At 47.6% G+C, this 50,865-nt stretch carries 52 protein-coding genes, 1 pseudogene and 1 other annotated feature (1 of these 54 cut by a window edge); of the genes and pseudogenes, 18 read left to right on the top strand and 35 right to left on the bottom strand.

Annotated elements, in window-relative coordinates:
• The 6 genes from FPZ45_RS25235 to FPZ45_RS06375 all read right to left on the bottom strand — a co-directional run.
• The coding region (locus FPZ45_RS25235) for a hypothetical protein (RefSeq protein WP_222430761.1) at positions 1-598 on the bottom strand (598 nt) is incomplete at its 3' end.
• A 20-nt stretch (positions 599-618) separates the two neighbouring features.
• Complete coding sequence (locus tag FPZ45_RS06395) at positions 619-1,482, bottom strand: leucine-rich repeat domain-containing protein (RefSeq protein ID WP_144699592.1); 864 nt, start codon at positions 1,480-1,482, stop codon at positions 619-621.
• Positions 1,483-1,530: 48 nt separating this feature from the next.
• On the bottom strand, positions 1,531-2,469 hold the full coding sequence (locus tag FPZ45_RS06390) for a hypothetical protein (protein WP_144699590.1): 939 nt from the start codon (positions 2,467-2,469) through the stop codon (positions 1,531-1,533).
• Positions 2,470-2,498: 29 nt separating this feature from the next.
• A complete protein-coding gene (locus tag FPZ45_RS06385; RefSeq protein ID WP_144699588.1) occupies positions 2,499-3,155 on the bottom strand; it encodes a hypothetical protein in 657 nt (218 codons plus the stop codon).
• A 44-nt stretch (positions 3,156-3,199) separates the two neighbouring features.
• The gene (locus FPZ45_RS06380; protein ID WP_144699586.1) at positions 3,200-3,796 is read right to left on the bottom strand and encodes an imm11 family protein; all 597 of its coding nucleotides are present in this window, start codon (positions 3,794-3,796) and stop codon (positions 3,200-3,202) included.
• 103 nt (positions 3,797-3,899) lie between these two features.
• The gene (locus FPZ45_RS06375) at positions 3,900-4,559 is read right to left on the bottom strand and encodes an Imm43 family immunity protein (protein WP_186438254.1); all 660 of its coding nucleotides are present in this window, start codon (positions 4,557-4,559) and stop codon (positions 3,900-3,902) included.
• Positions 4,560-4,940: 381 nt separating this feature from the next.
• Between FPZ45_RS06375 and FPZ45_RS06370 the strand changes: the two genes are divergently transcribed.
• Together FPZ45_RS06370 and FPZ45_RS06365 are read left to right on the top strand one after the other, a co-directional pair.
• The gene (locus tag FPZ45_RS06370) at positions 4,941-6,323 is read left to right on the top strand and encodes a tetratricopeptide repeat protein (RefSeq protein ID WP_144699582.1); all 1,383 of its coding nucleotides are present in this window, start codon (positions 4,941-4,943) and stop codon (positions 6,321-6,323) included.
• Between the two features lie 23 nt (positions 6,324-6,346).
• Positions 6,347-6,997, top strand: a complete 651-nt coding sequence (locus FPZ45_RS06365) for a DUF1266 domain-containing protein (RefSeq protein ID WP_144699580.1) — start codon at positions 6,347-6,349, stop codon at positions 6,995-6,997.
• On the opposite strand, the gene FPZ45_RS06360 is transcribed toward FPZ45_RS06365, so the two are convergent.
• The 13 genes from FPZ45_RS06360 to FPZ45_RS06300 form a co-directional block, all read right to left on the bottom strand.
• Positions 6,994-7,557, bottom strand: a complete 564-nt coding sequence (locus FPZ45_RS06360) for an SMI1/KNR4 family protein (RefSeq protein ID WP_144699578.1) — start codon at positions 7,555-7,557, stop codon at positions 6,994-6,996. The two genes, FPZ45_RS06365 and FPZ45_RS06360, sit on opposite strands and share 4 nt — an antisense overlap.
• Positions 7,558-7,589: 32 nt before the next feature.
• The gene (locus FPZ45_RS06355; RefSeq protein ID WP_144699576.1) at positions 7,590-8,105 is read right to left on the bottom strand and encodes an SMI1/KNR4 family protein; all 516 of its coding nucleotides are present in this window, start codon (positions 8,103-8,105) and stop codon (positions 7,590-7,592) included.
• Positions 8,106-8,124: 19 nt separating this feature from the next.
• A complete protein-coding gene (locus tag FPZ45_RS06350; protein ID WP_144699574.1) occupies positions 8,125-8,712 on the bottom strand; it encodes an imm11 family protein in 588 nt (195 codons plus the stop codon).
• 23 nt (positions 8,713-8,735) lie between these two features.
• Positions 8,736-9,671: a hypothetical protein gene (locus FPZ45_RS06345; RefSeq protein ID WP_144699572.1), complete on the bottom strand. Its 936-nt coding sequence runs from the start codon at positions 9,669-9,671 to the stop codon at positions 8,736-8,738.
• A 20-nt stretch (positions 9,672-9,691) separates the two neighbouring features.
• Complete coding sequence (locus FPZ45_RS06340; RefSeq protein ID WP_144699570.1) at positions 9,692-10,555, bottom strand: leucine-rich repeat domain-containing protein; 864 nt, start codon at positions 10,553-10,555, stop codon at positions 9,692-9,694.
• Positions 10,556-10,709: 154 nt separating this feature from the next.
• Positions 10,710-11,030: a hypothetical protein gene (locus FPZ45_RS06335; protein WP_144699568.1), complete on the bottom strand. Its 321-nt coding sequence runs from the start codon at positions 11,028-11,030 to the stop codon at positions 10,710-10,712.
• Positions 11,031-11,063: 33 nt separating this feature from the next.
• A complete protein-coding gene (gene gerPC, locus FPZ45_RS06330; RefSeq protein WP_144699566.1) occupies positions 11,064-11,492 on the bottom strand; it encodes a spore germination protein GerPC in 429 nt (142 codons plus the stop codon).
• Between the two features lie 3 nt (positions 11,493-11,495).
• Positions 11,496-11,720, bottom strand: coding sequence for a hypothetical protein (locus tag FPZ45_RS06325; RefSeq protein WP_144699564.1), 225 nt, complete (start codon positions 11,718-11,720; stop codon positions 11,496-11,498).
• A 42-nt stretch (positions 11,721-11,762) separates the two neighbouring features.
• On the bottom strand, positions 11,763-12,179 hold the full coding sequence (locus tag FPZ45_RS06320; RefSeq protein WP_186438253.1) for an Hsp20/alpha crystallin family protein: 417 nt from the start codon (positions 12,177-12,179) through the stop codon (positions 11,763-11,765).
• A gap of 154 nt (positions 12,180-12,333) precedes the next feature.
• Positions 12,334-12,774: an Hsp20/alpha crystallin family protein gene (locus tag FPZ45_RS06315; protein WP_144699560.1), complete on the bottom strand. Its 441-nt coding sequence runs from the start codon at positions 12,772-12,774 to the stop codon at positions 12,334-12,336.
• Positions 12,775-13,126: 352 nt separating this feature from the next.
• Entirely contained in the window at positions 13,127-13,387 is a 261-nt protein-coding gene (locus FPZ45_RS06310) for a hypothetical protein (RefSeq protein WP_246120342.1), read from the bottom strand.
• 56 nt (positions 13,388-13,443) lie between these two features.
• Entirely contained in the window at positions 13,444-14,004 is a 561-nt protein-coding gene (locus FPZ45_RS06305; RefSeq protein ID WP_144699556.1) for a hypothetical protein, read from the bottom strand.
• A gap of 160 nt (positions 14,005-14,164) precedes the next feature.
• Complete coding sequence (locus tag FPZ45_RS06300) at positions 14,165-14,638, bottom strand: DUF2231 domain-containing protein (RefSeq protein WP_144699554.1); 474 nt, start codon at positions 14,636-14,638, stop codon at positions 14,165-14,167.
• Positions 14,639-14,730: 92 nt separating this feature from the next.
• Between FPZ45_RS06300 and FPZ45_RS06295 the strand changes: the two genes are divergently transcribed.
• On the top strand, positions 14,731-15,417 hold the full coding sequence (locus FPZ45_RS06295; protein ID WP_144699552.1) for a response regulator transcription factor: 687 nt from the start codon (positions 14,731-14,733) through the stop codon (positions 15,415-15,417).
• Positions 15,407-16,675: a sensor histidine kinase gene (locus FPZ45_RS06290; RefSeq protein ID WP_144699550.1), complete on the top strand. Its 1,269-nt coding sequence runs from the start codon at positions 15,407-15,409 to the stop codon at positions 16,673-16,675. The genes FPZ45_RS06295 and FPZ45_RS06290 overlap by 11 nt, the downstream gene beginning before the upstream one ends.
• A gap of 223 nt (positions 16,676-16,898) precedes the next feature.
• Here FPZ45_RS06290 and FPZ45_RS06285 read toward each other — a convergent pair whose 3' ends face one another.
• From FPZ45_RS06285 to FPZ45_RS06275, 3 genes are all read right to left on the bottom strand, one after another.
• Positions 16,899-18,101, bottom strand: coding sequence for an MFS transporter (locus FPZ45_RS06285; protein ID WP_144699548.1), 1,203 nt, complete (start codon positions 18,099-18,101; stop codon positions 16,899-16,901).
• A 110-nt stretch (positions 18,102-18,211) separates the two neighbouring features.
• Complete coding sequence (locus tag FPZ45_RS06280; protein ID WP_144699546.1) at positions 18,212-19,228, bottom strand: ROK family transcriptional regulator; 1,017 nt, start codon at positions 19,226-19,228, stop codon at positions 18,212-18,214.
• Between the two features lie 117 nt (positions 19,229-19,345).
• Entirely contained in the window at positions 19,346-19,933 is a 588-nt protein-coding gene (locus FPZ45_RS06275) for a TetR/AcrR family transcriptional regulator (protein WP_144699544.1), read from the bottom strand.
• A 271-nt stretch (positions 19,934-20,204) separates the two neighbouring features.
• Here FPZ45_RS06275 and FPZ45_RS06270 point away from each other — a divergent pair, with 271 nt between their 5' ends.
• Positions 20,205-21,638: a DHA2 family efflux MFS transporter permease subunit gene (locus tag FPZ45_RS06270; protein WP_246120366.1), complete on the top strand. Its 1,434-nt coding sequence runs from the start codon at positions 20,205-20,207 to the stop codon at positions 21,636-21,638.
• Between the two features lie 43 nt (positions 21,639-21,681).
• Here the strand turns inward: FPZ45_RS06270 and FPZ45_RS06265 are convergent, their stop codons facing one another.
• Positions 21,682-22,254, bottom strand: coding sequence for a dihydrofolate reductase family protein (locus FPZ45_RS06265; protein WP_144699542.1), 573 nt, complete (start codon positions 22,252-22,254; stop codon positions 21,682-21,684).
• A gap of 229 nt (positions 22,255-22,483) precedes the next feature.
• On the opposite strand from FPZ45_RS06265, the gene FPZ45_RS06260 reads away from it, so the two are divergent.
• The gene (locus FPZ45_RS06260; protein ID WP_144699540.1) at positions 22,484-23,164 is read left to right on the top strand and encodes a L,D-transpeptidase family protein; all 681 of its coding nucleotides are present in this window, start codon (positions 22,484-22,486) and stop codon (positions 23,162-23,164) included.
• A 6-nt stretch (positions 23,165-23,170) separates the two neighbouring features.
• On the opposite strand, the gene FPZ45_RS06255 is transcribed toward FPZ45_RS06260, so the two are convergent.
• From FPZ45_RS06255 to FPZ45_RS06225, 7 genes are all read right to left on the bottom strand, one after another.
• Positions 23,171-23,983: a DUF2935 domain-containing protein gene (locus tag FPZ45_RS06255; RefSeq protein WP_144699538.1), complete on the bottom strand. Its 813-nt coding sequence runs from the start codon at positions 23,981-23,983 to the stop codon at positions 23,171-23,173.
• A gap of 160 nt (positions 23,984-24,143) precedes the next feature.
• Positions 24,144-24,527, bottom strand: coding sequence for a YmaF family protein (locus FPZ45_RS06250; protein WP_144699536.1), 384 nt, complete (start codon positions 24,525-24,527; stop codon positions 24,144-24,146).
• A gap of 77 nt (positions 24,528-24,604) precedes the next feature.
• Positions 24,605-25,024: a DUF1259 domain-containing protein gene (locus FPZ45_RS06245; RefSeq protein WP_144699534.1), complete on the bottom strand. Its 420-nt coding sequence runs from the start codon at positions 25,022-25,024 to the stop codon at positions 24,605-24,607.
• Positions 25,025-25,079: 55 nt separating this feature from the next.
• Entirely contained in the window at positions 25,080-25,499 is a 420-nt protein-coding gene (locus tag FPZ45_RS06240) for a DUF1259 domain-containing protein (RefSeq protein ID WP_144699532.1), read from the bottom strand.
• Positions 25,500-25,637: 138 nt separating this feature from the next.
• Entirely contained in the window at positions 25,638-27,245 is a 1,608-nt protein-coding gene (locus tag FPZ45_RS06235) for a GMC family oxidoreductase (RefSeq protein WP_186438279.1), read from the bottom strand.
• Positions 27,246-27,392: 147 nt separating this feature from the next.
• Entirely contained in the window at positions 27,393-29,462 is a 2,070-nt protein-coding gene (locus FPZ45_RS06230; RefSeq protein ID WP_144699528.1) for a serine hydrolase domain-containing protein, read from the bottom strand.
• Positions 29,463-29,572: 110 nt separating this feature from the next.
• The gene (locus tag FPZ45_RS06225; protein WP_144699526.1) at positions 29,573-30,676 is read right to left on the bottom strand and encodes an amidohydrolase family protein; all 1,104 of its coding nucleotides are present in this window, start codon (positions 30,674-30,676) and stop codon (positions 29,573-29,575) included.
• Between the two features lie 257 nt (positions 30,677-30,933).
• On the opposite strand from FPZ45_RS06225, the gene FPZ45_RS06220 reads away from it, so the two are divergent.
• The 11 genes and pseudogenes from FPZ45_RS06220 (at position 30,934) to FPZ45_RS06170 (ending at position 43,182) form a co-directional block, all read left to right on the top strand.
• On the top strand, positions 30,934-31,935 hold the full coding sequence (locus tag FPZ45_RS06220; protein ID WP_144699524.1) for a beta-ketoacyl-ACP synthase III: 1,002 nt from the start codon (positions 30,934-30,936) through the stop codon (positions 31,933-31,935).
• On the top strand, positions 31,925-33,166 hold the full coding sequence (locus FPZ45_RS06215) for an ATP-grasp domain-containing protein (protein ID WP_144699522.1): 1,242 nt from the start codon (positions 31,925-31,927) through the stop codon (positions 33,164-33,166). Before FPZ45_RS06220 ends, FPZ45_RS06215 begins: the two co-directional genes overlap by 11 nt.
• Positions 33,163-34,161: an NAD-dependent epimerase/dehydratase family protein gene (locus tag FPZ45_RS06210; protein WP_144699520.1), complete on the top strand. Its 999-nt coding sequence runs from the start codon at positions 33,163-33,165 to the stop codon at positions 34,159-34,161. The genes FPZ45_RS06215 and FPZ45_RS06210 overlap by 4 nt, the downstream gene beginning before the upstream one ends.
• Positions 34,158-35,018: an MBL fold metallo-hydrolase gene (locus FPZ45_RS06205; RefSeq protein WP_144699518.1), complete on the top strand. Its 861-nt coding sequence runs from the start codon at positions 34,158-34,160 to the stop codon at positions 35,016-35,018. Before FPZ45_RS06210 ends, FPZ45_RS06205 begins: the two co-directional genes overlap by 4 nt.
• Positions 35,015-36,334, top strand: coding sequence for a F390 synthetase-related protein (locus FPZ45_RS06200; protein WP_144699516.1), 1,320 nt, complete (start codon positions 35,015-35,017; stop codon positions 36,332-36,334). Before FPZ45_RS06205 ends, FPZ45_RS06200 begins: the two co-directional genes overlap by 4 nt.
• The gene (locus FPZ45_RS06195; protein ID WP_144699514.1) at positions 36,331-37,488 is read left to right on the top strand and encodes a GNAT family N-acetyltransferase; all 1,158 of its coding nucleotides are present in this window, start codon (positions 36,331-36,333) and stop codon (positions 37,486-37,488) included. The genes FPZ45_RS06200 and FPZ45_RS06195 overlap by 4 nt, the downstream gene beginning before the upstream one ends.
• A gap of 32 nt (positions 37,489-37,520) precedes the next feature.
• Positions 37,521-38,300, top strand: a pseudogene (locus FPZ45_RS06190) (SDR family NAD(P)-dependent oxidoreductase).
• A gap of 153 nt (positions 38,301-38,453) precedes the next feature.
• Positions 38,454-39,539, top strand: coding sequence for a GerAB/ArcD/ProY family transporter (locus FPZ45_RS06185; RefSeq protein ID WP_186438252.1), 1,086 nt, complete (start codon positions 38,454-38,456; stop codon positions 39,537-39,539).
• Positions 39,536-41,005: a spore germination protein gene (locus FPZ45_RS06180; protein WP_144699510.1), complete on the top strand. Its 1,470-nt coding sequence runs from the start codon at positions 39,536-39,538 to the stop codon at positions 41,003-41,005. The genes FPZ45_RS06185 and FPZ45_RS06180 overlap by 4 nt, the downstream gene beginning before the upstream one ends.
• Before the next feature lie 9 nt (positions 41,006-41,014).
• On the top strand, positions 41,015-42,163 hold the full coding sequence (locus FPZ45_RS06175) for a Ger(x)C family spore germination protein (protein WP_144699508.1): 1,149 nt from the start codon (positions 41,015-41,017) through the stop codon (positions 42,161-42,163).
• 206 nt (positions 42,164-42,369) lie between these two features.
• Positions 42,370-43,182, top strand: a complete 813-nt coding sequence (locus FPZ45_RS06170) for an undecaprenyl-diphosphate phosphatase (RefSeq protein ID WP_144699506.1) — start codon at positions 42,370-42,372, stop codon at positions 43,180-43,182.
• 80 nt (positions 43,183-43,262) lie between these two features.
• Here FPZ45_RS06170 and asd read toward each other — a convergent pair whose 3' ends face one another.
• From asd to zwf, 5 genes are all read right to left on the bottom strand, one after another.
• The gene (asd, locus tag FPZ45_RS06165; RefSeq protein WP_144699504.1) at positions 43,263-44,348 is read right to left on the bottom strand and encodes an aspartate-semialdehyde dehydrogenase; all 1,086 of its coding nucleotides are present in this window, start codon (positions 44,346-44,348) and stop codon (positions 43,263-43,265) included.
• 132 nt (positions 44,349-44,480) lie between these two features.
• Positions 44,481-44,748: a binding site (T-box leader), on the bottom strand.
• A gap of 79 nt (positions 44,749-44,827) precedes the next feature.
• Positions 44,828-46,243, bottom strand: a complete 1,416-nt coding sequence (gene gndA, locus FPZ45_RS06160) for an NADP-dependent phosphogluconate dehydrogenase (protein WP_144699502.1) — start codon at positions 46,241-46,243, stop codon at positions 44,828-44,830.
• A gap of 39 nt (positions 46,244-46,282) precedes the next feature.
• The gene (fsa, locus tag FPZ45_RS06155) at positions 46,283-46,948 is read right to left on the bottom strand and encodes a fructose-6-phosphate aldolase (protein ID WP_144699500.1); all 666 of its coding nucleotides are present in this window, start codon (positions 46,946-46,948) and stop codon (positions 46,283-46,285) included.
• Positions 46,949-46,991: 43 nt separating this feature from the next.
• Positions 46,992-48,980, bottom strand: a complete 1,989-nt coding sequence (gene tkt / locus FPZ45_RS06150; protein ID WP_144700077.1) for a transketolase — start codon at positions 48,978-48,980, stop codon at positions 46,992-46,994.
• Positions 48,964-50,505, bottom strand: a complete 1,542-nt coding sequence (gene zwf / locus FPZ45_RS06145; protein ID WP_144699498.1) for a glucose-6-phosphate dehydrogenase — start codon at positions 50,503-50,505, stop codon at positions 48,964-48,966. The genes tkt and zwf overlap by 17 nt, the downstream gene beginning before the upstream one ends.
• 119 nt (positions 50,506-50,624) lie before the next feature.
• Between zwf and FPZ45_RS06140 the strand changes: the two genes are divergently transcribed.
• A protein-coding gene (locus FPZ45_RS06140) for a LysR family transcriptional regulator (RefSeq protein WP_144699496.1) crosses the window boundary here: on the top strand, positions 50,625-50,865 show its start. Its footprint extends 638 nt past the window's final position; the window shows 241 of its 879 coding nt (coding positions 1-241); its start codon is at positions 50,625-50,627; its stop codon lies off the right edge, out of view.

Genomic DNA, 50,865 nt, shown 5'->3' with positions numbered 1-50,865 from the left:
TCCAATAGTCTTGCTCGATCTCCTGAAATGAGTTGTCCCATTCATCTACAATTCTTTGATAGATCCCCAGGCCCTTTCCGTATTGCATTACTTTTTCTCTCACAGGATTATCCATGCCCCATTTTTCGATCAGGAAATGGATGAGATAAGTACTTGAAAATACCGCTTGATCCGTATAGTTCTTATCCGTCAGATATTCTTCTCTTGCTAAATATTGTTCTGACTTCTCTAGTAGAAGAGCTAGTAAGTCCTCACGTTCAACATATAGAGCGTAATTTAGTTGGGGGGCTATACTATCGATAATGGAATCATAATGCGATATTGACCAATAAACTGCGGTTCTCTCGAAATATTTCCAACAATCATCATTTTCTTGAAACAAAAGATTTTTTGCAGCAATATGAGTACCTTCCGGCCCCCAACTTAATACACTGTCTAAAGTCGAAAGGTCCTTTTTTATTTTTTTGCCTTCTGTACTAAATAAATAAATTTTATAAAATCTTTCGTTGGCTTTTATGAGATCAGGATATTCGTCATATTTATACCACTTAATCGCTTTTTGAATAAGTCGATGACTATAACTACTATTTACCGGCACATCTTATCCCCCTTGGAAATTCAAGGATTCATTCTATGTAGAATCGCTTCAATTTGTTCTTTTTTATGGCTGTAATGTTTTTTGTCAGGGAAGAAATCTACTTCTTCTAATGGTGGACTTTTCTCTATAACAGGTAATAAGTTACCATCTTTTAAGTTCCAGAACTTTAGCTTTTTTAAGTTCTTCAACTTTTCAATAAACAACAACGACTCTACCTCAGATACAAATACATTTTCTAATGAATGATTATCATTTGTCACAACAATATCGTTTACTCTTTTACACTTTTCAACATGCAGTGTATGTAATTTTTGAAGATTAAAAACGAGCTTAATGTCTGAAATTTTAGAGCAATAATTTAATTTTAGAATACGCAAATTTTGAAGATTTTCTACACCATTCAAACTTTCAAAATTCCCTCCACTTAAATACAAGCTTTCTAAATGGTGAAATCCCTTTATAAGAGCGCAATCATTCTCTGATAAACCAAATATCGTAACGTGCTTCAATGCCTTTAAAGAACTGAAGTTCAAGCTCATCTCGTTATAATCGATATACAATTCTTCGATGGTATGAAGCATTGAATAGTCAAATATGATCTTCTCATGATTACAAATTAACTTAGTCAATTTATCTAGTGTATATAATGCATCAATATTAAAGTTTTTCACTTTAAAAGTGTTTGATATACTAACTGCATTGATGAAGCTTTTATCTTCCATCGGCGTTAAATCCAGATCGTATCTTTCTCCTTTATTATCATTTAAGGAGATGATTCTTATTGAAGAATATCCTTTTTTCTCAGCCTGTTTAACTCCTTCTTTAATAAACTGGGGATCTATTTCAAACGCCTGAATATTTTCATTAAAACTATATTTTTTCATTTTATTTGCACCCGGATTTCGATTCTAAATACCTAACCATCTCGAAGTTTAGTAAAAGATATCTGAGTCTTCACCATGTTGTTCCTTTAGTAGCGCGATGATCTCATCCATAGTAAACCTTTTCTTCTCTATCATTGTTCGTTCAATAAGTTGAAATCTGACGTCCAATTTTTCGTTATAGCCTGTTGGCAATACGGGGTATGTAGCCATTGGTGTATGGAACAGCTCATGCTTAATCTCAGGGATATCTAATCCTAGTTTTTTTCTTACCTTGAACACGTTGAGTAATTCCATAGGAACTAGTCCATACGATATAAACTCTTCCTTTTCTCGCGTACTTCCTGTTAAACTTAGCCCGTTTAAGTGGTGTTCGCACAAAAGATCCCAATAGTCTTGCTCGATCTCCTGAAATGAGTTGTCCCATTCATCTACAATTCTTTGATAGATCCCCAGGCCCTTTCCGTATTGCATTACTTTTTCTCTCACAGGATTATCCATGCCCCATTTTTCGATTAGAAAATGGATGAGATGGGTACTTGAAAATACCTCTTGATCCGTATATTCCTTGTCCGACACATATTCTTCTCTTGCTAAATATTGAACTGACTTCTCTAGTAAAAGAGCTAATATGTCCTCACGTTCAACAAATAGAGCGTAATTTAGTTGGGGGGCTATATGATCGATAAAGGGATCATTTAAATGCGCTAATGCCCAAAAAAGGGCGGTTCTCTCGAAATATTTCCAACAGTTATCATGGCCTTGAAATAAGAGATTTTTCGCCGCGATATGATGTCCAGCGGGTCCCCAACCCAAAATACCAATCATTGTAAAAAGATCATTTTTAAATTTATGTCTATTCCCTCGTAGTGAATAAGCCTCATAGAATATTTCATCATCTTTGATTAGATCTATATTTTCGTAATACTTGTATCTTTTCAGTGCTTTCTGAATAAGTCGATGATTAAATTTGATATTTACTGGCATCATGTCGCCCTCATCCCCTTTTCATGCCATGATCATTTTTCACGTATAGACAAATAGTCCAATAGATTATCGGTATGATCTTTTCCTAGTAATATTTCTAACCGTTTTTCCAATTGATCTACATATTCGCTTTTGACCTCAAACGTTTCATCATCTATGATTTCACCGTTAAATGCATGAGATACCTGAAGGACAACAGAAAGTGCATCAAAAAAACGAGCCAACGAATCCGATACAGAAAACAGTTCTCCGCCTTCATAACTTGCAAATACAGGCGAGTTCGTAAGACTACTGTCAACTACAATAGGATTAGAATCAATATCTGCGATTACAATCCAATGGGGATTCCAACTAGGATCTTCATCATACTGTCCTTCTTTATCAATCCACCTATAACCTGATTGTCTTTTTAATAAACGGTCCGGAGCATAGAGATATAGAACGTTGTTTCCAAGATCAATATCGACACCATCCAATTGATGATTGTCTTCTCTTACAGGGCCATGAATACGAAAATTCTCATAAAGATACTTCAGCTCATTAGACAGTGGAATTCGGACATCGATTAAATCTTTTGGCAAATTAGGTTGATGGACAATTTCACCTTCTTTAATAAAGAACTCAAAAGGCTGCTTGGATTGTGTATAAGATTGAATAAATTGCAGTATAGATTCTTCTAATGTATTCATGAGTTGCCTCCTCATCGTTGTCTTGTACTATCTAATAGAAAGTATTAATTAACAGTGACTTCCTTGAAGGAAATACCTCTTATTCCTGCGTTATCGCATTCCTGTACAAAAGTTGAACTAACTAGAATAATTGTGTCGTCCTCTGCTAGTCTGAAAATATTTGATGTTGTTAACTTATTTTTTGAAATCACAAGTTTTGTAATTTTTATTGACCCATTAGGTAGATAACTTAATAATGGCTTATACTCTGATAATTCTGGATCCATACAAGATATTCTGTTTGTAATATTAATTACATGATAACCTGTGAGTTCTTTCCCATTTACTCGTAATTTCGCTCCAATCAGTTGAATATCGCTACTAAAATTAGTCATAATAAGTTTGGAAAACTTCGGGCTTACGATCTTAGGCCCATTCCCACTAATTAGATAATCAAATTCACAAAACTTTTCTTCATTGAACTTACCTGTAATAGAGAACTCGGGTATATCTGCAATCTGATCGATCCTTTTTCCTTCTTCAAACATCGAATAATCGATATTTGAACTTGAATCGTATTTAATCCAATACTTATCGGGATAATCTGAAGAAATGGATAATTGCCAAATTTCATTATTGTTACTTGCAACTAATTTTCCCACGACGTAAACCACCTCGATTATTAAACATCAAAATAGCCAGCCAGTTATTACTGCTGACCGCATACTTGCGAGAACTCTTAGTATTTCTTTCTCTACTTCATTTTTATAAAAAATATTTCTTATTATAATAAGCAGGTAACTCTTCAATTGGAATAAAATCCACGCCCACCAAATGTTCTTTTTCAATTTCGTTTTTGAATATTTCGCTACAAAATAAAAACCTGGTCAATAATGAACCTTTTAGAACAAAGACTTCTTTGTCTACTTCAGATTCTTTTAATATGATTTCCTCGAATTTTCTGACAAACGCACCATCTCTACTAATTACCTGCTCTTTGGTTTTCCCCTCGTCAACATCGTATTTTGAATGGTTATAATCGATCCACGTTTCCTTTTTATTAGGAACTAAATAGTGATATTTTTTATCTGTGATCTGTGTACCCTTCCATGATAAAGTTTCTAGCGGAATCATTTGATAATCATCGATCAACATATATTTGAGAAATATCCGCAAAAAATCATCAGAGACAATATACCCGTCAAAATCTGCATAGAAATCAAAACTAAGTATTTTTTCTTTACAAACTAAAAATAAATGTTCTGGAAATCTAACTTTTTCTGTACCGTGACTAATCGTCCACTCATAATTCATATCTGGCATTGGGTTATTATCATTAAATTCCTCTGCTAATACTGCATTTAAGGACATAGGTACACCTTTACCACTCTTTTTAACCATTGCATATATTTTTTGTTTCATCATGATGCTTCTTGCACCCCTGTATAAACTTAAATGGAATATATTCTCAATAGTTAAGGATATTTTTCCCAACCCATACAAAAGAGTGTACCATACCAGCAAAGTACTTCTCAATTCTTCTACAGATGTTATCATTTTACAATGATTCCTATCAACGAAAACAAAACCACAAAAAACCTTGAAAGGCATCTTCCAACCAAGGTTTTAAAATCCTTAACTTAACTCCTAAATTTAGTTATGATGTTTTTATATTTACGAAAAAAGGACTGATGACTACTCATGCATATTTGGGATATACTGGGAATAAATCCGAGTGGTGATCGTTCCGTCATTAAGAGAGCTTACGCGAAGCAGTTAAAGCTCCATCACCCTGAGGATGACCCAGTGGGTTATCAACGGCTGCGGGAAGCTTATGATCAAGCGCTTAAGCAGGCCAAACAGCAGAGTGACCGATCAGTCAACCGTATTCTTTCGGAGGAAGAAGATGAGCAGCAGGAAAATCAGCGAGTATCCATCTCACCTCGGATCGTAATGCAAGGGGTTGATCATCAGCAGGAAAGTCAGCATGTGTCTGTACCTCATCGCATCATGATCCTGCAAGAGCAGGATCATGCACCTCACAGTCCTGAACATCAATTAAATGAGTTTATGGGTAAGGTCAATACGATTTACCACACTTTCATAACACGAATAGATACAGATAATTGGTTGAAACTGATGAATGACGATGTCATGTGGAATTTAAATCTTCAAAGTTCCGTTAACGAACGAATGCTTAATTTTTTGGAAAGTCATCCTTATTTGCCAAGATCGGTTTGGCAACTGCTCGAAGGCAGTTTTCGTTGGAAGGAGAAAGCGCTAGCGGATCGGGAATTGTTTTCCGAACGGTATCCTAATGTGTTTACGTATGCACTGGAGGATCAGCAATATGTGACAAGCTTGCGGTATTCGTTCCTTGCAGATGCAGGAAACATTGATTACGATGCCTTTCTGCATTACCGGGTAATGGCGTTGAGAGCGCTCAAAGACCATGACTTGCAGACTGCGGAAGATATGCTGAATAAGGCCTGTGAAGTGTTTCCCAGTGATCCGGATTTGCTTCGCCTTCAAGGGGAATTTTACTTTCGAACGGATGATTTAAGTCGTGCTCTTATGGCCTTCGATCATTGTATTCGTATTGCTCCTGACGATACGGATTCTTATTTCTATCGCGCTCGTATTTACTATAAACAAGACAAGCTGGTTGATGCGATTCAGGATTTAATCTATCTTCTTTCTCAAATGCCAGAAAATCTGGATATGTTATCTCTTTTGGGAAAATGTTATATCAACTTGGGACAATTGAACCACGCTAGAGAAACCTATAATCGGATATTGGACATCCATTCAAACGATATCGAAGCACTTGTTTATCTTGCGGATTTCGAGGGGTCCACAATTTATCAAGAGAGCTTTGGGCAATCGGAGGAATTAGAGCCTACAGATGAGCTGGAACTCCAACGGAGTGCTGTGCCTCCCCTACTGTCGATATTTGCAAAAATTAAAGAGCTGATATTTCAGCTTGCAAAAAACACATGGTTATATCTATTGTTGCTAGTTGCCGATTTCGGATTAGTGGTATTGGTACTTGATGGACCTTTGCCTGATATGGGCGTGATAATGGTAACAATAATCGTAACTATTTTAGTATTGGCTTTGGGTAGTCTTATTCTTACAATAATTTGGAGAGTTTGCAGTGTTTTAATAAACTATTTTGGGAGCAAGTAGAAAGGAGTTGTCTTTGTACCAACATGGATTATTACAATCTCGAAGTTCGCCAACAATTATCTTTATATATTCATGCACTTTCGTCTTTTTGCTTGAAAGGGCACAATCCTTACCCTTTTGCCAAAAATATGCACCTCATATTCGAAAATAAAAGTCGGCTGAGTCAAATGCTTGACCAATGGGAAATCGATGATTCCGAAAAGTTAAAAGAGAAGTTGGACTGGTTCTTTCAAACCGGGCACAGAAAAGAGTTTCGTGACAGCAGTATGCTGCTCTCGGGGCTTTCTATATCGGAACGCACTGCATTTATACAATCACTGCCTGACGGGGATCCAAGAACAGCAAAGCTGATTGTCTCCAATCATTATTTCACACGCTTGCCAGGGGAAGGCATAGCCGCATACGATCATTCTTGGTGCGTATATGCTTGCTGCGCGGGATATGAACTCGGATATTTAACGGAAGAGGATAAATGGAGAATGGTGGCTGTCTGTGTTCGGGAAGCTAGAATAGCATATTCAAGCTGGAAGGACTATGCTATCGGGTATGCGGCAGGCGCGGATTTCACAGAGTCTTCTTCTTCTTTAGAGTATGTAAATAAAAACCAAGATTACCTTATTAAACTGCTTATTGCTCCAGACAGTCCGCTAAGACATATTAGCTTAAGCTATTAAGGTGAAACCCAGTAGTTAACGTTGGGGTTATTTTTCGCACCAATGTTACCCTCTAATTCCAAGTCGTAAGTAAGATAACCTTCATCGTCTAAAAAATAGGCTTGCTGTTTATAAAATTCATTTATCGTTTCTAGAAATTTTTCAGGTGTATTATACACCACTTCTAGTTCTCCCTCATCATGTAACAATGTGCAAATGCAACCTTCTCCGTTTAACATCTCTACGTAGCAAATGAAATCACTAGAATAGTTAGCCAAAATAGGTAATACAAATGCAACGTCAGTTTGGACATTCAAAATGTTATCCAAATTTTGTTTCTCACTTACAAATTCATCAATGTGTATAAGTCGATATCCTGGTATAAAATCCATTAGCCTTTGATCGCAAACATCCCTTTTAGTACCCTGTACAGTACTAAATATGACTTCATAAAAGTTCGGAGTATAGGATAGTTGTAAAACATCCGTCCAATTTCCTGTTGCAGTTCCCAAACTAGCTCGATAATCTGGGCGTAACTCATTAGATAATTCGATAAATTCATTAAACAAATCCCTTAGCATGATAGTCCTCCTAATGATACGTCCATCCTATTCTATAATTCGAAAGGATAGGTACTCGATAGCCCTTTCTTTATTTTTTCAACTTCAGCAATTATTTGTTGTCTATACTCGTCTCTTAAATTTAAATTTTCATCAAAGTAGATATTCCTATGATTATTAAATAGTTCTTCTTTTTGTGACAGGAGGTCAGCTAATTCGAACCACTCTTTCATATTTAACGACATGTTCACCACACTAGATAGATCATGATTATAAAAATAGATGCTATTATCAGCATTGGTTAAATCCACTAGCCATAAATCCCCTTGACCTGTTTCTGCAAATATCCACTTATCCTTAGTCATTTCTTCAAACGCTTCACGATATTCAGTATTAACTTTTTCGGCTTTTTCATATGAAAGAAGTTTATGATCTAACGAAATTTCATTATCTGATAAATTGTTGCAGATCCATACATAATCCCCATTGAAATTATCCTCAATAACGATTTCCTTTTTTCTCTTATTTAATCTAACCACGATTTCATCATATTTTCCCTTTTTAAACATATCGAGCACCTACCTTATCTTAATTAACCTCGATTTCAACAAAAGATAATCCCTTGAGATTCGCAGTACTGCATAACTCTGCAAACTTTGGACTAACTACAATGGTTGAAAGTGATTCCTCTAGTCTAAATATATTTAATCCAATTAATTGATGTTTTGAAATAACAAGTTTATTAATAGTGATTGGACCATCTGGACGGTGGCTTAACTTAAAAACGGATCGTTCTTTATCCATACAAGATACCTTATTGATAATATTCATGATATGATATCCCGAATATTCTTTATCATTAACTCTAAGTTTTGCTTTAATTAATTGAACTTCATTACTAAAGTGCGTCAATATCATTTCCGTGAACTTGGGGCTAATTAGACTCGGACCATTTCCACAATGGAGTAAATCATAGTTCAATAGCTTTTCTTCGCTTACTTTTTCTTTCAATGAGAATTCAGGAAGAGCTTCGTTTGTAGAAATATCGATTTTTTTTCCTATAATAAAATTTATGTGTTTCAATGATAAATTTGAATGGTATTGAATCCAATATTTATCCGGATAATCAGAAGAAATAAAAAACTCATACATACAATTGGGATTTTGACTTTCCATTTTGTCACACACCTGTTCGAAGTTTAATAAAAAATATCTGATCCTTCACCATACTCATCTTTAAGTTGGGATATGATCTCTTCAATAGTAAACCTTTTCTTCTCTTTAATGGTCCGCTCTATAAGTTGAAATCTGACGTCCAATTCTTCATTATAGCCTGTTGGCAATTTGGGGTATTTAGCCATAGGTGTATGGAACAGTTCATGCTTAATCTCCGGGACATCTAATCCTAATTTTTTTCTTACCTTAAACACGTTGAGAAGTTCCATAGGAACAAGACCATAATAAATAAACTCTTCCTTCTCACGTGTGCTTCCTGTTAAACTTAGTCCGTTTAAGTGGTGTTCGCACAAACGATCCCAATAATCTTGCTCGATCTCCTGAAATGAGTTGTCCCATTCATCCACAATTCTTTGATAGATCCCCAGACCCTTTCCGTATTGCATTACTTTTTCTTTCACAGGATTATCCATGCCCCATTTTTCGATCAGGAAATGGATGAGATAAGTACTTGAATATATCTCTTGATCCGTATATTCCTTGTCCGACACATATTCTTCTCTTGCTAAATATTGAACTGACTTCTCTAGTAAAAGAGCTAAAATATCCTCACGTTCAACAAATAGAGCGTAATTTAATTGGGGGGCTATATGATCGATAAAGGGGTCATTCAAATGCGAAAATGCCCAAAAAAGAGCTGTTCTCTCGAAATATTTCCAACAATTATCATTGCCTTGAAATAAGAGATTTTTCGCTGCGATATGATTACCTTCCGGTCCGTCTCCCAACATTCCACACAGGTAATTGATATGAGTTTTTATTTTTTTCCCTTCCGTACGAAATAAATATGTGTTATAAAATTCTTCCCTTCCTTTATCGTGGTCTATGCCCTCATCATATTCATATCTCTTAATCGCTTTCTGAATTAGTCGATGACTATAACTACTATTTGCCGGCACATCTTATCCCCCTTGGAAATTCAAGGATTCATTTTATTTAGAATCGCTTCAATTTGTTCTTTTTTATGACTGTAATGTTTTTTATTAGGGAAGAAATCTACTTCTTCTAATGGTGGACTTTTCTCTAAAACAGGCAATATGTTACCATCTTTTAGGTCCCAGAACTTTAGCTTTTTTAAGTTCTTCAACTTTTCAATAAACAACAACGACTCTAACTCAGATACAAATACATTTTCTAATGAATGATTGTCATCTGTCACAACGATATCGTTTACTCTTTTACACTTTTCAACATGCAGTGTATGCAATTTTTGAAGTGTTAAGACCGGCTTAATATCTGACAATTTTGCGCAGTAACTTAAATTTATGACAAGCAAATTTTGAAGATTTTCTATGCCATTCAGGGATTCAATATTTCCTCCGCTTAAGTACAAGCTTTCTAATCTCTTAAATCCACTTAAAATCGTACAATCCATTTCGGAAAATCCACGTATAACAATGCTTTTCAATGCAATTAATGATGTGAAATTCAAACTTTTATGGCTGTAATCATAATAAATGTGTTCCAATCTAGGGAGTAATGCATAATCAAAAATGATAGACTTATTCTCACAAAATAATTGAGTTAGATTACTTAAAGTATATAACGCATCGATATTAAATTTCCCCACCCTGAAATTATCTGATATACTCACCAATTTAATAAAACTTTTATTTTCCATAGGCGTTAAATCCAGATTGTAGGTTTTCCCTTTATTATCATTTAATGAGATGATTCTAATGGAGGAATAACCTTTTTTTTCAGCTTGCTTCACTCCTTCTTTAATAAATTCAGGATCTATTTCAAACTCTTGAATATTATCATTGAAACTATATTTTTTCATTTTAATAGCAACCAGCTTTCGATTTCAGATATTGTTATTCTATTTATCGGCAAGTCCTTTAGCTTTCAATTGAGTTTTATGATCAGCAGCTTCATAAATTTTGAAAGCCGACCTATTCGGGTCGGCTTTCAGTGTCTATAACGAATCCATTAGCTCACTCCGGCATTTTTCCGACGACGGTTTCGGCCGGTTTGTTCGGCGATTCATTCGATGTCGTGATCAGCTTTTGCAGCCATTCGGGTGCCTCGGAATCCGAGATGTTGAGCATATCGAGAAAGTCGGAATCGTTCAGAATAGAGCGGATACCGGAAACGACATTACGATCCCCGCTTACGGATCCGAAGCCTTGCGTAAGCTTCTGGTGGCTCTCGAAGCCGGTCGGCCAGTTGTTGCCCATATTGATGCAGGCGGCGTTCTCGACGGAGCCGATACGTATAGAACCGATTACGAATTGGGGTGATAAATAGGATGACATTTCGAAACCTCCGATCCTAAGACGGGTTACCCATTACTCTCTGATCAGTCGATAACCGGTTTCGGTTCTTACCAGCCCGTCTATTTCGTCGCCAGACGATCGGGAAGGTTGATTTGTTTTTGTAGGACGGCGACCCACGGAAGGTGTGACAGTGTCCGTTTTCGGGCGTTCGTTCGTTTCTATGGAAAAAGAGGAATTCGGGTTGGTTTTGGCGCCGAAGTTGTTTCCCAGATTTAATGAACCGCTCAACTGATTGATGTCCAGACTGTCTAGACGGTACTCCATCTTCTCAACCACGGGTTGGTGGATGTGGACATTTTTAATCGTAATCTGCGTTGGATTCGATCTTACATGTTCAAGCGCCTGTTCAATCCGGCTGAATCTGAGGTTGATCTCCCGGAAATGTTTGTCCACTTCCCGGATTAGCGTTTCGGCAGGTGCGTTCTTTTTTTTCCAAAACATAGGTCACGTCTGACGGGGGTTGACGCTGGAATACGTATCGATTGGGTCGCTGTCATTCAAAGAAACACGAACGCCCGATAAGAAACAATTCTTCCCGTTAACCGTTCCGAAAGCCTGATTTTGCTTTGCGGCATGCTTGTATTTCCACTGTACGTTGCTCCCGTGAAACACGCCTGACGAGTTGGATACCGTACCGATGTGTAGATTATGAAATTGAATTCGTACCATCTTTTCACCACCCCGCGTCTGATGTGCTTTTGGAAATAAATCTTATGCAAACTCGATCGGGATATTCTTCGGCTGCTCGTACGTTTCGATCTGCAATTCGATCATGAGCAAGCCTTGGCTATAATTCGCCCGAATATGATCTTTGGAAACTGGTTTAGGCATCAACAAGGCGCGCCGGAAGCTTCCGAAAAAACGTTCGGCCTGGGTGATTCGATTTTCCGTAACCGGGTACATGCACGGAATATCCCCCTCCAGAATAAGGGTCTGCCCTTCAAGGGAGATGCCGATTTGTCCCTTGGACTTTAACTCGGGTATTTCAGCCATCACAACCACTGTCGTCTGAGTGTAATAGATGTCTACTCGCGGTCCCAGAGAAGGAATCAGAGCGCCGATATCCTGCCAAAACTCCTCGCCGAGCACCTCGCCAGCTTGCTTATGAAATGCTTGTAAGTCCTTCATTTGGCTTTGCCTCGCCTTCTCTTCCACCGGCATCACCATTCCTTACAGGATGCTTCCATCATAAACTATGTGTATGTATCGGATGAGAAAATGATTCGATGTGCCATACATGACTGGCTTGTCCGAATTAAAGAAGGCTCCATGGCTCGCGAGCCTACTCTCGGATAAAAATTTCGTGGAACGGTTCGGACTCAAGTACCTTCGGCAGCAGAATCTCCACGACATCTCCGTCTATTCTGGCGGATGAACGAGTGGGATAGATGTCGCTGGGTAGCCTAATTTCTTGCGCGCTTCCGGAGCACTCGATTTTGAGCTTCGTTTTGTTTGCAAAAAAGCGAGTATCGCGATCGGTTGCGTTCTCGGGCATTTTGCATCGTACGATGATCACCCGTTGGCTGTCGAACAATTCGTATTCGACTTCTTCGTTGGAGAAGGGGGAGCCCGACTGGCCGGCCATTGCATGCTGCATGACGCTCTTAATGGCTTTATGCATGTTTTTTTCAAACCCGTTCTGGCCGAAATACATCGGAATATGTTTCATCATGGACGTCTGAAGTTCTTGCCAGGCTTCGAATGGATTCCGACCTTTGTTCATCCTTTTGCACTGCCTTTCGGATTTTGCCCGAATATGCGGTCTGGCATGATTTTTTCCCAATTGTTAACCATGTTAAAAATCGGCCTGCTCGCATAATCATACCCCGTCGTTACGAGCCCGTGAAGCTGAAACAGCGTAGGTTCCCCGCATTTCGAGCAGAAAGCCGCATCTTGGACGTTAACATGCTTGCATCCTTTTTTTAATGGACCGGGTTCGTCCGAACAGCGATTTTCTAAGGGAGCTCCGCATTGGATGCAGTATTTGTCTTTCTCATTGGGTATTGTCGAGCATCGTATGCAAGGATCCGGATTCTTGCTCACGCCTACTCCTCCTCCCTTTTTCCTCATACTCCTTATATCACCTTTGTTTGAACTGAAGTAGCGGGTTCGATTTCCGAAATCGGATTATCGATGACATCGTTATCGAAAAGCGTTGTAACAAAACAAAATTCGATGTTAGAACCGAATAATTGGCCGTTCCCGAAATTCGACTTGCCATTCTGATTCCAACCAGGCTGGGATATTTCCCCAACGGCAATGACGCTGCCTCTGTTCATTGCATTAACATTGATCGCTCCGGCTGCCAGAGTAATAAAAACGGCCAAGCTGCTCACCCCTGACGAATACCTATGCTGTTTATCATATTCGGCTTAAATATGAAGGTTCCAGCTCATGATTGATCAGTCGTATCATCCGTATTCGGCTTATTCTGATTGATGCTGATGTTCTTTTCCGCCGTTTGGATGTTCTCGTTAATGATTCCTTGGTTGCTGAAATGGGCGTCGACGAAGTCATTGTCTGCTATCGTGTTGGCAACTTGCTTTAACAGGTTGCGGCCAAGGATTCTGCCGAATCCTTCATTGACTTTCCGGGCAGTTCGCCAACCCAATTGTTTGTTGTCTCCTAGATCGAGTGCGGATGTATTCTGTATGGAATTCGCGTAGATGGCGTTAAAGTCGATTGCGTTTTGTTGCAGCGAATTGCTCGTCTCCATAAGAGTAATATTTCGGACTTCTTCAATAGGCATATCGATGAGGTCGGGATCATGCACGACGCCCAAGGCGTTAGTTAACGTCGTATTGCTAAATCTGCCCAACCCCTGATTCTCCTTGCTGTAAGAGGTCCAACCGAGAGCCATGTTCGTTCCGATAAAAATGCCGGAAGAATTTTCGATGTTGTTCACGGCTAATTTGTTAAAAATCACGCATGCCTTTTGTTGACCCAGGTTCATACAATCCCCCTTTCCGGACAAATCCTCAAAACACTACACGTAAAAACGGGTTGTCGCCTATATATTGTATTCAGCCGTTCTGTTCATTTGTTCCGACAAAATATAAAACCCGCGAAATGCGCGGGTAATTCCATACTTCATAAATGAAAGTCACTGGTAGTCAATGGTGATTCCCTATAGGCGGATTCACCGAATTGCCATTTACCTTTACGCCTATGCCGTCGTCGTAAACCATCTTTCCTCCATAATAACCTGCGCCAAGAACGAATCCGCATGAAGCGATGGCTACCACAAGATAGAAGATTAGCGCGATCTTGGCAAAAGACTGTTTACCTCGAAGTATCATAATTAGACGTACCGCGACCAGAATACTGACAACCCAGGTAGTAATGTCCGCTAGCGTACTGTGAATCTCCAAGAATGACGTATTGCCCCGTGCGTCATCTTCCGGACCAGTCGCTACGGAAAACCATGAGAATAGTGCCGCGGCAATCCAAATCCATATTCCTTTCTTTAGCGGGAGAGAGCGCTGTCTGAACGATACGATAAGATCGTGAATTGTGCCGATCGTAATTATCGCGATTGGAAAATGGACGAGAATGGGGTGCAAATGATTTAGAATTTCGTTCAACATTGATTTTCCCCCTTGATTTTTCATAAGCAGCAGGTTCATCATAACAAGTGATTATTGAAATTATCTTAAAGAACCGGGAAGGACTCCTATTAATGCGTATACTAGTAATCGAGGACGACCTTGCTCTATTGGGCATTATCCGCGACTTATTCGAAAGCGAGAATTTTATAACCGACGGCGCCACGACCGGAGACGACGGTTTATTTCTTGCGGAGCAGGCGATTTACGATTTAATCGTGTTGGACATTATGCTTCCCGGAGTAGACGGAATCGAGATCGTGCGTAGATTAAGAGCGCAATCTAATGATGTTCCTATTATCTTATTAACGGCAAGAGGCAGCTTGGACGATCGCGTCAACGGCCTCGACGCCGGTGCGGACGACTACGTGCCGAAGCCCTTCGCCCTTGCGGAATTGCTGGCTAGAGCTCGGGCTGTTCTTAGGCGTAAAGGAATGATGAGCACGGAAGGCGATATCTCATGCGGTCCGGTCAGATTGGTCCCGACAGCAAGAGACGCTTATATTGGCGATAAGCCGCTTAAGCTTACCTTGAAAGAGTATGAGTTGCTGGAATTTCTTTTATGCAATCAGGATCGTATTTTAACCCGCGAGCAAATCTTCGACCGAATTTGGGGCTTCGATTCGGAAGCGGCAATGTCGGCTGTCGACGTGTACGTCCATCTATTGCGCAAGAAGCTGTCCGCTCACGCGGTGGATAACCTCATCCAAACCGTTCGGGGAACGGGTTACATGATTAAAGGAGGCACGTATGTTTCGTAACCTTCGAGGCAAGCTTGCGGTCGTCAACGCCTCGACGCTATTGCTTGTTCTACTCGTGTTGGGTGTGGTCCTCTATTCGCATATCCATTTTCGTCTCTATCAAGATATGGACGAGATTCTGCGCCTGTCGGAAAGCCGGATTCGTACGATTACGAATATAGATGAGCTTCTTCGTTCGGATTTTCGGGAATTGCAGGAAGATGAGCGAACGGTTTATCTATACTGGAACAGGAATGGCGAATTAACGGGGCAATTGCCGGAACAAAGCTTCTCTCCGCAAGAAGCCCGATTGTTCCAACCGAATCATGATCAATCCGCGCTTCGGACCATCGCCTCGGATCTCCGAAGATTTCGGATTCTTCAAATCGCTTGCGGAGAATCGAATTGCAAATCGTCGAATCCTATCGACACGATTACCGTCGTCCGAAGCCTTAATGATGTCGAGGGGATGTTAAGCGCTTTGAAGCGAGATCTTGCGGCGGGGATCGCGATCGGACTCGTGCTCTCGATTGCCGGAGGTTACTATTTGGCCGGACGCGCTCTGATACCGATACGCCGGTCTTGGGATAAACAAAATCGTTTCGTCGCGGACGCTTCTCACGAGTTAAGAACGCCGACCACGATTATTCATGCGCAGGCGGAGATGCTCCTTCGGCGCCCTTATCATACGATTGAACAAGAGTCTCCCAACATTTCTAACATCCTAAGGGAAAGCAAACGCATGGGGAAATTAGTTGACGATCTGCTGACTCTGGCCAGGATCGATTCCCAAGACATGAAGCTGCAAGGAGGCCTCTTTCAGTTAGACTCATTAGGACGTGAAATCGCGGAACAGTTCCGGCTGATCGCGGAAACGAAACAAATCGATCTCCATACGAATGTGCAAGGCTCGATCGTCTTGTGGGGCGATGAAAACCGAATCCGGCAGTTGCTTCTCATCCTGCTGGACAATGCGTATAAATTTACGCCGCATGCCGGAGCCATTGAATTAAGCATCTTCCGAACTTCGCATGCCGTTCATCTTCGCGTGTCGGATAACGGTTGCGGGATTGCCTCCGAGGATATGCCTCATCTATTCGAGCGGTTCTATCGAGGAGACAAAGCCCGTTCGCGCGCGACAACCGGAACCGGTCTCGGACTATCGATCGCGGAATGGATCGTTAAATCCCATGAAGGTAAAATACGGATCCACTCCGTCCAGGGTACCGGAACGACTGTAGAGGTAAGCTTCCCGATGACAAGGACCCGGACGCAATGATTAAGCGTTAAACCGGTATCCGGCGATGATCGGGATAACGATGCTTCCCCTTGTAGCGGGTTTCGCCCCGCTCTTTCTTCGGCTTCTAAGCGCATGATACATATTGCCGACCATGAGCCCCAAGAACCAATAGACGAGAGTCCCCCGAAAAAGACAAGCGACGATACTGCAACTGCTCCAATGCAAATTTGCACAATTTCAATTCCGATTCATGAATATAAAATCATTGATTTTTAGAAATGGGTTTAGCCGCTTGCGAGAGCAAGCCGGCTATTGCTACTGCGATCAGCACGACAATTAAGGCGCGAAGCAGACCGACCGATTCGCCGATAATCCCCAAAATTGGCGGGCCGACAAGGAATGCGAGATAACCGGCCGTAGAGACTGCGCCTACCCTCGCCGCGACTCCGCGAGGATCATCTCCCGCTGCGGACAATCCCACCGGGAAGCCGAAAGCCGCGCCAATTCCCCACAGCGCAACCCCGATAATTGCCACTTCGTAACTCTGTCCGAATATGACGATTAGCAACCCAGCAATCGCGAAAAGCGCGGATGCCCTAAGCACGATTACTCTGCCGAAACGGTTGAGCAACATGCCGCCTGCTGCGCGGCCAATCGTCATCGCGGCGACAAATAAACCAAAAGCGAATGAACCCATGGCAGGCGTAACTTCGTAGCCATCCACCATGACCAGCGGCAGCCAGTCATTCGCGGAACCTTCCGCAAAAGCCATTCCTAACACGATGATTCCGATCAGAACCGTACGCCGTTCTTTCCACACGGCCATGCGCTCCCTTGCGCTCATAGGGGGCTCGATCGAATCGCCGCCGGTTTCTTTCCCGGTCCCCGCGGGTACGAGCCGATATACATACGGAATGATCAAAGCGATAACCGCCACGGCAAGCGCCATGTGGACTGGAACCGAGATCCCGATCTTAATCGCGGCAGACCCAGCCATCGCGCCTAGCAGCGTACCCACGCTAAACGCGGCATGAAAGCCTGTTAAAATCGACTTGCGAGCCGCTCTCTCCACCGCCGTTCCTTCTACATTCATCGCTACATCGCATATTCCGTTCCCATAGCCGAAGACGGCTAAACCTAGAAACACCGTGACGCCATTAGTGACCCATGCACCTCCAATACCAACAACGATAAGTCCGATCGAACTAACCGCCATGCCGGTCATCATGACATAGCGCCCACCCTTATGCGCAATAAGATGACTGGCGCTCAAAAGTCCGATGATGGAGCCTACGGCCAATCCAAAAATAATCCAACCCATCTGTGCCGTCGTAGCTCCCAGAGCATCCCGAATCGTTGGCGTTCGCGATACCCATGATGCAATGGCAAATCCGGGTAGTGCGAAAATGATATAAATGGCGATACGCCATAAATGAATTTGACGCGGGTTTAATGGTTGATTCATATTTTTCCTCCTAAGTTGTCGTCCATCATGTGTCATCACTTATTAAATAAATTTAATAAGTTGACATGATTATTCCCGAACGATAAGCCATCCGGTTACTCCTTTTCCTTCTATAGCGGATCCGCAATCATCTGATCAAGCGCTAAACGCTGTAAGCCGTTCCAGTAGTCCTCACTCAAGTTGCGCTTCAACAGCAGCGGAAGATGTTCTTTAGGAATATAAGTCGAGCTTCGTTCCGCGATTCGAGACAAAATCGTTTCGTTTACTTCATCTTCGCAAAAAATAACCGCACGGGGGTTTGTGATGGAAGCGAACGTAGCGATTAGGCGGGCAACGGCATCGATCTGTGATTCTTCGGATAGAACGGTCCGGCTGTCGTGGTTCCCTTGTTGCAGCGCTTGTCGGAAAGTTTGGTTGTCGTACTGCGGCACGAAGGAAATCTCGCCCGCGAAAAATGTGTTCCCGCGAATGACATCGCCATTGATCATCATTCCGGAGCCTGGTCCGTTTTGTCCGAAATACAAATATACCAACGATTCGTTCTCAATCTCGAAGTTCGACGCATATCCAAGCACCGCGGCGTTCATATCGTTTTCGACGACGACCCGTATTTGGAAGCGGGATTCAAATTCCTCTTTCAAATCGTAATCGGAGAATTGCCGATACGGCGGAATATAAATAATTCGTCCATTGTTTACCGCACCGGGCACTCCGATGGCAATGGAACGCAGTTTTGGATATTTCTCGATCAGCGTTTCAATAAGATCCCCAAGCACATCCACGTCTTGCTGTAATACGCTCGGGCCAGCTCCCTGTTCCTTGATCTCCCCGATGCAATTGAATATCGAATAATTGGTCTCCGTTTTCTCGATAAAAATGGCTAATCCTAACATATACTCCGGATCATAGGTATAACGCTTTGCCCTTCTGCCCCCGCTGGAATCGTCATCGCCCGTGTAGCGGATTTCTTCGTCCTTCTCCATCTGAGCCAGAAACTTGCTGATCGTGGGGAAGCTAATCCCGAGGCGCTGGCTTAGTTCCGCTTTCGTAGCGCTTCCCATCGTAATTAGTCCTGCGCGAATACGCTGAACAATCGCTTGAGGCTCCTTGTACACGTTCGTCATCATGATCAATGCCTTTCGTCGGAAAATGAGCCAACTTATTAAATCCATTTAATAAGTTGAGATCATCATAGCAGAAGACTGTAGTCATTGGCAACCATCTTTGTAGCTCACTGTTCTTGGTCATTCCTTAGAGCGTGCCGACGTCAGCAATAAAAATTGATCGGCTAGATAGCGTGGAGAATACGGCATATCATGACGTAGCCAAGAAATGATCACGCCAATCAACGCGGAAGAACCAAACCATATCGCAATATCCTTCTGAATTTGTACCTTAGAACTGTTAGAGTCATGTCTCTTGCTTTCAATTCGCTCCGTAATCAATTCGGAAAGGAGTCTTAAAAGCTTATCGGAAAAAATCGGAATTCGTTTGAAAGCGAGCACGATTTTGAAAAATTTCGCGTTTGCCGCAATATGTTCTAAAAGCTTAATCAACTGATCCGACGGAATAGGACTTGCAGCCGTTTTTTCGGTTAAGATTCCTTGAACCTCCTCGATCATTTCTTGCGCCAGCTTGTCCATCAAGTCCGGAATGTCTTTATAGTGAAGATAGAACGTTACGCGGTTGATCGTGGCCCGTTCCGCGAGACGATTCACCGTGATTTTCTCAACATCCATTTCCTCCAGCAAATCCACGAAAGCCTCTTTCAGCATCTGACGCGTGCGAACGATTCGAGGATCCGTCTGCTTCGGCCGTTCATTCAATCTCATCTCGTCCTTTCCGTATACGACAGTTTTACGATAGCTGTTGTTTTTCTTGAACTTAAACGACTGTAAGCGAAACCAACTATTACTTATAGACACTTTCCGCGAATCTGTCGCTTGTCAAAGAAGGCTGTCCGCATATAATGTAATTTATGCAATGTAAACTATACAACACATTGTAAATTAAGTCTATGCATTCAGCGGAAGGATGATGAAGTTGAGTAACAGCAATACAGCAGATCCAAGCAGGATTAAGAAGGGGCCGATTTTGTTCGTCATGATCTTAGGCGCCTTTCTTGCCACGCTGAATCAAACGGTCATGACCGTTGCCATTCCGAAACTGATCGGCGAGTTCGACATTACGGCCGCGACGGCCCAATGGCTAACGACAGGTTATATGCTCGTCAACGGCGTGCTGATCCCTATCACGGCGTTCTTGATGCAGCGCTTCTCCACGCGCCAGCTCTTCCAGGCTTCAATGTGGATCTTTCTAGCCGGGACGATCGTATCCGCTCTCTCATCGGACTTCCCTACCCTTTTGACCGGGCGCATGATTCAGGCAGCAGGTGCCGGTATTATCATGCCCTTGCTCATGAACGTGATATTGACGATCTTCCCTCCCAACAACCGCGGTGCCGCGATGGGCATGGTCGGGTTAGCGATCATCTTCGCGCCTGCGATCGGTCCTGTCATTGCCGGATATATTCTGGAAAGCTACGCTTGGGAAACGATGTTTTACGGAATGATCCCGCTTACCCTCATCGTCATCGTCTTCGGTCTTCTTTATTTGAGAAATGTATCTGAAAGGGTCCATTCGAAAATCGACATTCTCAGCGTCTTGCTTTCAACCGCTGGATTCGGAGCTTTGTTGTACGGATTTAGTCGTGCCGGCAGCCTAGGGTGGTCTAGTTCGGAAGTCATCGCGACGATCGTTGTCGGAGTCGTCTCGCTTGGCTTGTTTACTTGGCGCCAGCTCGTATCGGATAAACCGCTGTTGGATCTTCGGGCTTTCAAATACAACATGTTCACCTTGACGACCGTGATCAACATCGCCGTTACGATGGTCATGTATGCGGATATGATGCTGCTTCCGCTCTATTTGCAGAATGCCCGTGGATATACCGCTCTCGAATCCGGTTTGCTGATGCTTCCAGGCGCGATCGTAATGGGCGTTCTCATGCCTGCTGCAGGCAAACTATTCGACCGCTTCGGCGCGAAATGGCTAGCGGTAATCGGGCTGATCATCACGATTCTCACGACGATCGGCTTCATTGACTTGACGGATTCCACCAGTTATACGTATCTGTTGCTCATGTCCACGGGCCGACGTATCGGGATGGCCTTGCTTCTGATGCCCTTGCAAACCGCTGGCCTCAACCAATTGCCGTCTAAATTGAATGCTCATGGCACCGCCATCTCGAATACGGTTCGGCAAGTTGCCGGCGCGATGGGCACTTCCCTGCTCGTGACGATCATGATGGATCGCACGAAATCGCATGCCATGGACATGATGGCCTCCGCAGGAGCGGCAGGCATGACGCAAGAGCAGTTAGTTACGGCATCGACGATCCAAGGCATTAACGATTCTTATGTTGTCATTATCGGGTTTGGCATCGTTGCGCTGCTGCTTTCCATCTTCATCAAACGTACGGCGCAAGCCTCCGATGTTAAAGCTGAAGCTGTTAGTAATCGCACGGTTACGGAAGCCTAATACTCGAACACGTTAGCGATAAAGAGAAAAACTGATCTCGGCTTTAGGCGAGATCAGTTTTTCTTTTCTCTTTCCCAATCAGCAACACATTCCCGGTGCGAAACGTCTTGGTCTCTACTATTTCTAGCTTGAACGGATCGTGAATGCCTTGAAGAAGAGATTTTCCATTTCCTAAAACAATTGGATTAATAATGATTCGATACTCATCTATCAATCCTAATTGGTTTAAAGATAATGCTAGTTCAGAACTGCCTAGAATGGCGATATCCTTACCATTTTGTTGCTTTAGCTTCAAGATTTCTTCGCTCACGTTTTCATTGACCAGGATTGAGTTCTCCCATTCCACCTTTTCTATTTTTTTCGAAACGACTATCTTTTTTAAATTATTCATATAGTCTGCCGTAATAGGGTCGTTTGCTTTGGCTTGTACGGTGGGCCAGTAACCAGCCATTAATTCATAAGTCTTTCTGCCAAAAATAAGAGTATCTACACTTCTTAACAGTTCGATCGAGTAATCAATAAACTCCGTATCCACATGGTGCCAATCGGACTCCCCGTTTGGTCCCGCGACGAAGCCATCCAGGCTTACCATCATTTGAAAGATTACTTTTCTCATCACGCACTCTCCTCGAATAAAGATTGAATCTTTATTGATTACAAGTATTCGTGATTCGTACGTGCGCTTCCTTTTTTTGTATTTTATATCTTGTCCCGAAGTTCGACGAAGTTACCTGCATATAGTTAACATAATTTTATTTCTGTTAATTATATGATTTTAAGTATGATTTTCGACCACAGGGGCAATCTACAACTCATATCAAATAATGTGCAAATGGTGATCTAAGATGCAAAGATTTCTTACTGCCATATTATTGATTTGGTGCCTGACAGAAGAATTGGCGCCGTCTCCCGTTTATGCCGACCCTCCCCTTCCGATTATCGCAAATCAAGGAATCTATACGATAGAAGTGTACCCACAGCGCCATCGAATGGTTGTAAAAGCACAGGGTCAGGTATTTAAAACCTATCCGATTGCCGTGGGCAATCCATCAACCCCAACCCCGGTCGGAGAATACCAAATCGTCTTTAAAGGAAAAGATTGGGCCCCCTACTTCGGCCCGCGTTGGCTTGGCCTAAACGTTCCATGGGGAAATTACGGGATCCATGGCACCAATAAGCCTTATTCCATCGGCCAACACTTAAGCCATGGCTGCATCCGCATGCGAAATCATGATGTCAAGGAATTGTATGACATGATTCCGATTGGAACCACGGTCAGCATTATGGGACATCTGTTAGGATATCCTAATCACGAACCTAGGGATCTGGCGGAAGGCGACGTCGGAGGCGAGGTGCAGTTGATTCAATCCCGATTGAAAAGCGCCGGGTACTTCACGGGAAACTGCAACGGCAAGTTCCGATCGGACACGACCGCGGCGCTCAAACGATTTCAACGGGATCAAGGCTTAACTCCTAACGGCGTGATTACGTCGCAAGTTTATTTTCGGTTGGGATTGTTGGAATGAAGCGATTTAATGTACGTCCATCTGAACAGGTTTTCCCGTAAGACTGTTTTCGAACATATCAATGATGAACAAGAAATGTTCTGCTTCGCGGAAAACATGATCTGCTAACAATGGATGAATAATACTCTTTATCCTGCAGGCTTCAATGAGATCGCGTGCCGTTTTCTTAAAGTCCCGAAGAGATTTAACCGAAACTCTGTTCTGATCCAGAAATTGATCAAGAAGAGGTACCGTCTGCGATTGAGGACGCATCGATTCCAAATCTCTTGCCTGGAATAACAATTGATCAAACTCTTGGCTAAAATGATTGGCTTGCTCGACGAGTTTCCGTTCGGAAGGGTCCAGAAGGTGGCTAATAAATTTTGCGTGGTCTGCCATAATTCTGAGGAAAAATACGTTCTCGTCAATAATGGCATCCGGTAAAGGCTCCAATCTGCCTAGATTTAACTCCGATAATCGATTTCTGAAATAATTAGCCTCCCTGCTCACATGATCAACTAACAAAGGAAAGTTGTTCGCTCCTGGAAGCTGGCAAGTGACGATTAATCCTAATACCTTTCTTTTGAATGCCCAAATAAACGAAACCGCTTGATAGACTTCCTCATTAAACTTCCTAATTACGTTAGGATCCGTTCCAATCGTAAAAGCGTTCGCCCTGTTCTCGATTGACTCGAAAAGAGCATAGAAATGATCGGCCTCGCTAATCAATTGCTTATCCTCGCATCTGAAACCCAATTTGAGAAATAGAGAATGTTCTTTCATGATTCTCGACCAGAACCGGAGTTCTTCAAGCGAACGCGAGACAAACTCTTCGGACACAAGCGACGCCTCCCCTGTAATCCTTCGTCACACCTACCGTATGTATAAAGCGCTTGGACTTATGCCTTGCAATAAGTTCGACAAAAGAAAAGCCCTTCCGTATCCCTTTAAGGATCGTGAAAGGCCGAAAAGCGAATTTTATCCGTTCATTTCAAGTCTTCTACGTTACTTCATTACCAGTGTGCCCTTGGTATGCATGCGAATGAGGATGACTGCCGTTAACCGTTGTGAATCCTTCAAAATAGTGATAATGGCCACCGCCCGAAATAGGTATGGCACCGCCCGTCGTTCCGCGAATGAAATGAATATGTCCGTCGTTGAATGTCGTCTCTGCCTGATATTCGTGAACGTGAGGAACGCCCGAAGGCGCCGGTGCGGTTAGACCCGCGTATTCGTGAGAATGACCGTAATCATAAGAGGTTGCGCCAGCAAAGCAGTGACTGTGAACAGGTCTGCCGTCCCAAGACGTGAGAAATAACATGTGGGAATGTTCGCCGTTGGGATCGTCGGAATGAACGAGGAAACCGCTAATTGGTATTTCCATCGCGAGTGAACACCTGCCTACTTTTTTCGGACATTATATTCAATCGCGATTTGTTCCGTTCATTCCTCATGATTGATTTAACCCAAGAAAGCAATAGAACGTTTTACTTTCCTTGCGAACGCAATGGGATTGTCGACCGACTGCCAGTGAATGTACATAAGGCGGGGATTTTCAAACAACCAGTGATTATGGACTGCCGTTACTTGAATTCCATTTTTGCGAAGATTGGACAGCAAACGATTGACTTGATTTTGAAAGAGAGCCGTTTCCCCTAAACAGAGTGCCCGTCCAGAACTGTTCAGCGATTCAAACGAGAAAAGTTGATAACGGACCAATGGAGATGTGGTACGTCTTCCTAATATCGTAGCGTTAAATCTTCTATTTCTGCTGACGAAACAAACCGGTCCTTTTGTAATTTCATGTTCCGTTCCGCCTAATATGGTTGAAAATTGGTCGCACAGTCTTTTAAATTGCTGACTTACTTTCACTGTTGCCATACGGAATCATCCTTTCAAATAAGATCATAGAATAAGACTTAATCGCACGTCTGTACTATCCCAAAAATGCGATGGATTCTTTTGTCCTTCTTGCAAATACGACTGGATTCATAATGGCTTCCCAGTGCATATACATCAAACGAGGATTTTCATTCAGCCAGTGATTATGAATTGCGGTCACTTTTATTCCCCGTTTACGGAGATTCGATATTAATCGATTTACTTGATTTTGATGTAAGGCAGTCTCGCCCAAACAAAGCGCGCGGCCCGATGAATCAAGAGATTCAAACGAGAACATCTGCATTTGAACCAAAGGAGAACGTGTTCTTATCCCTAAGATCGTTTCCCTTAAATTCGTCATCCGCGTGACAAAACAAACCGGACCTTCGTCTACTTCCGATTCGCCTCCCAGAATTCTTCCAAATTGGGTGCAAAGCCTTTTGAATTGAGGGCTCACCTTCACTTGTGCCGCCATATAAATCCTCCTTTAATCGTAATCTGAATAACCTATGAACGAAGAAGAATAATGTAGTGGACGGGTCCCTATGGTACAAAAATAAAGAGAAGGGCTCGATAATCGAGCCCTTCCCCCTTTTATGGTTCAACCAACAGGCTATTCCTCATGATCTTTATAAAGATTAGCGATCCTCCTGCGATTTTTAGCTTGCATCTTGATTTGCCGGGCTATCGTATAACCGATGAGAAAAGCAGCGGCCGAGGTATTGCCGTCGACGGTAAACGGAATAATGGACGCATCCGCAACGATTAAATCCCGTACCCCATGCACTCTACCTCGACGGTCAACAACCCCACCTCGCTTTAGGGGCGCCATACGCAATGATCCTTGTTGGTGATGGTTATGATCGAAATTCTGCTTAATAAACTCTTCCAGTCGGGAATCGTCATCAATCTCATCCAAGGTTGGAGAAACGAGTCGATAGGAAGGATCAATCGCTTCAAGCTGCGCCGCAATCTCCTTAATATAAATCTTATAAACATTTTTTACGGATTCCAGATCATCCGGATTCGCCAGAAAACCTTCGTCCGCTAATACGATTTTTAAGGGGTCGCGATTCTGGATTTGAATACTGCCGTGGCTTTTGGGACGCAAGAATAAAATCGCAATATTGAGCATTCCGTCGCCAGCCATGCCAATGAGTTGAACGGCTCGTCTGGAAGGGTTTTTCCCGATAGGGTCCGGTAAGAAGGCTCCTCCTGTATACAAGGCATTCGGGTCGTTCGAGGGTAATGCATGATCCGAGGGGTTTGTTGAGAAAGATGCAAAGTTAAGCGTATGGTTTCTTAAATTCCGACCTACATGGGGATTATCGTATACGACGGGTATGCCTGCTTGTTGAAGAAGTTTAGCGGGACCGATTCCCGAAAGCATTAAAAGTTGAGGACTATTTATACCAGCCGAAATGATGACCTTTCTTCGAGCAAAAGCTCTCATGCGCGTGCCTTCCTTTAAAAATTCCACTCCATTCGCACGATTATCGAGAAATAAAACGCGGAGTACCGTTGAATTAAAGAAGACGTTTAATTTCCGCTTATTAACGCCAAGTCCATTTGGTCGCATAATATCCGACGACAGAAAGGCCCTCGAAGAATTTTCTCTCGTACCGTCCGGATTTTGATACAGCTGCCAGCATTTGAACGGCCCAAGCGGGGTACGCGGATCATTATAATCAAGTATTTCATCATACCCGGTCGCTTGTTCGATTGCCGCGACGAGTTTATTGGCCATTGTTGTCGGGTTTTTCGGTGCCTGTCTGATGTCGATTCTCCCCCGATAACCGCGGGAAAGACGATTGTTAGATCGACCATTATATTTCTCCAATTTTTTGAAGCGAAGAATGGCGCGTTTAGGCGACCACAACGGACCAAGCAGCTTTGCCCACTCCCTGAATGCCGCGGATGTAGGCCGCACATACTGTTCGCCGTTGATCGACGAACCCCCGCCCAACAGCCGACCCGTTGTCCATTCGAATGCCCGGTCATCTAGCCCTTCTTGAGGTGCCCCTTCTCCTTGCCAAAAATATTTGGGGTAAAAATGTTCTTCCAAGCTCGGCGCATATGTGGAATCCCGAATGGGCTTATCCTTATCATTGTTCTCGCCCGCTTCTAAAAGAAGAACCGAACTCTTTTTATCATCCGATAAAGTTTTGGCGATTACCGCTCCGGCTGGTCCTGTTCCGATAATGATATAGTCAACCATCATTTTTCTCTCCACATTAACACCTCCGATAGGCTAATGTAGAGTATTGCTTCCCCATATCACAAGTGCTTGTAAGTATAAAAAAAATAGGCGGATTAAAAAGCCGCCTGTATCCGATGAGGGATGCCAGGCGGCAAATAAACGATGGAACTATTTCAATGAAATTTCGAATTTAGAACCGGCTTCGCCGGCGAAGACGATCACGCCTCCGTCTGGCAGTAAGAATGGATGATTGCCGCTGATTACGCTGAAAAACTGACAAGTACCGTTCTCGTCATATACGGCGAATGCCCCATTGGCAGACATGGTTACCTGCATCGTCTTGCCTGCCGCTTTCCGCGGAATCGTATACCATTTGGCATAACCGCTTTCGGGGATCGTCGTCGACGATGTTTTGCCGGCATAGATCGGCTTCACGCCATCCTCGCTAATAAATACGCTGCCGGAGGCTTCGAGAAATTCGACTCCGTTGATCTTATTGAAGCTGTAGGCCTGAGTATCTCTTCCGGCCGTCGTAGGTATCTTCAGATCGCTTGCCGATTCATTAGGACCGATGATTTTTTGGTCCATCACATAACCCGGCGCTTCCTGGAACATGTTCAACTTGAGGGTAGGCAGCAGCATGTACGTGATCGAGGTGTACTTTTCACTGATCGCATAATAGGTTTTGCCGTTTCGCTCTTTCCAGGTGGCAGCCGTTTCCGGATTCAGATCATTCGGTTCCAGCTTCTCGGCGGAATATTGCGACAAGGCCAACTGTCCGAGTCCCGAGAGCGAGGCGTAAGCCCGGGTCCACAAGTAAGTATGGCCATTGTCCTCCTTCACGACATTGATCTTCACATTCCCATCCGCGCTCAAGAACGAGCCGTCCGCGGTATACGCATATTTCTCCGCCGGTAAGTGCGGCATTGGCACGGAAGTGATCGTCATATCTCCCTCTTTGGAAATCTTGACGTCGATCAGTTGATTCGTCCCTCCGTATATCCCCGCTGCCTTCAGCAGGTCGGAAGGCATATCCGCTTTTTCCGGTTTTCCGTACGATTTCTCCGGTTTCATATCGGTAATGACGGCTTTTTCTTTCAGCGCGTGGAGCAGAATTTCATTCGCAAGCAGCTGATCCGTCGTGCTGGATCCTCCTGAAGAGACCACGGCAACCGCCATTTTCTGTTCGGGAAGTACGACGAGCGAAGAATGGTATAGAGCCGTGTCTCCGCCTTTGGTGAGCGCCTTGATGCCATACTCGCCGAACGGGAACAGGTTGACGCTATCCCAGCCGAGCCCATAATTGATCGAGGTATCCGCTTCGTCCGGCCACATCCCTCTCTTATATTCTTTTTGTTCCATAGCGGTAGTCGATTTCGCCGATAAGATGCCTCCGGCATCTCCGGTAAAAATTTGCGAGAATTTGACCAAATCTTCCGCCGTCGAGTAGATGCCGCCGGTTCCGATGACATTGACTGACTCGTTCGGCAGCTGTCCGGCGTAAACAGGAAAATAAAGCCCCGCCATACCGACCGTGTCAGGGCGATCGAGCGGCGTCTTCGTATTGGACATGTTGAGCGGACCCGTAAAATATTGATGAATAAAAGAAGTAAAGTCCATTCCGCTGACCTTCTCGACCATAATTTCGGCGAGTGTGAACCCGTCGTTGCAATATACCGAATACTCGCCGGGATCGGCCTTCAGCTTCTGATTCGCAAGTTGCTCAAGCAGCGAATCGTGAGCGAATGTATCGTTGTCATCGAATAAAAACGAGCTTGCGAGCGAAGAGCCATAAATACCGGACGAATGATTCAGCAGCATGCGCGGCGTAATTTTCACGTATCGTTCGTCTTTCATCTTAAAATCGGGGACATAGTTGACGACCGGCTTGTCCAAATCGATTTTCCCTTCGTCGACCAGTTTCATGACGGCCGCTGTCGTGAACATCTTGCTCGTCGATCCGATACCGTACATCGTTTGCGCCGTCAGCGGTTTCTTGCCCTGCTCGTCATTTTGTCCGGATTGTCCGGATACGACGATCTTGCCGTGATCGATGAGCGCATATTGGATGCTAGGCGTTTGGTAAGTTCCCGTGAGCAGTTCGGCTTTCTCCGCCGCGACCTTGCGCGTCGTTTCAAATGCGAGCGAATCGCTTTGACCTGCGGCCATTGCCCCGGTCGGAGCTAGAATCGTCAACGCAAGCCCGACAGTCAACAACCTGAACCCTTTAACTCTCATCACATACCTCCTGGAATGTTTTTTTGTAAAATTAACTTCATTAAAGCGTATAGCTTGATTAACTTTATGTAAAGGAAATTATTGCATAATAAAATAGCACATAACCTTGGTTACTTTTCCGTCATTTTCGTCAATTCGAATATCAGTTCATTGGCCATTCTCTTGTTTAAGTGATACGTTTCGTATTTCCCGGCGCGCGCAGATAACGACTTGATCGTCCGGATCTGGGTATCGGTCGGCGGCTGCAGCTCGATCAACCTTTCATAATTCTGGTATGCGACCTTCGGCGCGGTTTCCGGCGAGAGCAGATCGATCAGCTCGTATAACGCTTTTGCCGCCTCCTCCGTCGTCAAGCCATAGCCGGAATCCGTCGACAGCATGAATCGGTCCGGATATTTCTCGATCAATGGCACGAAATCTTCCAATTTGTTCGTGCTTTCGCCGTTGTATGCCGTAAACCCCGCGAAGAAATCGATGTACAGATTCGGATGCTTGGCTAGCAAGATCTCGATATTGGACGGAGGGTTATACGCGTTGGCGTGTCCAAAAATAATGACCGTATCCGGATGCTCGTCCAGGGCTTCCTCCAGATGCGCGATCGGCTCTCCGTTAGGCGGATCGATATGAAGAAGTATCGGAACCCGATATTTGGCGGCAAGATCATAAATCTTAGGGAAGTTGCCGTCATTGGGATGTTCCGCTTTCCACTCCACTTTCGACACGACAGGCGAGAAGGATGACGCGGCCGCCACCTCTCCGATATTCAAATACCCGTTCTCCAGGTTTTGCTGCACGATAGTTACTCCTTCCTCTTCATAAATCGGAAATCCCGCGAAGGAAGGATATACATGCGAAGATTCGTTGCGATATTGCTCCCACGCTATTCTATCGGTTTCTTGGGCACTCGGCTCGGAAATATTCCCGAATAGAACGATGCGGTCGATTCCGTACATTCCCCACTTATAAATCGCGCTAGGATTCGCGGCATCATGATTATGAATGTCGATGACCGTCAACTCGTCGTAAACTTCGTACAGCTCTTTGTTAGGATCTTTGTTTTTTCTGATATCGGTTATGAGAGCGGTTTCATTCTTAGGTACGTACTCAGTCCATGGCTTTACGACCGTTTGCTTGTACGTCGAACATCCGAATAGACAGACGGCGATTACGGTCAAAACGGCGATTACAAGATAACAGTGTTTCTTTCTCGACATGGCGATTCCTCCATTTCATATTTCCAAATTCTAGTTTAGCAGAAAATGGTTTGCTATTGGGGCTTGTCCGATAACCAGATGACCCAATCCCGCGACGATCTTGTTTGACAGGATTCCTCTTTTTTCTGTCGAATTGAATGATTCACGGTCGAATGATGACGGTACTAAGCGGAATTGGTACTGTCCGGCCGACGTTCCCCGCGCGATAATGGAATCGTATCGTACGAACAGCAATAGCGCCGGAGAGGAGTATCCCCATGAACAAACGCAAAGTCAAAATATACGGAACCGGTAAATATTTGCCGGGTATTCCGGTCACGGATCTGGAAATGGATGAAAGGCTCGGAACCGAGCCTGGCTGGACACGACGCGTGTCTGACGTCGCCGTCCGCCACTTTGCGACCGACGAGGACACGGCGTCGTCCATGGGCGCCAAAGCGGCTTTCGCGGCATTGGAAGCGGCGAATCTCAGATTCTCGGACATGGATTGTCTTGTCGGCGCCAGCGGGTCCAAAGAACAAGCCCTGCCCTGCTCTGCTGTTTTCATTCAACGGGCGATGGGCCAGGAGCAATCCGGAGTGCCCGCTTTCGATATCGACTCGACATGTTTAAGCTTCCTTGCCGCCATCGATGCCATGTCTTGTATGATAGAGGCCGGAAGATTTCGTTATGTGCTGATCGTATCGTCCGAGATCGCTTCTGTCGGCCTGGACTGGACGCACAAGGAAAGCGCCGCCCTGTTCGGAGACGGCGCTGCCGCAGTCGTGCTCGGACCGGCGGAAGCGGGCGAACCGTCCGGCGTCGTTCAATCGGCCATGCGCACATACAGTGCCGGAGCGAATTTATCCGAGATTCGGGCTGGCGGAACTAAGCGCCATCCTCGCGGTCCTCTTCCCGCTAATCCGGAAGATTATTTATTCCAGATGGACGGACCGGCTATTTTTAAAATGTCTTCCCGCTTGCTTCCCCCTTTCACGGAGGAACTTCTGCAAGCCGCCGGCACGAAAATGTCTGATTTCAAGGCTGTCGTGCCGCATCAAGGCAGCGCAATGGCCATCCGCCTAATGCGCAAAAAACTGGGCATCGCCGAAGAGCAGCTTGTGTATATTACCCCCGATCACGGCAACACCATCGCCGCTTCCATACCGATGGGACTTCATGAAGCTATCCGGACGGGCCGGATCGCGAGGGGAGACCGCGTGTTGCTGATCGGAACGGCGGCGGGACTTACGTTGGGAGGGCTGATTCTTGACTATTAACGCGGAGTCGGGTGCCATGCGCATTCTTCTCACCGGGGGAAGATCACCCGCCGCCTTGGAACTGGCCCGCCTGTTCCAAGCTGCAGGACACCGAGTCTTTGCAGCCGAATCCGCTCCCTATCATTTGTGCCGGGTATCCCGATTCGTGGAACGTAGCTTCGCCGTACCGGACCCGGCCAACAACCCGTCCGACTTCGCGAAGTCACTCCGATCGATTATCGAAACGTGCGGCATCGACATACTGGTGCCGACCTGCGAAGAAATCTTTCATATTGCTCGCGAGTCGAGTTGGTTCGAAGGTGTCTGCCAGATATTCGCCCCAACGATAGACGAGCTTGAGCGTCTTCATCATAAAGGAAAATTCATCCGACTCTCCGAGCATCTCGGATTCAAGGTGCCGGAAACATTACAGATCGAATCTCCGGAAGAATGGGTTCCGCTGCTAGAAGATGCCCGCTTCAAAGAGGGAATCGTGCTGAAGCCGGCTTATTCCCGCTTCGCTTCACGCACGCAGTTGCTCGATACAAGCAGCAGCCTATTGTCAGTTCATCAGCGGCAGGAAATGATTCGCAAGTTACGGGAATCGCAAGCGTCGCCCCGTTATCCCTGGGTGGCGCAGCAGCTTCTTCGCGGCGAAGAATGGTGTACCTACAGCGTGGCGCATGGCGGAGAGCTTGCCGCGCACGTCGCTTACCGCAGCCGCTTTCGTGCTGGGCGTGGCGCAACGATTCACTATGCGCCGTCCTTTCAGCCCCTCCTACTGGACTGGGTTCGGCGCTTTGTAGAGCAGATCGGCTTTACCGGCCAGATCGCGTTCGATTTCATGATCTTGCCGGATGGCACTATCGCTCCGCTGGAATGCAATCCACGGGCGACGAGCGGGGTCCATCTGTTCGGGACAAACGGAGGTCTTGCCGAGGCGATTCTGTCGCCGTCCCGATTGCTTGGGGCAGAATCGCTGGCGATGCCTGCTTCAGGGAATGGTCAAGGTGCAATGCTGTCTGCCGCGATGTTATCTTACGGGCTGCTTCAAGCCGCTGGAGAGCGGGCATTCGGACAATGGCTGCGCGCTTTCTGGAACAGCCGCGATGTCGTCTATCGGCGTGATGACCCTAAGCCTTTCTTGGAGCAGTTCCGGTTGCTGGCATGGACGAGCAGAATTGCCCGCCGCAACGGACTGACTATGCAAGAGGCTTCGACATTGGATATAGAATGGAATGGTGATCGATGACGAATGTACTTGTGACGGGCGTGACTGGTTTTCTGGGGCGAGCGGCGGCCATGCGACTTAGAGATATGGGCTGGCAAGTTACAGGACTTGGCCGCGATCCGGATGCGGGACGGATGTTGGCTGCGCAAGGCATCCCCTTCATTCAAGCTGATCTGCGTAACCAGCGGGAGGCTGAAGCCGCGTGCGCGGGACAGGAGTACGTGATTCACTGCGCGGCATTGTCCTCTCCTTGGGGGCGTTACCGCGATTTTTACGAGAGCAATGTCACCGGAACGCAGCACATCGTATCCGGCTGTCTGCGGCACGGCGTGCGCAGGCTCGTGCATGTGTCGACATCAAGCGTTTATTTCGATTACGTCGACGGGTTTAATCTTTCCGAAGAGGCCAAGCTTCCCCGCAAACCCGCGAATGCCTATGCCGCGACAAAGCTGCTTGCGGAACGTATCGTAACAGGCGCAGCGGTCAAAGGCTTATCGGCAATCATCCTTCGTCCAAGAGGCGTGTTCGGCCCTGGCGACAACTCGCTGTTCCCCCGCCTGCTTCACGCCAACCAATCGCGGGGCATTCCGCTCGTTGGCGGGGGCGAAGCTCAGCTTGATCTGACTTATGTAGATAACGTCGTCGAAGGTCTAATACGCGCCTGCTTTGCGCCGGCAAACGCCGCAGGGCGCATTTACAACCTCACGAACGGCGAACCGGTTAAAGTGATCGATCTGCTCAGCAGAGTATTTGGCCTGCTGGGAATACCGCTTCGGACCAGATCCGTCTCCCGCCCGGCGGCGCTCGCCGCGGGCCGAGGGCTGGAATGGCTTTACCGCGTACTCCCCTGGCTTGGGCACGAGCCGCCCTTCACTCGTTACACCGTCGGATTGCTCGCCTTCAGCCAGACGCTCGATATTTCACAATCGCGCCGATTGCTTCAATACGAACCTCACGTCCGCCTGGACGATGGACTGCGCCGCTTCGCGGCCTGGCGGAGGAGCGGTAAAGCATGAATCATCAACTAACGGTTCACGTTGAAGCGTTGTTAATGTCGGCCGGGTATTGCCTTCATCCCGAATTCGTAACGTTGCGGGGCGGCTCCCTTCGTTCGGCGGCTTATCCGGCGGGCTTCGCTTGCATCCGCCACCCTTCGCGTGGATGGATTCTGTTCGATACCGGTTATTCCCCGCGGTTTCAGGAACTTACGAAACGGTTGCCCTTGTCGCTGTATCGGCGTCTTACGCCAGTCCGTCAGGAGGCGAATAGCGCCATCCGCAGACTCGCCGGAATCGGAATTACTGCAGAAGACGTCCGTTACGTGGTTCTCTCCCACTTTCACGCCGACCATATCGGGGGAGCGCGAGATTTCCCCTTCGCCCGATTCCTATATCCTCAGCGTTCTTATGAAGCCGTACGTGAGCTTGGCCCGATCGGCGCGACCCGTGCCGGGTTTATTGCGGGTTTGTTGCCGGACGGTTTCGCGGATGAAGCGATGCCGATCGAACGCATAGCCCCGTACGTCCCGCTGCCCAAGGAAGTTCCGTTTTCTGGAGGGTGCGACCTATTCGCAGACGGCAGCCTAATCGCGATCGATCTGCCTGGACATGCCGCGGGCCAGATCGGTCTGCTGCTCTCCACCGTTAATGCCAGGGTACTACTCTGTGCCGATGCTTCTTGGTCGAGCCGGGCGCTGCGCGAGAACCGCCCTCCTCACCCGGTCGCCGGCTTGGTCATGTCCGATCGGAAAGCTTATCGAGAGACGTTCGAACGGCTGCGGAGTTGGCAAGCCGCGGACCCTGAGCTGATCGTGGTACCAAGCCATTGCAGGGAGTTTTTCGATATCGCATGCAAGGAGGTTCGCCGTTTATGATAAACGCGATTACATTTATCAAGTATTATCTCATGGGAAGGCGGCGCGGCGGACGCACGGATCGCGAAGCGTTCGATCGGATTCGCGAGCGCCGAGTTGTCCGGCACGTCGAGAACGTGCGAAGACGATCTGCTTTTTACCGTGATTGGTGGGGTCCGATCCCCGCCGAGCAATGGCGAACGTTCCCTTCGATCGACAAGACGATCATGATGGAACACTTCGATCGGTTAAATACGTTGGGCATCACCAGAACGCAAGCCTTCGCTGTCTCGGATGCGGCCGAAAACTCGCGTAACTTCAAGCCCGCCATCGGAGATGTAACGGTCGGATTGTCCTCCGGTACGTCCGGCAATCGCGGTTTGTTTCTCGTCGGCGGACGTGAACGCGCGGGATGGGCCGGAGCGATGCTCGGCAAGATGCTGCCCGTATCGCTCTTCTCCCGCGCATCGATCGCTTTCTTCTTGCGCGCGAATAGTATCCTGTACGAGTCCGTTAGAAGTCGCCGCCTCTCGTTCGCCTTTTACGATCTGCTTGATCCGATGGCAGATCATCTCGAGCGTCTCGGTCGCCAGCAGCCCGACGTGATCGCGGCCCCTCCCTCCGTGCTTCGCTTGATAGCAGAGGCTTTACGCTCCGGCACACTGGACGTCCGGCCCCTCCGGATCATCTCCGTCGCCGAGGTGCTCGATCCTCTGGATCTGGAATATATTGGCGATTCATTCGGCCAAGCCGTCCATCAGATTTATCAGTGCACCGAAGGGTTTCTGGGCTGCACCTGTTCGCACGGCACGCTTCATCTTAATGAAGATCTAGTCTACATCGAAAAGGAATACGTGCCAGGCAAATCCCGCACGTTCGTTCCGATCGTCACCGACTTCTCCCGTACGACTCAGCCGATCGTCCGCTATCGGCTTAACGATCTGCTCACCGAAAGCGAGCAGATTTGCCCTTGCGGCTCGCCCTTCACCGCCATCGAACGTATCGAGGGCCGCTGCGACGATATCTTCTTCGCGCCAGGCAAAGTTTCGGAAAGCCAACAGGTGAGCGTGTACCCCGACTTCATCACTCGCGCGATTATCGGAGCCTCATCCGATATCCATCAATATCGAGCGGTTCAGATGGCGTTGGACAAATGGAGGATCGAGCTGGAGCTGCCGGAAGATCGGCACGCTTCGGTGGAGGCACGCGTACGGCACGCCATTGCGGAACTGTGTACTCGTCTGGGCTGCCGCATCCCCAAGTTGGAATTTGCCCCTTATTCTCACGCGACTGGAGCCGTGAAACTTCGGCGCGTCGAACGGAGATTTCAACCGTGAGCCCGCGCATCGAACTGTACGATGCTTCGGAGATAGGTTCGTATACTTGGCCCGACACCGAATACGGCCGCTATGCCAAACATTATCTGCTCCCTATGCTGGAACAAGGGGTCGAACGATTCGCGGGGAACGTCCACACGCGAATGCTCGTCCTCTCCGTTGATGGAACTCCGCTTCCAATCACGGTGAACGAAGCGGAATACGACAATTCTTACGTCTGTTCTCCTTATACGCACTATGTCAGTTACGCGAAACAGGAATTGGCGCTTCTAGGCAATCGGGTGTTGATCGCAGTACTAGGGGTGCTGCTCTCGGGAATCGGATTGCTGTTAAAGCGTTCGCGTTTTAATCGTGTCGTACACGTCAACAATTGGCTCTTATCGACTAACCTGTATCCCAATCTCGACGGCGATCAATGGGAGGCCGCACTGGATAAGTTGCTCTCGCTTTTCCCCGAGCATGCGATCGCTTTTCGGTCGTTAAATCCGACGATGAATTTCCGGGAGATGGAGCGCCTACGGGCCCGGAACTGCCTCTTCGTGCCGAGCCGTCAGATCTATCTGCTGCGGACCGATGAAGGTTCAGGCTTCGGCAATGCCAAATCTCGCTGGTTATTGAAAAGAGATCGCGCCCTAGCCGGTAAGCACGGCTACGAGATCGTCGGACCGGGCAGCGTGAAAGAAGCCGACATCCCTCGTATCGCGGAACTGTATCGTATGCTTTATTTGGAGAAGTACTCTTGGCACAATCCGCAATTCACGGAGGCATTTCTGGCACAGATGCTAAGTGAAGGCACGCTAGAAATTTACGGCTTTCGCCGAGAAGATCGGCTTGATGCCGTACTCGGTTTCTACGCCCGGGACGGCGCGATGACGACACCTCTATTCGGATACGATACATCGCTACCACAGGAACTCGGTTTGTACAGGATGCTCTCCGCTTTATTGATCGATCTGGGGATCGGACGCGGACAACTGCTTCACGAGAGCTCCGGAGCAGCCCAATTCAAGCGCAACAGAGGCGCCGTCGCCGAGATCGAATACACGGCGATTCACATTCGTCATTTGCCGCTTCGCCGCCGCTGGACTTGGGTGATGCTGGAGAAGTTGCTTACCGGAATCGGCATTCCCCTTCTGCGCAAGTTTAAGCTATAACATTCGACGATAGATGAAGAGGAGGAACTCGGATGAATGGAAATGAAAAAATCGCGCTAGTGACAGGGGCTTCCAGCGGCTTCGGCCTGTTGATCTCGGTCTCTCTGGCGCGCCAAGGTTATCGCGTCGTCGCCACCATGCGAGATCTGGATAGGCAATCTTCTCTCCTTCAGGAAGCCGAGTGATTGGGCGTTCGCGACAGAATCGTCGTTATCAAACTAGATGTTACGGATACTGCCTCAATCGAGGAAGCCGTGATATGGAACTTGGAGCGATATGGCCGTATCGACGTGCTCGTGAACAATGCCGGCTTCGCTGTAGGAGGATGCGTGGAAGAAGTACCTATGGAAGCTTGGCGAGCGCAGATGGAGACCAATTTCATTGGTGTCGTCGCCATGACGCGTGCCGTCCTTCCACAAATGCGCAAACAAGGAGAAGGCGCCGTCATTCAGATCGGCAGCGTCAGCGGTAGAATCGGTTTTCCCGGGTATGGCGCGTACGCCGCCTCCAAGTTTGCGATCGAGGGTTTCTGCGAAAGCCTGCGCCACGAAGTGTCGCCGCTGGGCATCCGGGTTTGCCTGGTAGAGCCGGGCGCTTACCGAACGTCGATCTGGAGCAAGGGCTTCGCGAGTATGCATACGAAGCCTAACTCCCCGTACGAGCTCATTTGTCCAAGTTGCTCCATTATTCCAGGAAAACGGCGGAATCGTCACCGGACCCGCAAGAAGTCGCCGATCTTGTCGTCCGGCTTGCCGAGCAGAGACGCTCCAGGCGGCTGCGATATCCGGTCGGTCGGGGCACGCGCTTGTTGATTGGGGCATGGAAGCTGCTGCCCTGGCGCTGGATCGAAGCTGCCGTCCGCAGAACGTTGAGCTAGCCCTTCTCGCCGCTCCAAGGAATAATTACCAATTACATGGTAACAATAACTCACCAGACCTGCATTTCCTTGATCGGGAGGAATGAAAGTGGACACGCGCTTCTCCAGGCTGCAACTGGTGTTCTTGTTGCTGTTGACTCTTGGCATATCGAACCATGTGTTCATTATTCCCCATCTGCTCAAGGACGCGGGAAGAGACGCATGGTTCAGCATCCTGCTGGCCTATCCGTTCTTGGTCGCCTGGACCGCTATTTTATATTTCATCTTAAAATCGATGCGGGATTCGCCGTTCGACGTATGGCTGGAGTCGCGCATCGGCAAATTCGGAAGATTGACCGTATGCTGGTGCTTATCGTTATATTTTCTCGTGCTCGGCATGCTCATCGTATACGACACGTGCATGAACACGGAAATTTATTTTTTGCCGAAAACCCCGAATGTCGCGGTCGTTCTTAGTGATGTCATTGTTTCTTATTTCGCCGCCCGCAACGGATTAAAGACAATTGTCTATTTCTCGATCATCTTATTGCCTATCGTCTGGCTTTTTGGTTATTTCGTATCTCTGTCGACTCTGGACAGCAAGGATTACAGCCTGATCAAACCTTTCTTCTCCGAAGGAATCGCTTCCGATATTCGCGGCGGGATGATCGTGTTCGGGGGCAGTATTGAAATGCTGATGCTGGTCGTCCTTCAGCACAAGCTCAAGAAACCTCTGAATTACGGAACGATCGTGATCTTGTTGACGTTGTTGTTCGGCTTGATTCTCGGTCCTACCCTAGGTTCGCTATCGGCTTTCGGTCCGAACATTGCCGGCACGTTGAGATTTCCCGCTTTCGAGCAATGGAGATTGGTTACGGTTGGAGAATATATTTCACATGTCGATTTTCTTGCGGTTTTTCAGATGATGGCCGGAAGTATCGCAAGGACGGCTCTCCTGATCTATCTATTGTCGGAACTTATCGGGATGCATAATCCCCGTAGGCGCCAAGCCGCTATGATCGGAGGCGCAGCGCTTATGGCATTGCCTTCGCTACTTCATGTCAGCGATCTATGGATGCAGACCGTCATTCATGACCACTTTTACGTGAGCTCGTTTATTTTCGGATTGGCCGCAATCGCCATTCTGTTCCCGTTGACTTATTTGCCGGGCAGCAAGAAAGGAGAAACTTCATGAACGCATCGGCAGAGGCGTCGTTGTTCGCGGAGCTTGACGATCAATTAAGCCGCGGACGCTGGAATGAAGAACTTCTCAGAAAGACGATGTCCGTCTATGCGGATATCGTGTTCCCCTCCATTCAACAAACGGAGCTGGCGGACAAATTGGTCGCTTTTTACTGCGAAGGCATGGTCGACAGAATGCAATTAAACACCTATTTCGCCTCGATATGCCATTACATGACGGCAATTGCAAATCATCCGGACATCGCTTCGGAATATTCGGAGAAGCTCCCTTTATACTCTTCGAAAAGCACGACCGCGGAATTGATTTCGGAAGTGTTCGGAGGCAGCTTGATTTTGTACCGGTTCGGGTCGAGCGATTTCTGGGTCGTGCAGATTTCCGATGTGCCTGAGCGATCGGTAGAAGAATCCAATACGGAGATCTCCATTAAAGGACCTAAAGACGCTTTTACGGAAAACGTGTACACGAATCTCTCCCTGATCCGCAAAAGATTGCCAACGGGATTGCTTCATTCGGAGAAGTACGTCGTCGGCAGTTTAAGCCAAACCAGAGTTGTTCTTGCCTATCTTAGTCATAAAGCGAATCCGGATATGCTGGCGCAAGTGCGAGAACGGTTAAGCACGATGAAGACGGAATGCGTCGTGAGCAGCGGTCAGTTGGAGCAATGGCTGTCCGATAGAACGTTGTCCGTGTTTCCCATTATCGATTACATCGGCCGTCCGGATTTTATCGTCGAGATTTTGCTGCGCGGAAGGTTCGCAATATTCGTCGACGGTTCCCCGATGGCGCTGATCGGTCCGGCCAACTTTACGGAACTGATCAAGACGCCTGAAGACTCTCACTTTCCGTATTATTATGTGATCTTCCAAAGAGCGCTTCGCATCCTGGGTCTGGCGCTCAGTATTTTGCTCCCCGGGTTTTGGATGTCTATCGCAACCGTGAATTTGGACGAAATCCCCTTTAATCTTCTCGCGACGGTAATCATTTCCCGCGAAGGCGTTCCGTTGCCTACGATTCTGGAATCTCTGTTAATGTTATTCCTGTTCGAGCTGCTCCGCGAGGCCGGAATCCGGCTTCCCAAAGCAGTCGGACAGACGATCGGAATCGTTGGGGGAATCATCATCGGCGACGCGTTGATCCGTGCCGGTCTGGCATCGCCGACGCTGCTCGTCATCATTGCGATCTCCGCAGTCGCTTCCTTCACGCTGGTCAACCAATCCCTGTCCGGCTCAGTGAGTTTGCTTAGGTTATTTATCATGCTGGCTTCCGCTTGTTTGGGGATATACGGATTCATCTTGGCGTTATTGGCGATTCTCGTGTATTTATGCCGCCTCGAGTCTTTCGGAATGGCGTATTTAGATCCGATCGTTTCCCTAAAGTTTAAGGAATGGTTGTCTGCGCTCGCTATGAATCCTTTTCACAGAAAAAGAAAGTCGTCTCGAATGGTCAACAAGCGGTAGGTGATAAACATGATACGTTGGGTTGCGTTGTTCGTTTTGTTCACGATCGTGGTAACGGGCTGCACGACCGATATCAAAAATATCGAAAAAATGAATTATGCCACCGCGATCGGCGTGGACTACATCAACGGTCAATACCACGGCTACGTCCAATTCATTAACCTTCCCTCCGTAGCGAAAACGACCGACGGGAAAAAGGAACTCGCGAAAGTGTGGATCGGCGAAGGAACGGGAAACTCGTTCGAGGAATCGTTCTTTGAAATTTATCAAACCGCGCAAGAAGAAATATTCTGGGGGCATGTCACCGCGATCGTAATCAGCCAGGAAGCGATTAAGCGAGGGATTGAAAGCATATACGACAGCATCAGCAGATACTACGAATTTCGTTTTACGCCCTGGGTGTATACGACGAGAAGTTCAGTGAAAAATATCTTATCCGCCAAAGGATTCTATGATCAATCCACGATGAGCACGATTCTGCAGGCGCCGTTAGGGAATTACTCGCAAACTTCTTTAGTCGAACCCCTCAAACTTCATCGATTGATGAGCCGGATTTACGAGCCCGGATTTACAGTCTGCGTCCCGTCGCTTGCGCTGAACCCCAAACCTTGGTCGATCAATAACAAACCGGCGCCGAAACTTGAAATTGAAGGCGCGGTTTTTTTGAAGAACGATAAGTTTAAGAGCTATATTCCCATAGCCGAATTGGCCGGACTGCGTTGGGTGAGGCCGAAGACGGTTCGCGCAGCCATACCCGTTCCCAACAAAGAGAAGCCGACGACGCAAGTCGTTATCGAGTATCCGAAGGTGAAATTCAGGATGATCCAGGGAGGAAGTCTTCCGCGATTCCATCTTGGATTAAAGTTAAAAGGATATGTTACGAACTGGTCGGTTTCCGGATTTCGGAATGCACATGAATTAACTGACGCAACGGAAAAAGCGATCGAACGGGAGATCAGGCAGTTGGCCGAGACGGGACGCACCTATCAGACGGATATTCTCAATCTGGAACATTACTTGTATCGCGATCACTATCGGTTATGGAAGTCGAAGCAATGGAGCGAAGAGCAGATACGATCGCCGGATGCGCTCGACGGGATCGACTTTCATCTCAAGATCATTCACGCCGGCACGGAAAAAGGCAAATATGATACTTGATCCGCCTTTCATAATAGGCAAGCTCCGCGCGATCAATCCGCGGTTGCATGCCTTCTTTTATGTGATTAATATACCTCGGACGAGCGTCGCAAGAGCTTTACGGAAATGGTTCAATAGTCAACCCGTCCGAAGTCCTGTTGTCAACGCGGGACAAACTGATGTACGATGTTCAGGTAAAATAGAAATGGAGGGAACCCTCGGACAAAATGGAACAATTCATCGTATGGCTGAAGTACTTATTTCTAGGCGTCGTTCAAGGCGCTACGGAGCCGATTCCGGTTTCGTCCAGCGGGCACCTAATCATCGCACAAAGACTGCTTGGACTGGAGCAGAACGGTCTGTCGTTCGAGATTTTGACGAACACGGCCTCCCTGATCGCCATCTGCTTCATTTTCAGGCAGGAGATCGGTAAGCTGATCTCGGGCTTCGTACGCTTCCTGCTCACCCGCAAGGCGGAGTACCGGTCGGACTTTCTGTTCTGCCTGTTCATCGTCGTCGGCACGATTCCGGCCGTTATCGTCGCCGGACTGTTCAAGGATCGGATCGAGGAGATTTTCTCGTCGGTGCACACCGTCTCGGTCGGCTTGCTGCTGACGGGATGCGCGCTGTGGCTCATTCGGAATCTTCGCGGACGCAAGCAGGACGGGGATTTGAAGTTCAAGGACGCGCTGCTGGTCGGCCTGGCTCAGGCCGTCGCGCTCATCCCGGGCATCAGCCGTTCGGGAGCAACCGTCATTACCTCGATCGCGGTCGGCATGAAGCAGGAGACGGCGCTGAAATTTTCGTTCATGCTCTACATTCCGATCAGCATCGGAGGCCTCGTGCTCGGCGCTTCCGACATCGCGCACGATCCGAACCGCGCGGAGCTGGCGATTCCCTACGTCATCGCCTTTCTGACGACGCTGGTGGTCACTTACTTCTCGATGAGATGGTTCATTGGCATTATGGCCAGAGGTAATCTGAAATATTTCGCCTACTATTGTTTCGGCGCAGGCATTTTGACGCTTATATTTTTATAAAAAAGCAAAAAAACAAGATCCCCGAAAAGTGGTCCGGGGATCTTGTTTTTTTGCAGTCTGCTTACCGTTCACTTTTCAAGTCATGTCGCCTGAATATAACCTTCCGCTTTCAGCAGTTCCGCGATCAGCACGGCACCGCCGGCTGCTCCGCGCAACGTGTTGTGCGACAGCCCCACGAATTTGTAATCGTAAAGCGAATCCTCGCGCAATCTTCCCGCGGAGATGCCCATGCCGCCTTCGATGTCACGGTCCAGATTCGTTTGCGGACGGTTTTCTTCTTCGAAATAAGTGATGAATTGCTTAGGCGCGCTTGGCAGTCCGAGCTCTTGCGGACGTCCTTTGTACTGCGCCCAGCGGTTTAGAATATCCTCTTTCGATGGTTTGTTCTCGAACGAGACGAATACGGTCGCCAGGTGGCCGTCCGTTACCGGAACGCGAATGCACTGGGTCGTAATGTGCGGAGCGCTGGCCTTGACGATCTCTCCGCCTTCGACGGTGCCCCAGATGCGAAGAGGTTCCTGCTCGCTCTTCTCTTCTTCGCCGCCGATGTACGGAATAACGTTATCGAGCATCTCCGGCCAATCCGTGAAGTTCTTGCCCGCGCCGGAGATCGCTTGGTACGTGGAAGCGACGACCGTCTTCGGCTTGAATTCTTGCAGCGCGTGAAGCATCGGCACGTAGCTTTGAATCGAACAGTTCGGCTTAACCGCGATGAATCCGGTCGAAGTTCCGAGCCGCTTGCGCTGTGCAGCGATCACTTCAAGATGTTCCGGGTTGATCTCCGGAACGACCATCGGCACGTCCGGCGTCCAACGGTGCGCCGAGTTGTTGGAGACGACGGGCGTTCCCGTCTTCGCGTAAGCTTCTTCAAGCGCTTGAATCTCGTTTTTCTTCATATCGACCGCGCAGAAAATAAAATCGACTTGGGATGCGACTTCTTCCACCTTCGAAGCGTCCAGCACGACGATGTTTTTCACGTCTTCCGGAATCGAGTCAGGAAGCTTCCATCTACCGCGTACGGATTCCTCGTACGTTTTGCCAGCCGAGCTCGCGCTGGCTGCGATCGTCGTCACCTTAAACCATGGATGCTGATCCAGCAGTTGCACGAATCGCTGGCCCACCATGCCCGTTCCTCCGACAATACCGACTTTCAATTTTTCCGTCATCCTGATTCCAGCCCTTTCTTTTATGTCATGTCATTATCATCATCTGAATTGTCCGGCCCTCATGTACCGTATGCGATCGGGCGCCGATATTCCCGCATCGCAATAAAAAAATCCCACCCCCAAGACAATTGCCTTAGGGACGAGATTTGTATGCTCGCGGTACCACCCCAGATTCGCCGATATGTCGCCATAGCGGCCTCTTCAAGTACGGCATTGCGATACGCAATGCTTATACTCTAGCTCTGTAACAGGAGCGCCTGTCGCACCATCCCCTTCCGTTCGAAGGTTCCGATGCGCTGCTCGGAGTCTTTCTTCAATAAGGAATTCTTTGCTCCTTCACAGCTACCGGAGCTCTCTGCGAAAGAATTCTTTTATTTACTCGTCTCTTCTTCGCATTTCATATTGCGATTATATTATCAAATAACCGTTCCGAGGTAAATATCTTTTTTTGAAAATCGGTCATTTGAGAATAATTTGTCTTAGGAGTTCGCCATCCATTGGAAATGGAAGCTGCCTTCCCGATCGACTCTCTCGAACGTATGCGCCCCGAAATAATCCCGCTGGGCTTGCAGCAGATTGGCCGGAAGCCGTTCCGTGCGATAGCTGTCGTAATACGCCAGCGCGGACGCGAACGCGGGAACCGGAATGCCGCGGGTAACGGCAGTCGCGACGACTTTTCTCCAAGCGGCTTGGTAATTTTTCACGACGCTGCCGAAGTAATCGTCGAGAAGCAGGTTTTGCAGCGCAGGATCGCGATCGTAGGCGTCCTTGATATTTTGCAGGAACCGAGCGCGGATAATGCAGCCGCCGCGGAAGATCATCGCGATTCCGCCGTAATTCAAATCCCATCCGTACGCATCGGAAGCAGCTCTCATCTGCGCGAAACCTTGCGCATAGGAAGCGATCTTGCTCGCGTACAATGCTTGGCGGACCGCTTCGATGAATTCGTTGCGATCTCCGTCGTAAGCGGAAGTAGCCGGGCCGTCCAGCTTCTTGCTGGCGGTTACGCGCTCCTGCTTCATCGCGGAGATGAACCGGGCGAATACGGATTCGGTTATGATGGACAGCGGTACGCCTAAGTCGAGCGAGCTTTGGCTCGTCCATTTGCCAGTGCCTTTCTGTCCTGCTGAATCCAGGATGACGTCAACCATCGGTTTGCCCGTTTCCGGATCGGTTTTCGAGAAAATATCCGCCGTAATCTCGATCAAATAACTGTCGAGCTCGCCGTTATTCCATTCGGTGAAAATCTCGTGCAATTCGTTCGTGCTTACGCCAAGCACGTCTTTCAGCAAGTGATACGCTTCGCCGATCAACTGCATATCGCCGTATTCGATGCCGTTGTGCACCATCTTGACGTAGTGACCTGCGCCATCCGCTCCAATATAGGTCGAGCAAGGATCGCCGTTAACCTTAGCCGAGATGGCGGTCAAAATCGGTTCCACGAGCTCGTAAGCATCCTTCTGCCCGCCCGGCATGATCGCCGGGCCGTTCAGCGCGCCTTCCTCGCCGCCGGAAACACCCGCCCCGATGAAGCGGAAGCCTTGGGCTTCGAGCTCTTTGTTCCTTCTTTGCGTGTCGGGGAAATAAGCGTTGCCGCCGTCGATCAGGATATCCCCTTTGCTCAGATAAGGCACGAGCTGGTTAATCGTGTCGTCCGTCGCTTGTCCGGCTTTGACCATGATCAGGATTTTCCGCGGCGTCTCCAACGCTTGCACGAACTCCTCTACGCTGTAAGTGCCGACGAAGTTTTTACCAGGTACTTCTGTCAGAAGCTCTTTCGTTTTCTCCGACGAACGGTTAAACAGAGCGACGGAGAATCCTTTGCTCTCGATATTCAAGGCGAGATTCTTGCCCATTACGGCCAAGCCGACCACGCCGATTTGCTGTTTGCTCATTTTCGGTTCCTCCCTCTCCTTGTTGCCTGTATATCTCTATTATTGAACGGCTTTTTTCCAATCCGCTGCGAACTTCTCCATGCCTTGCTCGGTCAGCGGGTGTTTCGAGATTTGCTCGATGACCGAGAACGGAATCGTCGCGATATGCGCGCCTGCCATGGCGACGCGGGTGACGTGGTCCGGATGGCGGACGGATGCGGCGATGATCTGTGCGTCCAGTTGATGGATGCGGAACAATTCCGCCACCTTGGAAACGAGTTGAACGCCGTCTTCCGAAATATCGTCCAAGCGGCCGAGGAACGGAGATACGTAGGTCGCTCCTGCACGGGCAGCCAACAGTGCTTGGTTCACCGTGAAGATCAGCGTAACGTTCGTCTTCACGCCTTTCTTGGACAGGTACCGGCAAGCCTCCAAGCCAGCAAGCGTCATTGGCAGCTTAATTGTGATGTTCTTGTCGTTATTGTTAATCTTGATCAATTCGTTCGCTTGTGCGATCATCTCTTCCGCCGTCAATGCGTCGGGTGTGACTTCCGCGGATACGGATTCGACTTCCGGAACTTCGCGCAAAATCTCGGCGATGCGGTCTTCGAATTTGACGCCTTCCTTGGCGACGAGCGACGGGTTCGTCGTTACGCCGGACAGAATGCCGATTTTGTAAGCTTTTTTGATGTCTGTCAGGTTAGCGGTGTCGATAAAAAACTTCATGGTGAATAACCTCCCAAGTAATTAATGTAGTTAATCAATTAAATTACTTCAGTAATTCCTTCGCCACGTGAACGACGTTGTCAACGCTGAATCCGAAGTACGTCATGACTTCGCCGCCAGGTCCCGAAGCGCCGAAAGTGTCGATCGACAGCACTTTCCCGTTCGGTCCGGCATAGCGGTCCCAACCGAGCGAGATGCCAGCTTCGATCGCGATCCGCTTCGTCGCGGAGGCAGGCAGCACGCTTAGCTTGTATGCATCGGGTTGGCGATCGAACAATTCTCTGCTTGGCATGGCCACGACGCGAACGGAATGACCGCTCTTCTCTAGTTCGGACTTTGCATTCACGGCCAGCGATACTTCAGATCCTGTACCGATCAGGACGATGTCAGGGTTCGCGTTCGTTTCCTCAAGGACGTAAGCTCCTTTGGCTACGTTGTCCTTATTGCCTTTGGTCGATTCATAGATCGGCAGGTTCTGGCGGCTGAGCACCAAGGCTACCGGCCCGTCCTTCTGCTCCAACGCATAAGCCCATGCGCTTGCCGTTTCATTGGCGTCCGACGGACGGATGACCGTCAGCCCCGGTATCGTGCGCAGCGAGGCCAATTGCTCTACCGGCTCGTGCGTAGGTCCGTCTTCTCCTACAGCGATAGAATCGTGCGTAAATACGTAAATGACAGGCAGCTTCTGCAGTGCGGCCAACCGGATGGACGGGCGCAAGTAATCGCAGAAGACGAAGAACGTGCTGACGAACGGTTTTACGCCGCCGTGCAGCGCTAAGCCGTTGCCGGCAGCGCCCATCGCATGTTCGCGAACGCCGAAGTATACGTTGCGTCCCGCGTAAGAATCAATCGCGAACTTCGGTTCGCCTTTAATGTCCGTCATTGTCGAACCCGACAAGTCCGCGCTTCCCCCGAAGATGGCTGGAACGGATTTAATGAAATGATTGATCGCTTCTCCGCTTGCGACTCTCGTGGATACGGTCTTGGAAGCATCGAACGTCAGAATATCCGCGGAATCGATCAGTACGGTTCCGTCGATCGCTTGCGCGAGCTCGCGCCCTTGCGCTGGGAACTTCTCCGTATATGAAGCGAGCAGCTTGTTCCACTCTTCTTCTTTGACCGCGCCTTGTTGCTTTAATTGCTCGAATCGAGCTTTGACTTGATCCGGAACGGTGAATTCTTCTTCGTATGGCCAGCCGTATACGGCTTTCGTCGCTTTGGCTTCGTCTTTGCCAAGCGGACTGCCGTGTACTTTGTTCGTGCCGGCTGCTTTGCTGCCGTAACCGATAATCGTGCGAATCTCGATGATCGCAGGCTGGGAATCGTTGCTCTTCGCCTCTGTGATAGCTTTGCTGATGGCGGAGACGTCGTTGCCGTCTTCCACGCGCAAGTATTGCCAGTTCGCCGATTCCGCTCTCTTCTGAATGTTCTCGCCGAACGAAAGGTTAAGATCGCCGTCAAGAGAAATATCGTTGGAATCGTACAGGACGATTAACTTGCCGAGCTTCATATGTCCGGCCATGGACATCGCTTCATAAGAGATGCCTTCCATCAGGCAGCCGTCTCCGACGAGCGCGTACGTATAATGATCGACAACTGGGAAACCATCTTGGTTAAACTTCGCAGCCAAGTGCGCTTCGGCCATCGCCATGCCGACCGCCATTGCTACGCCTTGTCCGAGCGGGCCGGTCGTTGCATCTACGCCGTCCGTGTGGCCGAATTCAGGATGTCCCGGGGTCAAGCTGTTCAGCTTGCGAAATTGCTTCAGATCTTCGATCGATACGCGATATCCGGTTAGATGCAGCAGGCTGTAGAGCAACGCTGAGCCGTGGCCCGCAGACAGGACGAACCGGTCGCGGTTAAACCACTTGGCATTGCCCGGGTGGTGATTCAGATGTTCGGCCCAGAGGGCGTATGCCATCGGCGCGGCTCCCATTGGCAAGCCCGGGTGACCGGAATTGGCGGCATTGATAGCGTCGATGGATAACGTACGGATCGTGTCGATTGCTAATTGATCAATTGTTTGCGTGATAGGCATATTGTTCTCCTTTTTGCGTTTGATTTTCTTGTTTTAATTGTTCGGGTTCGACGTCGAACCACCAATGATAACCGTCCTCGGCGAGCAGCGCATCGGATCCCGCCGGGCCGTAAGAACCTGCGGCATACGTTTGAAGCGGAACCAGGTTCTCTTCGAACGCGTCGAGAATCGGCTGCACCCATTGCCAAGATAATTCGACTTCGTCCCAATGCGCGAAGAAAGTCGCGTCGCCGCGCAGAGCATCGCCGATTAGATTTTCGTACGCTTCGGGCACGTCCTCTTGGCGGTCATGCAAGTCGAGATCGATATGGACCGGCCTGAATTCCCCTTTATTCTCGAGGTCCTTCGAATTGATCTGCAGCGTAATGCCCTCGTTAGGGCCGATCTCGAAAATGAGCAAGTTAGGTGCGGCACGGTCTTCCGAAGACACTGTAGCTTGTGCTAACGGCTCCTTGAATTCTACGACGATTCTCGTGGACTTCTCTTTCATTCTTTTGCCTGTGCGAATATAGAACGGAACGCCCCGCCAATAAGAATCTTCGATCAGCAATCGGGCCGCGATGAACGTATCGTTCCTGGAATCCGGCGCAATGCCCGGCTCGGACAAGTATCCCGCGACCGGCTTGCCTTGAACGCTTCCTTCCGCATACTGTCCGCGAACGACTTGCGCGCGAACGTCTTGCTTCTGCAGCGGCTGAACGGCTTCAATGACATTTTTCTTCTTGAATCTCACCTTCTCGGAGGAACTCTCGTGAGGGAGATGGATCGCCGTCATCATTAGCAATTGCAGCATATGGTTTTGGAACATGTCCCTAACCGCGCCAATATGGTCGTAATAACCTGCTCTTTCTTCAACGCCGACCGTCTCGCTGGCCGTAATCTGCACGTTGGCGACGTAACGATTACTCCATAGCGCTTGAATGACCGGATTGGCCTGCTGTAGCGCTCCGAGCTTCTGTACCATCGGCTTGCCAAGATAGTGGTCGATCCGGAAAATTTCTTCTTCCGCGAACGTCTCGCTCAGCTTGCGGTTCAGATCCCGCGCGGATTGCAAGTCGTGACCGAACGGTTTTTCGATGACGAGCCGTTTCCAGCCTCTGGCGGAACCCAATCCGCTTTCTTGAATGTTGGAAGCGATCGGTTCGAAAAACTCCGGTCCGACGGACAAGTAGAACAAGCGGTTATCCGGGAGTCCGAGTTCCTCTTCTCGTTGCTCGACCAACTTCAGCAGTTTGCGGTAATCGTCCTGCTGGCCGATGTCGAGTACGCAGAATCGAAAGTTGCTCACGAATTGACGCAGCGATGCGTCATCGCTCGGCGTACGCCTGGAAAACTGGCGGACCGCTTGCTCGACATTCGATTGAAAAAGCTCGTCCGACCATTCCCTTCTTCCGAGGCCGATCAGCGAGAACGGCTGCGCAAGCTTGCCGTCGACGAACAAATTATACAAAGCAGGGTAGATTTTTCTTTTAGCCAAATCCCCTGTCGCTCCAAATAGTACAAACGTAGCAGGCTCCATTTTCCTACTCCTTCCATACGAGCTGCCAAGCTCTGGTTTCTTTTTCTTAAGTTCACTATAATACGTTTAAGGGACATATAAGTAATGAATATATTTCACAGGAGCTATAGACCACATCTATGAACAATAACTACGAATTGTACAAGGTGTTTTATTGGGCGGCGAAAACAGGCAGTCTGACGCAAGCAGCCAAAACGTTGTTTTTAACTCAACCGAGCGTCAGCCATGCAATCAAGCAGTTGGAAGACAGCATTGGGCTCACATTGTTTTACCGCAACTCCAAGGGCGTCGCGCTTACGCAGGAAGGCGCCATCTTGTATTCCTATATCGAACAATCGCATATTTTGATTACTTTAGCCG

Origin of the sequence: Cohnella terricola, from assembly GCF_007786475.1 — a bacterium.
Taxonomy (GTDB): domain Bacteria; phylum Bacillota; class Bacilli; order Paenibacillales; family Paenibacillaceae; genus Cohnella; species Cohnella terricola.
The sequence above is the reverse complement of the archived record's forward strand: the minus strand, read 5'-3'. Positions and strand labels throughout refer to the sequence as shown.

Excerpts from the sequence above, each read along its gene's own strand:
- FPZ45_RS06280 (WP_144699546.1), bottom strand. The coding sequence starts at position 19,228 with ATGATGACGAACGTGTACAAGGAGCCTCAAGCGATTGTTCAGCGTATT.
- FPZ45_RS06305 (WP_144699556.1), bottom strand. The coding sequence starts at position 14,004 with ATGAACCTGGGTCAACAAAAGGCATGCGTGATTTTTAACAAATTAGCC.
- FPZ45_RS06325 (WP_144699564.1), bottom strand. The coding sequence starts at position 11,720 with ATGGTACGAATTCAATTTCATAATCTACACATCGGTACGGTATCCAAC.
- FPZ45_RS06315 (WP_144699560.1), bottom strand. The coding sequence starts at position 12,774 with ATGAACAAAGGTCGGAATCCATTCGAAGCCTGGCAAGAACTTCAGACG.
- FPZ45_RS06385 (WP_144699588.1), bottom strand. The coding sequence starts at position 3,155 with ATGAATACATTAGAAGAATCTATACTGCAATTTATTCAATCTTATACA.
- FPZ45_RS06365 (WP_144699580.1), top strand. The coding sequence starts at position 6,347 with ATGGATTATTACAATCTCGAAGTTCGCCAACAATTATCTTTATATATT.
- FPZ45_RS06260 (WP_144699540.1), top strand. The coding sequence starts at position 22,484 with ATGCAAAGATTTCTTACTGCCATATTATTGATTTGGTGCCTGACAGAA.
- FPZ45_RS06265 (WP_144699542.1), bottom strand. The coding sequence starts at position 22,254 with ATGAGAAAAGTAATCTTTCAAATGATGGTAAGCCTGGATGGCTTCGTC.
- asd (WP_144699504.1), bottom strand. The coding sequence starts at position 44,348 with ATGACGGAAAAATTGAAAGTCGGTATTGTCGGAGGAACGGGCATGGTG.
- FPZ45_RS06395 (WP_144699592.1), bottom strand. The coding sequence starts at position 1,482 with ATGAAAAAATATAGTTTTAATGAAAATATTCAGGCGTTTGAAATAGAT.
- FPZ45_RS06240 (WP_144699532.1), bottom strand. The coding sequence starts at position 25,499 with ATGGCGGCACAAGTGAAGGTGAGCCCTCAATTCAAAAGGCTTTGCACC.
- FPZ45_RS06210 (WP_144699520.1), top strand. The coding sequence starts at position 33,163 with ATGACGAATGTACTTGTGACGGGCGTGACTGGTTTTCTGGGGCGAGCG.
- fsa (WP_144699500.1), bottom strand. The coding sequence starts at position 46,948 with ATGAAGTTTTTTATCGACACCGCTAACCTGACAGACATCAAAAAAGCT.
- FPZ45_RS06235 (WP_186438279.1), bottom strand. The coding sequence starts at position 27,245 with ATGATGGTTGACTATATCATTATCGGAACAGGACCAGCCGGAGCGGTA.
- FPZ45_RS06225 (WP_144699526.1), bottom strand. The coding sequence starts at position 30,676 with ATGTCGAGAAAGAAACACTGTTATCTTGTAATCGCCGTTTTGACCGTA.
- FPZ45_RS06220 (WP_144699524.1), top strand. The coding sequence starts at position 30,934 with ATGAACAAACGCAAAGTCAAAATATACGGAACCGGTAAATATTTGCCG.
- FPZ45_RS06250 (WP_144699536.1), bottom strand. The coding sequence starts at position 24,527 with ATGGAAATACCAATTAGCGGTTTCCTCGTTCATTCCGACGATCCCAAC.
- FPZ45_RS06245 (WP_144699534.1), bottom strand. The coding sequence starts at position 25,024 with ATGGCAACAGTGAAAGTAAGTCAGCAATTTAAAAGACTGTGCGACCAA.
- FPZ45_RS06270 (WP_246120366.1), top strand. The coding sequence starts at position 20,205 with ATGATCTTAGGCGCCTTTCTTGCCACGCTGAATCAAACGGTCATGACC.
- FPZ45_RS06205 (WP_144699518.1), top strand. The coding sequence starts at position 34,158 with ATGAATCATCAACTAACGGTTCACGTTGAAGCGTTGTTAATGTCGGCC.
- FPZ45_RS06360 (WP_144699578.1), bottom strand. The coding sequence starts at position 7,557 with ATGCTAAGGGATTTGTTTAATGAATTTATCGAATTATCTAATGAGTTA.
- FPZ45_RS06375 (WP_186438254.1), bottom strand. The coding sequence starts at position 4,559 with ATGATGAAACAAAAAATATATGCAATGGTTAAAAAGAGTGGTAAAGGT.
- zwf (WP_144699498.1), bottom strand. The coding sequence starts at position 50,505 with ATGGAGCCTGCTACGTTTGTACTATTTGGAGCGACAGGGGATTTGGCT.
- FPZ45_RS06390 (WP_144699590.1), bottom strand. The coding sequence starts at position 2,469 with ATGATGCCAGTAAATATCAAATTTAATCATCGACTTATTCAGAAAGCA.
- FPZ45_RS06320 (WP_186438253.1), bottom strand. The coding sequence starts at position 12,179 with ATGAAGGACTTACAAGCATTTCATAAGCAAGCTGGCGAGGTGCTCGGC.
- gndA (WP_144699502.1), bottom strand. The coding sequence starts at position 46,243 with ATGAGCAAACAGCAAATCGGCGTGGTCGGCTTGGCCGTAATGGGCAAG.
- FPZ45_RS06290 (WP_144699550.1), top strand. The coding sequence starts at position 15,407 with ATGTTTCGTAACCTTCGAGGCAAGCTTGCGGTCGTCAACGCCTCGACG.
- FPZ45_RS06180 (WP_144699510.1), top strand. The coding sequence starts at position 39,536 with ATGAACGCATCGGCAGAGGCGTCGTTGTTCGCGGAGCTTGACGATCAA.
- FPZ45_RS06175 (WP_144699508.1), top strand. The coding sequence starts at position 41,015 with ATGATACGTTGGGTTGCGTTGTTCGTTTTGTTCACGATCGTGGTAACG.
- FPZ45_RS06300 (WP_144699554.1), bottom strand. The coding sequence starts at position 14,638 with ATGTTGAACGAAATTCTAAATCATTTGCACCCCATTCTCGTCCATTTT.
- FPZ45_RS06355 (WP_144699576.1), bottom strand. The coding sequence starts at position 8,105 with ATGTTTAAAAAGGGAAAATATGATGAAATCGTGGTTAGATTAAATAAG.
- FPZ45_RS06335 (WP_144699568.1), bottom strand. The coding sequence starts at position 11,030 with ATGTCATCCTATTTATCACCCCAATTCGTAATCGGTTCTATACGTATC.
- FPZ45_RS06340 (WP_144699570.1), bottom strand. The coding sequence starts at position 10,555 with ATGAAAAAATATAGTTTCAATGATAATATTCAAGAGTTTGAAATAGAT.
- FPZ45_RS06350 (WP_144699574.1), bottom strand. The coding sequence starts at position 8,712 with ATGGAAAGTCAAAATCCCAATTGTATGTATGAGTTTTTTATTTCTTCT.
- FPZ45_RS06200 (WP_144699516.1), top strand. The coding sequence starts at position 35,015 with ATGATAAACGCGATTACATTTATCAAGTATTATCTCATGGGAAGGCGG.
- FPZ45_RS06295 (WP_144699552.1), top strand. The coding sequence starts at position 14,731 with ATGCGTATACTAGTAATCGAGGACGACCTTGCTCTATTGGGCATTATC.
- FPZ45_RS06230 (WP_144699528.1), bottom strand. The coding sequence starts at position 29,462 with ATGAGAGTTAAAGGGTTCAGGTTGTTGACTGTCGGGCTTGCGTTGACG.
- FPZ45_RS06285 (WP_144699548.1), bottom strand. The coding sequence starts at position 18,101 with ATGAATCAACCATTAAACCCGCGTCAAATTCATTTATGGCGTATCGCC.
- FPZ45_RS06170 (WP_144699506.1), top strand. The coding sequence starts at position 42,370 with ATGGAACAATTCATCGTATGGCTGAAGTACTTATTTCTAGGCGTCGTT.
- FPZ45_RS06275 (WP_144699544.1), bottom strand. The coding sequence starts at position 19,933 with ATGAGATTGAATGAACGGCCGAAGCAGACGGATCCTCGAATCGTTCGC.
- gerPC (WP_144699566.1), bottom strand. The coding sequence starts at position 11,492 with ATGTTTTGGAAAAAAAAGAACGCACCTGCCGAAACGCTAATCCGGGAA.